General features: G+C 65.6%; 64 protein-coding genes, 1 tRNA gene and 1 pseudogene (1 of these 66 running past the window's edge). 13 read left to right on the top strand and 53 right to left on the bottom strand.

Annotation, left to right across the window (positions count from 1 at the left end; genetic code table 11):
* Both carA and carB read right to left on the bottom strand, forming a co-directional pair.
* Window positions 1-73 carry the 5' portion of a glutamine-hydrolyzing carbamoyl-phosphate synthase small subunit gene (carA, locus tag Q0K12_RS04050; protein ID WP_297260497.1) on the bottom strand. It extends 1,055 nt beyond the left edge of the window, so 73 of the gene's 1,128 nt are visible here — the first part of the coding sequence; the start codon lies at window positions 71-73; its stop codon lies beyond the left edge, outside the window.
* A 3-nt stretch (window positions 74-76) separates the two neighbouring features.
* The gene (carB, locus tag Q0K12_RS04045; protein WP_297260496.1) at window positions 77-3,319 is read right to left on the bottom strand and encodes a carbamoyl-phosphate synthase large subunit; all 3,243 of its coding nucleotides are present in this window, start codon (window positions 3,317-3,319) and stop codon (window positions 77-79) included.
* Between the two features lie 279 nt (window positions 3,320-3,598).
* Here carB and pyk point away from each other — a divergent pair, with 279 nt between their 5' ends.
* A complete protein-coding gene (gene pyk, locus Q0K12_RS04040) occupies window positions 3,599-5,017 on the top strand; it encodes a pyruvate kinase (protein ID WP_297260495.1) in 1,419 nt (472 codons plus the stop codon).
* 2 nt (window positions 5,018-5,019) lie between these two features.
* On the top strand, window positions 5,020-6,051 hold the full coding sequence (locus tag Q0K12_RS04035; protein ID WP_297260494.1) for an HD domain-containing phosphohydrolase: 1,032 nt from the start codon (window positions 5,020-5,022) through the stop codon (window positions 6,049-6,051).
* Window positions 6,052-6,440: 389 nt separating this feature from the next.
* Here Q0K12_RS04035 and Q0K12_RS04030 read toward each other — a convergent pair whose 3' ends face one another.
* Together Q0K12_RS04030 and Q0K12_RS04025 are read right to left on the bottom strand one after the other, a co-directional pair.
* Window positions 6,441-7,124: a hypothetical protein gene (locus Q0K12_RS04030; protein ID WP_297260493.1), complete on the bottom strand. Its 684-nt coding sequence runs from the start codon at window positions 7,122-7,124 to the stop codon at window positions 6,441-6,443.
* A gap of 167 nt (window positions 7,125-7,291) precedes the next feature.
* Window positions 7,292-7,891 carry a hypothetical protein gene (locus Q0K12_RS04025; RefSeq protein ID WP_297260492.1) on the bottom strand — a complete coding sequence of 200 codons (600 nt, stop codon included), beginning with the start codon at window positions 7,889-7,891 and terminating at the stop codon, window positions 7,292-7,294.
* A gap of 846 nt (window positions 7,892-8,737) precedes the next feature.
* On the opposite strand from Q0K12_RS04025, the gene Q0K12_RS04020 reads away from it, so the two are divergent.
* Entirely contained in the window at window positions 8,738-9,946 is a 1,209-nt protein-coding gene (locus tag Q0K12_RS04020; RefSeq protein ID WP_297260491.1) for a site-specific integrase, read from the top strand.
* Here the strand turns inward: Q0K12_RS04020 and Q0K12_RS04015 are convergent.
* From Q0K12_RS04015 to Q0K12_RS03990, 6 genes are all read right to left on the bottom strand, one after another.
* A complete protein-coding gene (locus Q0K12_RS04015; RefSeq protein ID WP_297260490.1) occupies window positions 9,924-10,193 on the bottom strand; it encodes a hypothetical protein in 270 nt (89 codons plus the stop codon). The two genes, Q0K12_RS04020 and Q0K12_RS04015, sit on opposite strands and share 23 nt — an antisense overlap.
* Before the next feature lie 2 nt (window positions 10,194-10,195).
* Entirely contained in the window at window positions 10,196-10,624 is a 429-nt protein-coding gene (locus Q0K12_RS04010; protein WP_297260489.1) for a hypothetical protein, read from the bottom strand.
* Between the two features lie 2 nt (window positions 10,625-10,626).
* The gene (locus Q0K12_RS04005; protein WP_297260488.1) at window positions 10,627-10,956 is read right to left on the bottom strand and encodes a MazG nucleotide pyrophosphohydrolase domain-containing protein; all 330 of its coding nucleotides are present in this window, start codon (window positions 10,954-10,956) and stop codon (window positions 10,627-10,629) included.
* Between the two features lie 94 nt (window positions 10,957-11,050).
* A complete protein-coding gene (locus tag Q0K12_RS04000; protein WP_297260487.1) occupies window positions 11,051-11,215 on the bottom strand; it encodes a hypothetical protein in 165 nt (54 codons plus the stop codon).
* 57 nt (window positions 11,216-11,272) lie between these two features.
* The gene (locus Q0K12_RS03995; protein WP_297260486.1) at window positions 11,273-11,746 is read right to left on the bottom strand and encodes a phage regulatory CII family protein; all 474 of its coding nucleotides are present in this window, start codon (window positions 11,744-11,746) and stop codon (window positions 11,273-11,275) included.
* A gap of 65 nt (window positions 11,747-11,811) precedes the next feature.
* Window positions 11,812-12,054, bottom strand: coding sequence for an XRE family transcriptional regulator (locus Q0K12_RS03990; protein ID WP_297260485.1), 243 nt, complete (start codon window positions 12,052-12,054; stop codon window positions 11,812-11,814).
* Window positions 12,055-12,171: 117 nt separating this feature from the next.
* On the opposite strand from Q0K12_RS03990, the gene Q0K12_RS03985 reads away from it, so the two are divergent.
* The 3 genes from Q0K12_RS03985 to Q0K12_RS03975 are packed head-to-tail and all read left to right on the top strand — an operon-like array spanning window position 12,172 to window position 13,752.
* Window positions 12,172-12,717 (top strand): hypothetical protein, encoded by a 546-nt coding sequence (locus Q0K12_RS03985; RefSeq protein ID WP_297260484.1) that lies wholly within the window; start codon window positions 12,172-12,174, stop codon window positions 12,715-12,717.
* Between the two features lie 23 nt (window positions 12,718-12,740).
* Window positions 12,741-12,968 (top strand): hypothetical protein, encoded by a 228-nt coding sequence (locus Q0K12_RS03980; protein ID WP_297260483.1) that lies wholly within the window; start codon window positions 12,741-12,743, stop codon window positions 12,966-12,968.
* 13 nt (window positions 12,969-12,981) lie between these two features.
* On the top strand, window positions 12,982-13,752 hold the full coding sequence (locus Q0K12_RS03975) for a hypothetical protein (RefSeq protein ID WP_297260482.1): 771 nt from the start codon (window positions 12,982-12,984) through the stop codon (window positions 13,750-13,752).
* Between the two features lie 43 nt (window positions 13,753-13,795).
* Here the strand turns inward: Q0K12_RS03975 and Q0K12_RS03970 are convergent, their stop codons facing one another.
* Genes Q0K12_RS03970 through Q0K12_RS03960 form a run of 3 tightly spaced genes read right to left on the bottom strand, consistent with a single transcriptional unit; the run spans window position 13,796 to window position 14,964 of the window.
* Window positions 13,796-14,569: a BRO family protein gene (locus Q0K12_RS03970; protein ID WP_297260481.1), complete on the bottom strand. Its 774-nt coding sequence runs from the start codon at window positions 14,567-14,569 to the stop codon at window positions 13,796-13,798.
* Window positions 14,562-14,714 (bottom strand): hypothetical protein, encoded by a 153-nt coding sequence (locus tag Q0K12_RS03965; RefSeq protein WP_297260480.1) that lies wholly within the window; start codon window positions 14,712-14,714, stop codon window positions 14,562-14,564. Before Q0K12_RS03965 ends, Q0K12_RS03970 begins: the two co-directional genes overlap by 8 nt.
* Window positions 14,707-14,964 carry a hypothetical protein gene (locus Q0K12_RS03960; RefSeq protein ID WP_297260479.1) on the bottom strand — a complete coding sequence of 86 codons (258 nt, stop codon included), beginning with the start codon at window positions 14,962-14,964 and terminating at the stop codon, window positions 14,707-14,709. The genes Q0K12_RS03965 and Q0K12_RS03960 overlap by 8 nt, the downstream gene beginning before the upstream one ends.
* A 312-nt stretch (window positions 14,965-15,276) precedes the next feature.
* Here Q0K12_RS03960 and Q0K12_RS03955 point away from each other — a divergent pair, with 312 nt between their 5' ends.
* The 3 genes from Q0K12_RS03955 (at window position 15,277) to Q0K12_RS03945 (ending at window position 18,089) form a co-directional block, all read left to right on the top strand.
* On the top strand, window positions 15,277-16,950 hold the full coding sequence (locus Q0K12_RS03955) for a DUF4041 domain-containing protein (protein WP_297260478.1): 1,674 nt from the start codon (window positions 15,277-15,279) through the stop codon (window positions 16,948-16,950).
* A gap of 609 nt (window positions 16,951-17,559) precedes the next feature.
* Window positions 17,560-17,841, top strand: coding sequence for a BrnT family toxin (locus tag Q0K12_RS03950; RefSeq protein ID WP_297260477.1), 282 nt, complete (start codon window positions 17,560-17,562; stop codon window positions 17,839-17,841).
* A gap of 2 nt (window positions 17,842-17,843) precedes the next feature.
* Window positions 17,844-18,089 (top strand): BrnA antitoxin family protein, encoded by a 246-nt coding sequence (locus Q0K12_RS03945; RefSeq protein WP_297260476.1) that lies wholly within the window; start codon window positions 17,844-17,846, stop codon window positions 18,087-18,089.
* Window positions 18,090-18,120: 31 nt separating this feature from the next.
* Here Q0K12_RS03945 and Q0K12_RS03940 read toward each other — a convergent pair whose 3' ends face one another.
* The 31 genes from Q0K12_RS03940 to Q0K12_RS03795 all read right to left on the bottom strand — a co-directional run bounded on the left by Q0K12_RS03940 (window position 18,121) and on the right by Q0K12_RS03795 (window position 39,217).
* Window positions 18,121-18,981 carry a DNA cytosine methyltransferase gene (locus Q0K12_RS03940; RefSeq protein ID WP_297260475.1) on the bottom strand — a complete coding sequence of 287 codons (861 nt, stop codon included), beginning with the start codon at window positions 18,979-18,981 and terminating at the stop codon, window positions 18,121-18,123.
* A 62-nt stretch (window positions 18,982-19,043) separates the two neighbouring features.
* Entirely contained in the window at window positions 19,044-19,949 is a 906-nt protein-coding gene (locus Q0K12_RS03935; protein ID WP_297260474.1) for a hypothetical protein, read from the bottom strand.
* Entirely contained in the window at window positions 19,937-20,083 is a 147-nt protein-coding gene (locus tag Q0K12_RS03930) for a hypothetical protein (RefSeq protein ID WP_297260473.1), read from the bottom strand. Before Q0K12_RS03930 ends, Q0K12_RS03935 begins: the two co-directional genes overlap by 13 nt.
* Entirely contained in the window at window positions 20,073-20,597 is a 525-nt protein-coding gene (locus Q0K12_RS03925; protein WP_297260472.1) for a phage tail protein, read from the bottom strand. Before Q0K12_RS03925 ends, Q0K12_RS03930 begins: the two co-directional genes overlap by 11 nt.
* 24 nt (window positions 20,598-20,621) lie before the next feature.
* Entirely contained in the window at window positions 20,622-21,413 is a 792-nt protein-coding gene (locus Q0K12_RS03920) for a hypothetical protein (RefSeq protein ID WP_297260471.1), read from the bottom strand.
* On the bottom strand, window positions 21,376-22,080 hold the full coding sequence (locus Q0K12_RS03915; protein WP_297260470.1) for a putative phage tail protein: 705 nt from the start codon (window positions 22,078-22,080) through the stop codon (window positions 21,376-21,378). Before Q0K12_RS03915 ends, Q0K12_RS03920 begins: the two co-directional genes overlap by 38 nt.
* Window positions 22,073-23,152, bottom strand: a complete 1,080-nt coding sequence (locus Q0K12_RS03910; protein ID WP_297260469.1) for a baseplate J/gp47 family protein — start codon at window positions 23,150-23,152, stop codon at window positions 22,073-22,075. The genes Q0K12_RS03915 and Q0K12_RS03910 overlap by 8 nt, the downstream gene beginning before the upstream one ends.
* 11 nt (window positions 23,153-23,163) lie before the next feature.
* Window positions 23,164-23,676, bottom strand: coding sequence for a phage GP46 family protein (locus tag Q0K12_RS03905; protein ID WP_297260468.1), 513 nt, complete (start codon window positions 23,674-23,676; stop codon window positions 23,164-23,166).
* Window position 23,677: 1 nt separating this feature from the next.
* Complete coding sequence (locus Q0K12_RS03900; protein ID WP_297260467.1) at window positions 23,678-24,331, bottom strand: phage baseplate assembly protein V; 654 nt, start codon at window positions 24,329-24,331, stop codon at window positions 23,678-23,680.
* The gene (locus tag Q0K12_RS03895) at window positions 24,328-25,482 is read right to left on the bottom strand and encodes a phage baseplate assembly protein (protein WP_297260466.1); all 1,155 of its coding nucleotides are present in this window, start codon (window positions 25,480-25,482) and stop codon (window positions 24,328-24,330) included. The genes Q0K12_RS03900 and Q0K12_RS03895 overlap by 4 nt, the downstream gene beginning before the upstream one ends.
* Window positions 25,475-26,689, bottom strand: coding sequence for a DNA circularization N-terminal domain-containing protein (locus tag Q0K12_RS03890; RefSeq protein ID WP_297260465.1), 1,215 nt, complete (start codon window positions 26,687-26,689; stop codon window positions 25,475-25,477). The genes Q0K12_RS03895 and Q0K12_RS03890 overlap by 8 nt, the downstream gene beginning before the upstream one ends.
* The gene (locus Q0K12_RS03885; RefSeq protein ID WP_297260464.1) at window positions 26,689-28,440 is read right to left on the bottom strand and encodes a hypothetical protein; all 1,752 of its coding nucleotides are present in this window, start codon (window positions 28,438-28,440) and stop codon (window positions 26,689-26,691) included. Before Q0K12_RS03885 ends, Q0K12_RS03890 begins: the two co-directional genes overlap by 1 nt.
* Window positions 28,440-28,553, bottom strand: a complete 114-nt coding sequence (locus Q0K12_RS12425) for a GpE family phage tail protein (RefSeq protein WP_363315615.1) — start codon at window positions 28,551-28,553, stop codon at window positions 28,440-28,442. The genes Q0K12_RS03885 and Q0K12_RS12425 overlap by 1 nt, the downstream gene beginning before the upstream one ends.
* A gap of 23 nt (window positions 28,554-28,576) precedes the next feature.
* Window positions 28,577-28,831: a phage tail assembly protein gene (locus Q0K12_RS03880; RefSeq protein ID WP_297260463.1), complete on the bottom strand. Its 255-nt coding sequence runs from the start codon at window positions 28,829-28,831 to the stop codon at window positions 28,577-28,579.
* 9 nt (window positions 28,832-28,840) lie between these two features.
* Window positions 28,841-29,218, bottom strand: coding sequence for a phage tail tube protein (locus Q0K12_RS03875; RefSeq protein ID WP_297260462.1), 378 nt, complete (start codon window positions 29,216-29,218; stop codon window positions 28,841-28,843).
* A 14-nt stretch (window positions 29,219-29,232) separates the two neighbouring features.
* Window positions 29,233-30,708, bottom strand: a complete 1,476-nt coding sequence (locus Q0K12_RS03870) for a phage tail sheath subtilisin-like domain-containing protein (protein WP_297260461.1) — start codon at window positions 30,706-30,708, stop codon at window positions 29,233-29,235.
* On the bottom strand, window positions 30,709-30,891 hold the full coding sequence (locus Q0K12_RS03865) for a DUF2635 domain-containing protein (RefSeq protein ID WP_297260460.1): 183 nt from the start codon (window positions 30,889-30,891) through the stop codon (window positions 30,709-30,711). It lies immediately after the preceding gene.
* Entirely contained in the window at window positions 30,848-31,528 is a 681-nt protein-coding gene (locus Q0K12_RS03860; protein WP_297260459.1) for a hypothetical protein, read from the bottom strand. The genes Q0K12_RS03865 and Q0K12_RS03860 overlap by 44 nt, the downstream gene beginning before the upstream one ends.
* Window positions 31,521-31,880 (bottom strand): hypothetical protein, encoded by a 360-nt coding sequence (locus tag Q0K12_RS03855; protein ID WP_297260458.1) that lies wholly within the window; start codon window positions 31,878-31,880, stop codon window positions 31,521-31,523. The genes Q0K12_RS03860 and Q0K12_RS03855 overlap by 8 nt, the downstream gene beginning before the upstream one ends.
* A complete protein-coding gene (locus Q0K12_RS03850; RefSeq protein ID WP_297260457.1) occupies window positions 31,877-32,494 on the bottom strand; it encodes a hypothetical protein in 618 nt (205 codons plus the stop codon). The genes Q0K12_RS03855 and Q0K12_RS03850 overlap by 4 nt, the downstream gene beginning before the upstream one ends.
* A 28-nt stretch (window positions 32,495-32,522) precedes the next feature.
* Window positions 32,523-32,759 (bottom strand): hypothetical protein, encoded by a 237-nt coding sequence (locus Q0K12_RS03845; RefSeq protein ID WP_297260456.1) that lies wholly within the window; start codon window positions 32,757-32,759, stop codon window positions 32,523-32,525.
* 2 nt (window positions 32,760-32,761) lie between these two features.
* On the bottom strand, window positions 32,762-33,055 hold the full coding sequence (locus Q0K12_RS03840) for a hypothetical protein (protein ID WP_297260455.1): 294 nt from the start codon (window positions 33,053-33,055) through the stop codon (window positions 32,762-32,764).
* Complete coding sequence (locus Q0K12_RS03835; RefSeq protein ID WP_297260454.1) at window positions 33,036-33,266, bottom strand: hypothetical protein; 231 nt, start codon at window positions 33,264-33,266, stop codon at window positions 33,036-33,038. The genes Q0K12_RS03840 and Q0K12_RS03835 overlap by 20 nt, the downstream gene beginning before the upstream one ends.
* Window positions 33,247-33,561, bottom strand: a complete 315-nt coding sequence (locus tag Q0K12_RS03830; RefSeq protein ID WP_297260453.1) for a hypothetical protein — start codon at window positions 33,559-33,561, stop codon at window positions 33,247-33,249. Before Q0K12_RS03830 ends, Q0K12_RS03835 begins: the two co-directional genes overlap by 20 nt.
* Entirely contained in the window at window positions 33,558-34,124 is a 567-nt protein-coding gene (locus tag Q0K12_RS03825; protein WP_297260452.1) for a glycosyl hydrolase 108 family protein, read from the bottom strand. The genes Q0K12_RS03830 and Q0K12_RS03825 overlap by 4 nt, the downstream gene beginning before the upstream one ends.
* 75 nt (window positions 34,125-34,199) lie before the next feature.
* Entirely contained in the window at window positions 34,200-34,562 is a 363-nt protein-coding gene (locus Q0K12_RS03820; protein ID WP_297260451.1) for a capsid cement protein, read from the bottom strand.
* A 159-nt stretch (window positions 34,563-34,721) separates the two neighbouring features.
* Window positions 34,722-36,935 (bottom strand): hypothetical protein, encoded by a 2,214-nt coding sequence (locus tag Q0K12_RS03815; protein WP_297260450.1) that lies wholly within the window; start codon window positions 36,933-36,935, stop codon window positions 34,722-34,724.
* A gap of 10 nt (window positions 36,936-36,945) precedes the next feature.
* The gene (locus Q0K12_RS03810; protein WP_297260449.1) at window positions 36,946-38,481 is read right to left on the bottom strand and encodes a phage portal protein; all 1,536 of its coding nucleotides are present in this window, start codon (window positions 38,479-38,481) and stop codon (window positions 36,946-36,948) included.
* Window positions 38,481-38,705 (bottom strand): hypothetical protein, encoded by a 225-nt coding sequence (locus Q0K12_RS03805; protein WP_297260448.1) that lies wholly within the window; start codon window positions 38,703-38,705, stop codon window positions 38,481-38,483. The genes Q0K12_RS03810 and Q0K12_RS03805 overlap by 1 nt, the downstream gene beginning before the upstream one ends.
* A gap of 109 nt (window positions 38,706-38,814) precedes the next feature.
* Window positions 38,815-38,988, bottom strand: coding sequence for a hypothetical protein (locus Q0K12_RS03800; RefSeq protein ID WP_297260447.1), 174 nt, complete (start codon window positions 38,986-38,988; stop codon window positions 38,815-38,817).
* The gene (locus Q0K12_RS03795; protein ID WP_297260446.1) at window positions 38,981-39,217 is read right to left on the bottom strand and encodes a hypothetical protein; all 237 of its coding nucleotides are present in this window, start codon (window positions 39,215-39,217) and stop codon (window positions 38,981-38,983) included. Before Q0K12_RS03795 ends, Q0K12_RS03800 begins: the two co-directional genes overlap by 8 nt.
* A 286-nt stretch (window positions 39,218-39,503) precedes the next feature.
* Here Q0K12_RS03795 and Q0K12_RS03790 point away from each other — a divergent pair, with 286 nt between their 5' ends.
* Both Q0K12_RS03790 and Q0K12_RS03785 read left to right on the top strand, forming a co-directional pair.
* The gene (locus Q0K12_RS03790; RefSeq protein ID WP_296305301.1) at window positions 39,504-39,794 is read left to right on the top strand and encodes a type II toxin-antitoxin system RelE/ParE family toxin; all 291 of its coding nucleotides are present in this window, start codon (window positions 39,504-39,506) and stop codon (window positions 39,792-39,794) included.
* Window positions 39,794-40,084, top strand: a complete 291-nt coding sequence (locus Q0K12_RS03785; protein WP_297260445.1) for an addiction module antidote protein — start codon at window positions 39,794-39,796, stop codon at window positions 40,082-40,084. The genes Q0K12_RS03790 and Q0K12_RS03785 overlap by 1 nt, the downstream gene beginning before the upstream one ends.
* A gap of 21 nt (window positions 40,085-40,105) precedes the next feature.
* On the opposite strand, the gene Q0K12_RS03780 is transcribed toward Q0K12_RS03785, so the two are convergent.
* The 9 genes from Q0K12_RS03780 to hrpB form a co-directional block, all read right to left on the bottom strand.
* Window positions 40,106-40,375 carry a hypothetical protein gene (locus tag Q0K12_RS03780; protein ID WP_297260444.1) on the bottom strand — a complete coding sequence of 90 codons (270 nt, stop codon included), beginning with the start codon at window positions 40,373-40,375 and terminating at the stop codon, window positions 40,106-40,108.
* Window positions 40,376-40,391: 16 nt separating this feature from the next.
* Entirely contained in the window at window positions 40,392-42,305 is a 1,914-nt protein-coding gene (locus Q0K12_RS03775; RefSeq protein WP_297260443.1) for a terminase gpA endonuclease subunit, read from the bottom strand.
* Window positions 42,302-42,880, bottom strand: coding sequence for a hypothetical protein (locus Q0K12_RS03770; protein WP_297260442.1), 579 nt, complete (start codon window positions 42,878-42,880; stop codon window positions 42,302-42,304). Before Q0K12_RS03770 ends, Q0K12_RS03775 begins: the two co-directional genes overlap by 4 nt.
* 66 nt (window positions 42,881-42,946) lie before the next feature.
* Window positions 42,947-43,756, bottom strand: a complete 810-nt coding sequence (locus Q0K12_RS03765) for a BRO family protein (protein ID WP_297260441.1) — start codon at window positions 43,754-43,756, stop codon at window positions 42,947-42,949.
* 209 nt (window positions 43,757-43,965) lie between these two features.
* Window positions 43,966-44,154, bottom strand: coding sequence for a hypothetical protein (locus Q0K12_RS03760; RefSeq protein ID WP_297260440.1), 189 nt, complete (start codon window positions 44,152-44,154; stop codon window positions 43,966-43,968).
* Window positions 44,155-44,427: 273 nt separating this feature from the next.
* On the bottom strand, window positions 44,428-45,909 hold the full coding sequence (locus Q0K12_RS03755; protein ID WP_297260439.1) for a primase-helicase zinc-binding domain-containing protein: 1,482 nt from the start codon (window positions 45,907-45,909) through the stop codon (window positions 44,428-44,430).
* A 252-nt stretch (window positions 45,910-46,161) separates the two neighbouring features.
* Entirely contained in the window at window positions 46,162-47,784 is a 1,623-nt protein-coding gene (locus Q0K12_RS03750; RefSeq protein ID WP_297260438.1) for a phage/plasmid primase, P4 family, read from the bottom strand.
* A gap of 479 nt (window positions 47,785-48,263) precedes the next feature.
* A tRNA-Arg gene (locus Q0K12_RS03745) sits at window positions 48,264-48,340 on the bottom strand.
* Between the two features lie 304 nt (window positions 48,341-48,644).
* A complete protein-coding gene (hrpB, locus tag Q0K12_RS03740) occupies window positions 48,645-51,254 on the bottom strand; it encodes an ATP-dependent helicase HrpB (RefSeq protein ID WP_297260437.1) in 2,610 nt (869 codons plus the stop codon).
* A 96-nt stretch (window positions 51,255-51,350) separates the two neighbouring features.
* Here hrpB and Q0K12_RS03735 point away from each other — a divergent pair, with 96 nt between their 5' ends.
* Window positions 51,351-52,493 (top strand): sigma-54 dependent transcriptional regulator, encoded by a 1,143-nt coding sequence (locus Q0K12_RS03735; protein ID WP_297260436.1) that lies wholly within the window; start codon window positions 51,351-51,353, stop codon window positions 52,491-52,493.
* A gap of 191 nt (window positions 52,494-52,684) precedes the next feature.
* Window positions 52,685-52,949: pseudogene (locus tag Q0K12_RS03730) on the top strand (hypothetical protein); the annotation flags it as partial.

Below are 52,949 nucleotides of genomic sequence, written 5' to 3'. Positions count from 1 at the left end.
CGGTCTCAAAGTCGCCGGTGAAGGATCTGCCTTGCAGACAAAAGCCGTCTTCGAGCACAAGTAATGCTTTCATTTCCTAACTCCGGGCGTCGCGGGCGTAATATTCCTGAAGACTTGCCACATGGATGCCGTCGCTCCGCTTGCCGATGGCCGTGGCAGTGGCCTTGGCTCCGGCCACCGTGGTGCAGTAGGGCACGCCGTAGGTGACCGCCGCGTGACGGATGGACTTGGAGTCACGCGCCGTGTTCTTGCCGGAAGCCGTATTGACCACCAAAGCGATCTCATTGTTGACGATGCGGTCGACGATGTGCGGCCGGCCTTCGTACACCTTGCGGACCTCCTCCACTTCCAGCCCGTGTTCTCGCAGCAGCTTGGCCGTGCCGCGCGTGGCCAGCAGATGGAAGCCCAGATCGGCGAACATGGCCGCCACTTCAGGCAGCAGGGGCTTGTCGCGGTCATTGACCGACAGGAAGACGTTGCCGCCCTGCGGCAGGGACTGACCGGCGCCGAGCTGGCTTTTCATGAAGGCATCGGGGAAGTTGTCGCCCATGCCCATGACCTCGCCGGTGGAATGCATCTCCGGCCCGAGGATGATGTCCACTCCCGGGAAACGCTGGAAGGGCAGCACGGCCTCCTTGACGCAGGTGAAGCCGCCGCGGCGCATGCTCCACGGGTCGAGTTCCTCCAGCGTCTTGCCCAGCATGACCTGGGTGGCCAGGTAGGGCAGCGGCACGCCGGTGGCCTTGGACACGAAGGGCGCGGTACGCGAAGCGCGGGGATTCACTTCCAGGATGTAGACGTCATCCCCCTTGATGGCGAACTGGATGTTCATGAGGCCCACGACCTTGAGTTCGCGGGCCAGCGCCTCGGCCTGCGCCGCGATGAGGGCCACATGGTCGTAGGAGAGCGAGAAGGGCGGCAGCACGCAGGCCGAGTCCCCGGAGTGGATGCCCGCCTCCTCGATGTGCTCCATGATGCCCGCCACATACACGTCGCTGCCGTCGGAGAGGGCGTCCACGTCCACTTCCACGGCGTGCTCAAGGAACTTGTCGATGAGGATGGGGTGTTCCGGCTTTTCGGGGACCTGGGCGGCAAAGTATTCGCTCAGCTCTTCCTTGTCGTAGACGACGGCCATGGCGCGGCCGCCCAACACGTAGCTGGGCCGCACCACCACGGGATAGGTGATGCGCTCGGCCACTTCCAGCGCCTCGTCGAGGCTCATGGCCGTACCGTTCGGCGGCTGGAGCAGGCCCAGCTTCTCGATGAGGGCCTGGAAGCGTTCCCGGTCCTCGGCGCGGTCGATGGCGTCGGGCGACGTGCCGAGGATGGGCACCCCGGCGCGCATGAGCGGCACGGCCAGATTGAGCGGCGTCTGCCCGCCGAACTGCACGATGACGCCCTCGGGCTTTTCCTTTTCGATGATGTTCATCACATCTTCAAAGGTCAGCGGCTCGAAATAGAGGCGGTCGGACGTGTCGTAGTCCGTGGAGACGGTCTCGGGGTTGGAGTTGACCATGATGGCCATGACGCCCGCATCCCGCAGGGCAAAGGAAGCATGGCAGCAGCAGTAGTCGAACTCGATGCCCTGTCCGATGCGGTTGGGCCCGCCGCCGAGGATGATGACCTTGCGGCAGTCGCGGGAGTCCAGCTCCTCGCCGGATTCGTAGGTGGAGTAGTAGTAGGGCGTATAGGCCTCGAATTCCGCGGCGCAGGTATCCACCAGATAGAAGGTGGGCACGATGTCCATTTCCTTGCGCAGGCGGCGGATGTCCGACTCGGGACGTTTCCACATCTCGGCAAGCTGACGGTCGGAGAAGCCGTATTCCTTGGCCTCGCGCAGCAGGGGGGCCAGATCGGGGTTGGCCGGGGTCATGTCGTTGGCCAGGCCGAAATCACGGATGCGGTTCTCCATGTCCACGATGTCGCGCACCTGCCGGATGAACCAGGGGTCGATGGCCGAGGCTTCGTAGATGTCTTCCTCGCTGATGCCGGCCAGCAGGGCCCGGCGCAGGTCGAAGATGCGGCGGGAATGCGGCTTGCGCAGACCGGCAAGGATGGCATCCCGATCCGGCAGCTCGGCGCGGAAGTTGTACCCCAGACCGGGCGCGCCGATCTCCATGGAGCGCAGCCCCTTCTGGAGGGCTTCCTTGAAGGTGCGGCCGATGCTCATGGCCTCGCCCACGCTCTTCATGGAGGTGGTCAGCTCGTCCTTGGCGCCGGGGAACTTCTCGAAGGTGAAGCGGGGGATCTTCACCACGCAGTAGTCGATGGCCGGCTCAAAGCTGGCCGCCGTCTCGCGGGTGATGTCGTTGCGCAATTCGTCCAGCGTATAGCCCACGGCCAGCTTGGCCGCAATCTTGGCGATGGGGAAGCCCGTCGCCTTGGAGGCCAGCGCCGAGGAGCGCGAGACGCGCGGGTTCATCTCGATGACCACCATGTCGCCGTTGCGCGGATTGATGCCGAACTGCACGTTGCTGCCGCCGGTCTCCACGCCGATCTCCCGCATGATGGCCAGGGAGGCGTCGCGCATCTTCTGATATTCGTCATCGGTGAGCGTCTGGGCCGGGGCCACGGTGATGGAGTCGCCGGTATGCACGCCCATGGGATCGAGGTTCTCGATGGAGCAGACGATGACGCAATTGTCGTTGCGGTCGCGCATGACTTCCATCTCGTACTCTTTCCAGCCGAGCACGCTCTGCTCGATCATGACTTCGGACGTGGGGCTGGCCGCCAGCCCGCGCCCGGCCACTTCCTCAAGGTCGGCCATATTGTAGGCCACGCCGCCGCCGGTGCCGCCAAGGGTGAAGGCCGGACGCACGATGAGCGGGAAGGGGAGCACGTCGCCCAGCCGCCGCACGTCATCCATGTTGCGGGCGATGCCGCTGGCGGGCACGGTCAGGCCGATGTTTTCCATGGCCTGCCGGAAGAGCTCGCGGCTTTCGGCCTTTTCGATGACATCGGCCTTGGCGCCGATGAGCTCCACGCCGTACTCCGCCAAAACGCCGCTCCGGGCAAGCCCGAGAGCGGCGTTGAGAGCCGTCTGACCGCCGAGCGTGGGCAAAAGGGCATCCGGCCGTTCCTTACGGATGATGGCCGCCAGCGTGTGCTGTTCGATAGGTTCGACATAGGTGGCGTCGGCCATGTTCGGGTCGGTCATGATGGTGGCCGGATTGGAGTTGACCAGCACCACCTGATAACCTTCCTCTTTCAAGGCCTTGACGGCCTGCGATCCCGAATAGTCGAACTCGCAGCCCTGACCGATAATGATCGGCCCGGCCCCGATGACCATGATTTTGTGTAGATCCGTGCGTTTGGGCATTGGATTTTCCTATGGGGTTGGACGTACGGCAGGGGGGATTCCCCGGCCCTCACCGAACAGCTTGCACCGACACCTGCTCCGGCATGCAAGTTTCATCCGGTCAAAACGATTTCTTTTAGCCTCTTCACGCCAGCTCGTCAAGCAGGCCGTGCCGTGCCCCGCAAGGCGGCGGGCGCGGGCGGCGTCATGCCTTCCCGCATCCGTCGCCTTGACATCAAGGGCAAAAGCCAAGATAGTTTTGCCAACATTTTTCAGGCCCGACAGGGCCGGGGAGGCAGAGTGAGGACAAAAATCGTAGCGACCATCGGGCCGGCTTCCAATACGCGGGAACGCCTGAAAGAGCTGGCGCAGGCCGGGGTAAGCATTTTCCGCCTCAATTTTTCTCACGGCGGGGCTGCGGACTTTGTGGACATCATCGGTCATATCCGGGCCATTGAGGCGGAACTGAACCACCCCCTCACCATCATGCAGGATCTTTCCGGCCCCAAGATCCGTCTGGGCGCCATCCGGGAAAAGACCATACAGGTCAGCAAGGGCATGCGGCTGCTGCTGGGCCCGACGGACCGCTATACGAACGAGCTGCCCTATCTCCCCTTTGACCACGAGATCATCCTGCAGAGTCTCGTCAAGGGGGACCATCTGGTGCTGGCCGACGGCGGCCTGCAATTCGTGGTGGAGGAGTGCCGGACGGACGGTCTCGTGCTGCTGGCGGCGGAAAACAGCGGCATCGTCACCTCCCGCAAGGGCCTTGCCCTGCCCGGCAAGGCGACGCGGGTCCGCGCCCTGACCGACAAGGACAAGCGGGACCTCAACGACGGCCTGAGGCTGGGCGTGGATGCCGTCGCCATCTCCTATGTGCAGACGGCGGACGACGTGCGCGAAGCCAAGGAGATCATCGCCGCTTCCGGGCGTAACATCCCTGTGGTGGTCAAGCTGGAAAGGCAGGGCGCTGTGGAGAATCTGGACGCCATCCTTGCCGCGACGGACGCCGTCATGGTGGCGCGCGGCGACCTTGGCGTGGAGTGCCCGCTGCCGCAGCTGCCGGCCCTGCAGAAACACATCATCGCGGCCTGCAACCGCCTGTCCAAGCCGGTCATCGTGGCTACGCAGATGCTGCTTTCCATGGTCAACAGCCCCGCGCCCACCCGCGCCGAGACCACGGACGTGGCCAATGCCGTCCTGGACGGCGCGGATTGCGTCATGCTGTCGGAAGAGACGGCCATGGGCAACTTTCCCGTGGAAACGGTGCGCTACATGCGCCGCATCACCGACGAGGCCGAAAAGCTCCTGCTGGAGGACCGCCGCACCGAATCCCCGGATACGGCAACGGACATCTCGAGCTTCCTGGCCTATTCCGCCTGCCTGCTTGCCAAGCGGGCGTCGGCCCAGGCCATCGTGGCCCACAGCATCAGCGGCGCTTCGGCCCGCCTCATTGCCGCCCACCGGCCCGCGCAGCCCGTCTATGCCCTGACGCCCGATCCGGTGACCTTCAAGGCCCTCAATTTTTCCTGGGGCGTCCATCCTGTCCTGGTGAGCCAGCCCGATGTGGAAACAAGCCACCTGCGGCGTGCGCAGCAGTTCATCTGCGACAGTGAGGCCATCGCCCCGGGGCAGTGCGCGGTCATCACGGCGGGGCAGCGCACCGGCTCTTCGTCCACCCCGCGCGGAACAAACCTTGTCAAAATTTACTGGAAGTAGTTATGGCTGCCAAAAAAGACGTTCCCCAGAATATCAATGAAGAATACTATCAGATCAGCAGCGAGATCCTGTCCAGCTTCCCCAAGTACCGCCCGCCGGTCGATCTGTTCTCCTTCCGTGAGGACATCTGTGTGCTCGCGCCCTATTGCCGCAAGGGCGACCGCCTGAGCAACGCCCAGGTGGAAGAGGTGGCCCAGCTCTGCGCCGACGGCTCGCTGTTCGTGTCCCGCTCGGACCACCCCATCTATTCGCGCCACATCGTCAAACAGCTCGACCTCGTGCTGCAGGACCGCAACCTCAAGGAAGCGGAGATCGTGGACATCTGCATCCGCGCGCTGGTCATGCGCTATACGGAGTTCTACGCGCAGCCGGTCAAACTGCTTTTTGATCCGCTGTATCGTGACCTCATGGTGGTCACCGAATATATCTTTGAGGACAAGCACCGCATCGCCGGTTTCGTGCGCCGCCTCTTCCGCGTGCATGACCCCGCCCGCCATGCCCTCAACTGCCTGAACCTGGGCCTCTGGCTCTGGATGCAGAGCGTCAGCGAGATGCGCCGCAAGGACCTGGACAAGGTGGCGCTGGCCCTGCTGCTCCACGATATCGGCATGAGCAAGGTGCCGGCCTTTGTGGTCAACAAAAAGGGCCCCCTCAAGCAGGAAGAGCGGGACAAGGTCGTCCAGCATCCGCTGCTTGGCGTCAAGATCATGCAGAAGGTGGACATTTCCTTTGAGGAACTTATCCGCGCCTGCTTCGAGCATCATGAACGCCTCGACAGCAGCGGTTACCCGCAGCACGAGCCCGGCAGCCGCATCAGCCGTATCGGCCGCCTGACCGCCGTGGTGGACTCCTTCTCGGCCATGATCATGGACAAGCCCTACGGCACCAAGCACGAGCCTGCCGATGCCGCGCGCGAACTGGCACAGGACAACCGCTACGAGCCCGACTTCACCAAGCCGCTCATGGCGGCCTTTGCCGCCCAGACCTTCGGGCAGCTCATCGACATGGACGCCAATCTGGAAGTGCCTGAATAGCTCCTTCCCAGCTCCGGCAAAAAAGCCCCCGGCCCCGCACAGGGACCGGGGGCTTTTTTGCCGGAGCCGTCCGGCGCATCCCTCGCGAGGCAGGGCCGCCGGCGCCCGACGTCAAAGCCCGAGCGTTTTGCCGGTGAAAAAAGTGAAACGCGGGGCGGCAGCACAGCGCCGCCCGCCCTAAAACAAGCGGGAAAACTGCATTTTTTCCGCGAAACGCCGGGCCGTATGGTGGAAAACGCACAGCGTTTCAAACGGAACATGCCTTAGAGCGGATTCGCATTGAAATTGCGTCCAATTTCAATGCTGACGCTGCCCTCACACTGCGGAAAAAGCGCGTTGGGGAAGGGCATCGCAGCGTTTGACGATCCCCTAACCACGTTGCGGCGCGTTCATTCTTGCTGGATACCCATTTTTTCAAAGGCCCTTACGACACGCTCACCCAGCTGTCTGCAAGCCTCTTTTCCTAGCCGCAGAACCTCACGCCCCAGTACGCGAAGCTTCTCCTGCGGCGTACCGAGCTCGTCTGGCGGCATGAAGCGTGCGCAATCCTCGCTGTAGAATCCTTCATCGAGGACATTATCCGGCCAGACGGCGTGGTCATCATAAAAGTTGCTGGTATACAGGCATCTTTTGCTTTTCTTGTCAAAAATCTTGTAAAAAGCCGGGTCTTCGTACGACATGCTCAGGAAGATGCTGTCATAGCCTTCATAATATATTTTATATACATAGCATGCGGACTCTCCGGATGGCTCTTCGGGAAAATCGCGTATCTTGAAGAGATATCCATAATAAATGTACGCAAGGACAGGCACAAGAAGAACGAAAAGAAGGCATTTCTTGTGCGTTACAAGAAAATACCCCAAGGCGATAAGGAGAAAAATGACTTTAAAGATGACCGTCACGAAATCAAAATCATCCCTGTAAGGCTGCGAAACAGCATAAGTGTACACAAGAACAGGCACGAGGAGAATAAATAAAAGGTATTTCTTGCGCTGCTTTGCAAGCAGATACCCCAAGACGATAAGAAGTAAAAGGACTTTCACGCTATCTATCATAAAATCAAGACCATACATATGAAACTCCGAAATGCCATCTCCCTGTCGATGGCCGCTGTTCCCCTGGCATGCAGGCAAATCGCCTCAGACAAAAATCCTCATCCTCTCCCTGAACGCTGCTGCGAACTGGCGCGCCGCCGCCCCTGTCCTCTGGCAGCAAGGCGGCTTGCCGTCCGGGCGACGCGTCACCGCTGCCGCGGGCAGGGATGGCGGATCGTCTCGGGGGAGACTTTTTTGACAAACTTCTCGCGTGTAAAGTCCGCCAGAACTTCCTTCAGGGCCTGATCCATGGGAGAATCCGTCAGCCCAGCAAGAAAGCGCCGCTTTGCCTCTTCCGCTTCGGGAGAATCCGCCAGCAGCAGGGCAAGCAGATATTCCTGGGAATGCTCATCGGCCTTGTCGGACTGCCGGCAAAGCCGGGCCACGCGCAGGTAGCAGAGACGGTTTTCCTCCTGCTGCGCGCCCGTGGCTTCCGCGTACAGACATTTCTGCATCTGGAAAGGCGGGGAGTCCGGATGCAGGGCGGCCAGGGCCTCCACATCCGGCCTGGCGGAATACGGGTCGGCCAGAAGACCGTAGGCCGCGATACGCAGCGTGAGCAGACTCTCATCATCGGGCCGGCTGGCGATCTCCCGGTCGAGCATGGTGATGACGGCACATGTCCGTTCCGCATCACCAATCGCGGCGTCCAAAAGTTCCCCCAGCTGGGCGGCATCCATGCCCAGCCCCGCACTGGGACGCAAAAGGGCGATGCAGAGCGTCAAGACGGCAAGGGCGACCTTCATGCTTCCACCTCGATGACAAAGGGTTACGCAGGAGAAGCTGCCGGATCGGCTGCTTGTCCACCACGTACGCAAGCTTACACAACGCCACCCCCTGCTTTCAAGATGTCCGGTTTCCCCGGTAGAAATTGCGCAGGCGCTGAACGATATGAGAATGCTTTGTCGTTGAAAAAAGCAAAATGCGAGGCGGCGACATAGCGCCGCCCGGCCAAACGTGAGCGGAAAAACCACGTTTTTTTCCGCGAACCGACAAACCGTATGCGTTGGAAACGCCAAGCCTTTCAAACTGAAAATGCGCTATGGAAGAACGGGGAACTAGGGAAGAAAGAATCTGACGGAAGCGTAACGCTATCCTGTCGGACGCGGGATCGACGAGATTCGCACCGAAAACGCGACTGGAGGGAAACGGGAGAACAGGGAGGCGGTACGCCGTGCCTGACCGGCACGCAAGATGAGAACGCAAAAGTCCTGCCGGAACTGACAGATGTGTCCAAGGCCATGTGCCCAAAAGGAAAGGCGCTTACCGAACGTCAGTAAGCGCCTGAAAATCTTTGGCGCGCCCGGGAGGATTCGAACCCCCGACCAAGAGCTTAGAAGAAGGCTGACGGTATTTCCCATGATTGCCCTTAATGTCTTATCATCTTGATTTATAAGTATGGCCGATGATAACAGATGCCCATAAATGCCCATGACGTCAAAAAAGGTGGGTGACAGATGGGTGACAAGTATCGCTGGCAGACAGTCCCGGGCAAAGAGGGCGTCCTTTATCGCGAACATCCCACTCGCAAAAATGGCCGCGTGCCGGACCGTTGCTTCTCCATCCGTTACCGGGCGGGAGGAGGCAAGCGCATGCACGAGTCCCTGGGCTGGGCCAGCGACGGCTGGACCGTCGCCAAGGCCATCGCCCTGCTGCGTGAGCTGAAGGAAAACATCCGTACCGGCAAGCATCCTCAGAGCCTGCGAGAGATGCGCAGCATGGCTGAGGAGCAGCGGCAGAGCGAGGCTCTGCTGCGCAGCAAGGAGCGTGTGGCCGGGCTGACGTTCAGGGAGCTGGCCGCATGCTATACCGACTGGACACAGCGGCATCGGGCGAGCCATGCCAAGGTCGTCCAGCTGCTGACGAACCATATCCTGCCTGTCCTTGGGGATCGTCTCGCCCGGGAGATCACCCCGCAGGACGTCGCGGAGCTCGGCCGGATCGTGGCCGCCAAGCGACCGCTCACCGGACGCAACAAGAATGACCCATCGGCCGGCCTTGCTCCCCAGACGGTCCTGCACATCCTCAAGACCGTGCGGGAGGTCTACAACTACGCGCTGGAGACGCCCGCTCCCGGCGCACCGGGGACCATGTTGTTCAGCGGACCCAATCCGGCCATCCTGGGCCGCCGCAATCGTGCCGTCGTGCTGCCCAAAACGGACAGCCGCCGCCTGCGCGTCCTGAGCGATACGGAGATCGAGGCCCTGCTGGCCTACCAGGGCCGGCGGGAAGGGGCCAGCGATCTGCATGACATGATACTCCTTTCTCTGGACACGGGCCTGAGAGCGGGGGAGCTCATCAACCTCCGCTGTGAAAGCTGCACGCCGGAAACGGGAGCCATTCGCGTGCTTACCGGCGCAAAAGGCAGCGAGCGATCCACGAAGGGCGGCAAGACGCGCATCGTCCATGCCGGACGCCTTTTTCCCGAGAGCCTCGCCATGCTGCGCAAGAGGCTGGCGCATGCCTCCAGCGAATACCTTTTTCCCGGGCCCGGCGGAGAGATGCGCTCTCCCTTCGGCTTGCCGCAGGCCATGCGCCGCATCATGGACAAGCTCGGTTTCAATGACGGCGTGACGGACCCGCGCAACCGGGTAGTCTGGCACACGCTGCGGCACACCTTTGCCACACGCATGCTGGAATCCGGGCTGGACATCTACGCCCTGCGGACGCTCATGGGGCATGCCAGCGTCACGACGACGGAGATCTACCTCCACATCTGCGACATGGACAAGCGCCGGGCCGCCCTGGCGAGAGCGGAGCTGGCCCGGCAGACGGAGATCAAAACGACGGAGGGACAATGATCTTCACTCCTTTTTCTTCAAGATATGCCAGAAAGAACGGCGTCGGGTACACGACGGCGTCCCCCATCTTCATGCGGACACGGGGACCGTTGCCCAGATAATCGTCATTGGAGACGCTCTTGGGACTGATGGCGCCGCCGGTGAAATACTTGACCTCCTTGCGGGCGATCATGGGCGGCAGCTTGTCCAGAAAGCAGCCCAGCACCTTCAGCTGGGGCGGGGCGGGCATGGTTGTTGGCTTGGACATGTTCACACCTCCTTGAGCGCAAAACGCCGGCAGGCGGCATCACGGATGATGGCCCACGGGCGCAGGGTGACCGTCAGGCCGCAACGCTGTGCGGCACGGGCCAGACGATAGGGATCGCCGTCGCCGCCGAAGCTTCGTTCGGCGTTGCGCGCCAGGGCGCGTATGCTTATCTGCGGCGCGGACGGGTCGTCCCGCAGGGCTTCTCCCAGGACGCGCAGCAGCACGACGGCATCAGGCACGGCATCCCGCCGGCGCACGAGCCGGGCATGATCGGGGCAGCCGGCGGCAAGCGCCTGGCCGGCCGGGCAGACGAAGCAGCTTTGCAGGTCGGCAGCCTCGCCGGTCCGGCAGATCAGGGCCGCGCAGTCTGACGGCGGGATGACCCGGCCCAGGCGGGCGCAGGAGACGGACGCAGGATGGGCGGCACGCATGGCTAAACCTCCAGCAGGGCACGCAGCCGGCTGCATTTGTGGGCCACACTCTGGTCGATCTCGGCGGCCATGAACGGTTCGGTGCGCAGTTGATCGATAAGCACCAGCACGTCGCCAAGTTCCTCTACCACCTCTTCACGCGCGCCACGGCGGCCGCGCCGCAGGTGGCTGATGGCCACGATGGCCTCGGCCAGTTCTTCCTGCAGCACCTGCAGCTGGGCATCCAGGCCAAAGCGGCGCACGGCCTGCGCCGCCAGACCGGCATCTACGAGCAGCGTCCGGCAGGGATATTTTCCTGCGAGTGCGGCCGGGCAGGGAGAACCGGATTCCATGGACATCACCTCACGACAGGGGACTGACGGGCGTATGCCGGCGGTCGGGGAGGGGAGAGAAGCCTGACCGGGAGCAGGGGACGGGATGACGGCGTCAGCGGACACGGGGAGCCTCCTTGCGGGAAGGGAGGACGGTCAGCAGCCAGTGCAGCATCTGGCGATGGCTGGCCAGCACGCGCCGGGGCGGCATGCCGGGCAGGCGGACACGGTAGCTGGCGACCTTGACAAGAGCGGACGGGACAGCATAGGTTCGGGACATAGGTTTGCTCCTTTGGGAGTTTGGGCTGTGGACGGTTCCAGCGTCCGCAGCCTTTTTTCATATCTGGCGGTCGTGGGTCTCGCGCGCCAGTCTGAGGATGGCGAGGATGGCTTCCACGGCCTCATGGCCCCGGCGGGTCATGTCGTGCAGTTCCTGCACGGTGATCCTGCCGTCTGCGATATGATCCGACGTCGCGCAGGCGAATTCGCCGAATTCGCGGATGCTGGCGCTCAGCCCGGCGACCAGCTGTTCCGGCCCGCCGGCGGGGATGCGCAAGGGCACAAAGGCTCCGCCGCGCTGCCGGGCAAGGAAGATGAGCGGCAGGTCGGACTCGCAGACGTCCATGAGCGGCAGCAGCAGCTCCGCGCCCAGCTTGTGGCCGGGCTGCTGCGACAGTTCGCTCATGAGGGTGGCATACGGCTTGCCCACCAGATCGGCCACTGTGCGCACATCCAGGCCGGAGGGCGCCGCCTTGACCATGCCGTGCAGCACGGCCGTCAGGGAAGGATACGGGCGGCAGGGGGCGTTCATGTAAAAAACTCTCCATCTTTTGCGTGGTTCTGGCGTCGAATGCGCGTTATGCCGACAGCATGGCGTCAGCAGTCGCGCGGCCTGGGACCGGTGGGCACGTCTTCGGCCCGGGGCAGCAGTTCCAGCGGGATGCTGAGACAGCTCCGGAGCTTCTCATGATGGCGCACGGGCATGCGGTCCTGCTGCAGGCTGATGCTGGCGGCACGCCCGGAGATGCCCAGGAGCCTGCCCAGGGCCACAAAGGTCAGATTCCGCTCCAGCATCCAGATCTTCAGCTTGAGAAAGCGGGCTTGCCTGCCGGTTTTCATTGGTATAGACTGTTGCATAAAACGACCTTTCCCTTTCGGGGTGAGGGGTAAACGTACATGTATGCGGACAATGTGAAAAATTCTTTCGCTATTGTCAACGAATTTTCCCGACGAGAAATGAAAGATTCTAAGAAAAGCGAACTATACGAGCGCGTTGCCGCCGCCGGAAAATTTTTCGGAGGCATCCCGACGTTCGCGGAAATGGTGGGGGTGCAGTACCGGACCTTCCTCGGCTACCTGAGCCGGAAGCGGCAGCACAACCTCTGGCCGCTCCTGCCCGCCATACTGGAGGCATTCCCGCGCCTGTCGCGGCAGTGGCTGTATTTTGGGGAAGGCCCCATGCTCATCGGGCACGGCACGCCGCTGGACAGGCCGGTGCCCCTGCAGGAGATCGCGGCCGCGGCCGAGGCTATGGCCGCCGAAGCGGGCGGGAGCTGGGGAGAGGTGCTGGCCTACATACTGGACGCGGCCCGCGCGGAAGGCGTGCGAACGGAACCGGCGGCCGACAGCCGCCAGATCCAGGAACTGCAGGCCAGATTGCTGGCAGCTCAGGAAAGGATCATTCAGCTTCAGGATGAATTGCTGACCAGGCAGAGAGAAGGACGCACTAACGCCCCCAAGGCCCTGCCTGTCGGCATTGGCGACAATGCTGCCCGCTTGTAGGGTGGCGGCAGTAGGTTAGCGATATGCATCACTTTTGGGCAAGATTCTTCTGGTTCCTTTTTGTGCTGTTCAATGCCTGCATGCTGCTCATGGCACTTTTTACCGTTATGCCGATGGTGACACAGTGGGGGGATGTCCCAGATATCGACAGGATGCACAGCAAGTTGCTTTCGGCAAATATTGAACTGTGGGCCTGGGGAGATATCATCATCGGCATGCCGGCAATCCTGCAATATCTGCGCTCAAAGTAGGGGAGGAAGATTGATGCATCTCAGAAAAATTTTGGTTTTGGCAGTTTCCTTGTTGGCATTCCCTTGCCTCAGTCATGCGCAGGCCGACGGCCAGCAGGCCATGAAAAAAATGGCAGCCGCCGTGGAGCAATCCGGGAAAAAAACCTACACCATGCCGCTGGATGAAACAGAAACGGAAGCTATGGTGGCATACCTCAAGGACAAGTACAAAAAGGAATTTGGTACAGAGTTGAGCGACTTGCAAGCTGCCGTTTGGGGCGGCAGCGTTTGTGGTCTGTACGGAGGCATGAGCATGATCAAAAATGCCTTCAGCGGAAAAAGCGGCACGACACAACAGTCCAAGGAGCCGCCAAAGCCCCGTGTCTGGCCGTCTGGGGTCAGTGAATACTCTCCCCAATTGCTGATGGACGATTTTACGAAGAATCAGTTTGCCGCGGAAAAGGAGTTGGCCGACAAGGAAATCCTCGTTTGGGGGGTGGTGGAAAGCCTTGGCCGGCAGCGTTACTCCCCGACGGCCTCCTTCACTGTTGATGGTAGGGAATTGCCCTGCATGAAGCTCAAGGGGCTTTTTCACGCCTATTTTGAAGATGCGCACGGCCTGGATCTGACCAAGGTCAGCACGGGCGATGCCGCGCTGTTGCTGTGCGGCAATATCCAGTACGGCAAACTTTTTGTGCAGGGGACGTGCAAACCCGTGGGGATAGGCCCCCTGAACAAGGACGGCACAATGCAGTCGGTGTTTATGGACACGCCGCTCTATGACAAGCTCCGCAAGGGCAAATAAGCAAAGGGCCCCCGCAGGCATGACCTGCGGGGCCATTTCTTTTCTATCCCTCCACGCTTAGATCCAGATACCAGATGCGGCCGCCGCGCCGGTGGGGGACGAAGCGTTCCCGCAGCAGGGCGGCCAGGCGTTTCTGGCTGGGCAGGGGATCCGTGCTGCGGCTGTTCCACCAGACGCGGAAGCGGTCATACACGGCTGAGGCCGTGGTCTTTGCGCCCTGGTTGCGCCGGCAGCACTCCCGCATGAAGTCCCGGATCAGGCCCGCCTCCTGTCCGGCGGGCAGGGCGGGCTGCTCCGTCGAGCTGGCCACCAGTTCGCAGCAGCGGCAAAAGATGCCCTCCACTTCGGCCATGCTGGTCACGCCCATGAGGCGGGCGCACTGCATGGCGCTGCCAAGGATGCGCTCCCGCAGGGCGGGGCGCAGGCGCAGGGCCGCCGGACTCAGGCCCACGAGCTCGCCGCCTGTCCTGCCCGGCAGCGCATACCGGCCCAGACGGCGCAGGCTGGGCAGCACTTCCCCGGCCAGCCACTTCTGGAAGGGCAGGGCGCGGGGCTTGTCGCTGCGGGCCACGAAGAAATAGAGGCCCGGCTCGGACAGGGTGAGCATGTCCTGCTCTCCGCCAAGGGTGTGCATCCGTTGCACCCCCTTCCACTCTTGAGGCACTGTTTGCAAGGCTCTGGACGGATTATAGTCACCAGCATACCCCAGGGTTTTGAGAACATCCTTGGCCACGAACCACGGTTGCCCGGCGTCGTCCAGATGCACGCGCAGGGGCTGGCCTTCAAATTCAAACAACGGCAGGGCAGGCTCATGCATGGCGCGCCTCCGTGGCGTCGGCTCCCTGTGCCGGCGGCATGTCCGCCCGCTGTTGCCGCATGCAGTCCAGCAGGCTTTCCAGCATGGCCTGCAGGTCGGCCATCTGGCGTTCCAGAGCTTCCACGCGCTGTTCCAGGCTAGGCATGGGGCACCTCCTCGCAGGGCATGGCCACCAGCCGGCAGCCGCAGCCCAGGGCGTGCAGCACATCGGCATTGCATTGGGCCAGCAGATCGCGCTGGCTCTCCAGCCGGGCGGCGCATTCATCCAGCAGCTCGGCCGCGGCTTCGCGCTCCAGCGCATCCTCACGGGCCAGATAATCGGCCACCAGCCGCAGACGGGCAGGCAGGACGCGCAGCAGTTCGCCAAGATCGCTGAAATCGTGGAACGTGTTCATGGGACACCTCGTTAGGTTGGGATTGGGATATAAAAAAAGGCGGCATAACGCTCCCCAGCCTAACGAGCTGCCGGGGCCTCACGGACACCCGGACGTCATACCGCCAAAATCTGCCAAAGGCAGTTGGCTACAAAATTAGATTGTATCTGCATAGCCGTGCCTTGGGAGCAACGACAGGCGGCAGACGCGCCTCGTTAGGTTGGGAGGCTCAGTGTGCCCGCATGGCGGCCAAAGGTCAAGGGGCCTTGTTTTGCGGCCGGAGAGATGGTAACGATAAAGCAATATCCATTTTTACTCTCTCAGGAGGTCCCCATGTCTGATGCCTCTGCCGGACTGTTCATCGCGTTCCTTTCTCTGCTGCTGTTCGTGACGCCGTGGATCTTGTGGCTGCGCGGCCGTGGCCGCATGAAAAAGCTGTCCAGCCAGCATGCGGAAAGTTTGCGCAACCTGGAGCAGCGTGAAGCGGCGCTGGCCGGGACCGGCGAACGGCTGGATGCCGCCGAAAAAGAGGTGAAGGAACTGCGGCAGCAGGTCTCGCAGACGCGGGGCTCGCTGGAACAGGAACAGGCGGCCCTGCGGGAAGCCCGGCAACAGCTGGAACGCTACCAGCCCATCATGGATGTGGAAGGGGAGGCCGACAAACTCAGAGCGGAAGCCGCCGCCGCGCTGGCGGAAGCGCAAAGCAAGCTGGCGGATGCCGCCCGACGGGCCGACGGGACCCTGCAGGAGGCCTACGGGCGGGCGGAACGCATCGAAAAGGAAGCGCGTGCCAGGGCGGAAGAGATCGCCGGGGATGCCTTTGCGGCGCAAGGCCGGGTAAAGGAGTATGAAAAGGCGCTGCAGGCGCTCAAGAACGCCGTGGAGGGCTATGGCGACGAGTACATCAAGCCTTCGGAAAGCGTGCTGGATGATCTGGCCGAGCACTTCGGCTATGACGAAGCCGGGGAAAAGTTCAAGGCGGCCAAGGCCCGCACCAAGGCCATGATCAAGCAGGGCACGGCCGCTGAATGCGATTATGTGGAGGACTACCGCCGCAAGACGGCCGTGGCCTTCGTCATCGATGCCTTCAACGGCAAGACGGACAGCACGCTGGCCAGGGTCAAGACGGACAATCTGGGCAAGCTGCAGCAGGAAATCGAAGACGCCTTCGCGCTGGTGAACCTGAACGGGCAGGCCTTCCGCAATGCCCGCATCACCCCGGCCTACCGGGATGCCCGGCTGGAAGAGCTGCGCTGGGCCGTGGCGCTGGTGGTGCTGCGCGAGAAGGAGCGCGAAGAGCAGCGGGCCATACGCGAGCGCATCCGCGAAGAGGAGAAGGCCCGCCGCGAATACGAAAAGGCCATGCGCGAGGCGGCACGCGACGAAGAACGGGTGCAGGCCGCCATGGAGAAGGCGCGCGCCGAACTGGCCAGGGCCAGCGAAGAGCAGAAGGCCCAATACGAGGCCCAGCTCGCCGCCCTGCAGGAAAAGCTGACGGAAGCCGAAGCCCGGTCGCAGCGTGCCCTTTCCATGGCGCAGCAGACGCGCTCAGGGCATGTGTACGTCATCTCCAATGTGGGCTCCTTTGGTGAGGATGTCTTCAAGATCGGCATGACGCGCCGCCTTGAGCCGCTGGACCGTGTGCGGGAACTGGGGGACGCCTCGGTGCCCTTTGCCTTTGACGTCCACGCCATGATCTACAGCGAGGATGCCCCGACCCTGGAAAATGCCCTGCACAGGAAGTTCAACGAACTGCGCCTCAACAAGGTGAACCCGCGCAAGGAGTTCTTCCGGGTCAATCTGGGCGACATCCGCGCCGCCACGCAGGAGATGGGCCTGACCGCTCAATTCACCATGCTTGCCCAGGCGCAGGAATACCGGGAATCGCTGGCCATGGCCAATCTGCCCAAGGAAGAGCTGGAGCGCCGGATGCAGGGCCTGCTGCGCGAGGAAGAAGAGAACGGCAGGACGCTGGCGGCTGCCGGAGGAGAGCCCGCCGACGATTGATGCCGCCCCACGACGACGGAGGGACGAACAGCCCGGCAGGAGGTGTCCCCCCCTGCCGGGCTGTTCTCTAAAAAGAACTTAACAGGCCCCGCCAGCACCGTATCGGTGAGGTAGTCGGCCCCCTCGGGCATGCCGTACGCCCGGCGGGCGCCCTTGCCCACATGGTAGCCGCGCCATTCGGTGATGGCTGCGCCTATAGCCTGGGCAAGCGCATGGCCGCGTTCCTGATGACAGCGGACGGTATCGGCAAAGTGGCGGCCGTAGCGGCTGTCCAGGAAGTCCCGCACCTCGTCCTCTTCGCAGCCCGTAGCCGCCACGATGGCAGGCAGGGCCAGCGCCCAGGCCGTTTCCGCAGCATCGCCCATGCTCCCCCAGAAACCGTACCACTGATCCAGACTCTGCAGCATTTTACAACCCCTTGGGATATCGAGAGATTCGCCATCCGGCGTGGTTGTGTGTTCGCTCTTCCCCGGCGGCTTGGCAAGTCTTTTCTCATTGAAATTATTGAAAATTTTCATAAATCCGCAGGCAAAATGACGGGACGGCAGGCTGCCGATATTGACAATAATTTACCTTGTACATACAGAAAAGGTATACCAAGGACATGCCATGGATGTTGTCTGGGATCCGAAAAAAGCCGCAAGCAACCGGCGCAAGCACGGCGTCTCGTTCGAGGAGGCGCAGACCGTGTTCCAGGACGTGGACGCGCTGCGCATCTACGACCCGGACCACTCGGAAGATGAGGACCGCTTCCTGCTGCTTGGCCTGAGCAGCCGGCTGCGCCTTCTCGTCGTCTGTCACTGCTACCGCGAGAACGACGAACAGATCAGGATCATCTCGGCCCGCAAGGCCACGGCCCGGGAATCCGCCACCTACGAAAGCAGGAAGTAGCCATGCGCGACGAATACGATTTCTCGGGAGGCATCAAGAATCCCTATGTCCGGCAGCAGAAGACCACGGTCACCATCCGTCTGGACACGGCGACCGTGGACTACTTCAAGAAGCTGTCGGAAGAGACCAGCATGCCGTATCAGACGCTGATCAATGCCTATCTGGCCGACTGCGTCGCCCACAAGCGCAGGCCCAGCATCACATGGAGCGAGGGGAGCGGGGCAGCCGCGCAGCCAGCTCACGCCTGAGCGCCTGCGCCGGATCTGTCTGCCGCGGCCCTCATCGCTGGAACGCTCGGTTCTCAGGAGTCAACGGCATGGGGGAAACGCGCCTTCCCTCGTGCGCCATGATACAGGCTCCCACAGCGTATGCCTGTTGAGGTAAAACCCCATTCCCCAGCACCTTCAGGCGTCTGTGCCATTCGGGAAGGACCCGCCGAGGAACGGACGGGACATTCACGGGATGGTCCATCCTTCCGGCACGCCCATCATCCACTCGATAAAGGACGGGGCCGGGATATGCGTGCCGGACGGCTTCGCGGCTTTGCCCGACAATCCGTATTCCACGCCAATCAAGTACGACGCAAGGCTGGTCGACTTTTCCCACGATTCTTTGGAGCGGAGATAGAAGCCGATGCTCCGGGTCAGGCCCTTCACCGTGGGGGAAGGCAACAATAAACACGCGCTCGCGCCTGTGAGGGGCGCCAAGGGCGGCAGCGGAAAGCACTTCCCATTCCGCATCATACCCGAGCGAGGCCAGATCCCGCAGGACGATCTCCATGCCACGGGAGAGCACCCCCCGGACGTTTTCGATGATTGCGTACCTGGGGCGGACTTCCCCAATAAGTCTTGCGTAGTCGAGCCACAAGCCGCTGCGCGTGCCCTTCCTGATTCCCGCATGTTTTCCTCCGTGGGAGACGTCCTGACAGGGGAAACCGCCGCAGAGCACGTCCACGGGCGGCAGTTCGGCCCCGTTCAGCGTCGTTACATCCTCATATATGGGGATGCCCGGCCAGTGCTTGGCGAGTACCGACCGGCAAAACGGGTCGATCTCGCAAAACCATTGATGTTTGAAGCCCGCCCAGTGAAGGCCGAGGTCACATAGCCCGGCCCCGCTGAACAGGCTGCCCACTGTCAGCATGACCTTGCTCCAATGGACGCTCTGAGCGTTCTGAGCAGGGGCGCGTGGCCCGCTGCTAATGTTTATAGGTGTCCTGCTACGGTATGTTCGCTCGTCAGGAGCATATCAGGCGGATACTCCGCAAGCGGCCCTTTTCCGCTTGTGGGGCCGTGGTGCGGCGCTCCTACACTGCGCCGGCGGGGGCGTTGGCGCGCCCCCGCCTCTGTCAGTCTCCCTTTCGTTGGGCCATGTCTTCTTACTCCCTGCGCATGGCTTCCAGCGTTTTCTCCAGCGCGGCGGCGTCTTCCCGACGCATGCGCGGGCCGTGGTGTCCTTCCAGCCGTATCCACCAGCGGGTGGCGCGGCAATCCGCGGCCCGGACGTGCCCGCCCGCCGTGGCGGTCAGCCCCCCGGCAGACGCCGGGCAGCCAGCCGGCCGGGCGCAGCAGGCCGCGCAGGCCCTCGTCATTCCAGGCCTGGCCCAGATGGGCCAGCCAGTCCCGCGCCATGAGCCGCCAGCCGCGCCAGAAGCGAGGCTGGTCAAAGACGCAGGCATAGGCCTCGATGCGGCCGCCGTGATGCGCCCAGGCGGCAAAGGCCCGCACGTCGAACCGTCCCGGCTCCCCCCAGTTGCGGATCAGGCAGCGCCGCAGGATGACCCGCATACAGGACTGCACTTCCGGGCCGCGCCGCCCGAAGTCCTCAAGGAGGCAGTCCTCGAAAATGACGGTCTTTCCGCGTTCCACAGCCAGCTTGTCCGCATCCCCAGAGCCGCAGAGGAGCAGCTTGCCCGCGCCCCGGATGACGCAGCGCCGGAAGAGCGCGCGGCTGCCCCAGGTGATGCCCACCGCCTCATCCAGCCCTTCCAGCGGACAGGCGGACAGGTCGATGACGCAATCCTCCACCAGCCAGGGCTGCCCGTCGCTGATTCCCAGGCCGTGCCCGCTCGCGTCCGGAGCGGTGATGCGCTGATGTCTCACTTCCCGCATGGCTCCACCTCCCCACACAGCGGGCAGACCCAGCGCGGGCCGTCGGGGCCGAAGACGCAGCGCAGGGCGTGGCCGCAGACCGGGCAGCGGGAAGGGACGAGGGGGCGGGCGCTGACGCCCGCGTCAGACAGCATAGATCACCTCCACGGCCCGCACGGCCTCCACGCTTTCGGCGGCTGCCACGGCGGCCAGCAGTTCGTCCCGGCGGGCGGCGTGGGTCTCCCGCACGAAGGCCAGCCCTTCGGCGTCGTCCACGGCAAAGAGGGCCGCGCCCACGGCCACGTCCTGCGCGGTCGGGCTGTCCACGGGCATGGTGAGGCTGGCGGCCAGGGCGGCGTCATAGCCGGACAGCACCTCGGCGGTCTTGGCGGCCTTGGCATCGGGCAGCGCGCGGGCGGCGGCCGTCCGGGCGTCTTCCTCCTCCCGCCGGGTTTTTTCTTCCCGCCACAGGGTCACATACGGCGCGACCTGTTCGTCATAGTCCGCAGCGGTCAGCGGCTGGTTGGGGCCGTCCGTCCATTCGGCATGACCGGTCTCGCCGTCCCATTGCAGGGCGTGCAGGCCCTCCGGAGCCGAAAAATCAAACAGCAGGGCCTCGCCGTCAACGATAACGAGGCGGTCAGCGGGGACAACGGTAACAGCAGGCATATCTTTCTCCTTTGGATGTCGCTATCAGGCCACGCGCATGATGTAGGCCAGCGCGTAGTACGGCGGGAGCGTCGAGGCCTGCCCGGATGCGCCGGATAAGGTGTGCGTGTGGGACTTGGACCCGCCGGTCGAGCCTACGCTTTGGGGATACCATGTGCCCCCCGGGTTGCCCGGGAATCCGCTTCCGGCAGCTCCTTGTACAAGTCCTGCAGCCGGAGGATGCGTATGCCCCGGCATCTGCGCCACCGTAAGGGTCGTCGCCCCGACATTGCCGGACAGGGCATGCGTATGCGTCGCCGCGCCGCCTTTGGATCCCTTGGGATAGGCGGAAGAGACGCCCAGGATCATACGGCCGCGCAGGTCCGGCACGGTGCCGCCCTTGCCGTCGCTGCCGCCGTCGCAGAGGACCCAGCCGGTATCGGGCCCACTGCCGCCTAGCGGGATGGGATGGCGGTTCCCCGTGCCGCCGAACGTGCCCGCGAACGCCACGATGGTGCCCGGGATGGCCGCGGAGACCGTCACGTCCAAGGTGCCGTCCTCGCCGACGGAAAGGCCCGAACCGGGCTTGACGATGCCGGCTTTCTCCTCTGTGGCGATGGGGACCTTTTGCCTGAACAGGGCCCCGAGAGCCTGCCAGAGCTGGGTCAGGTCGTCGCCGCTGGGCGTGAGGCCGGCCTGCTTGATGACTTCCACGATCTCGCGCTGGGGATGTTCCACGGCCTCGGCGGGCACGGCGCTGCCGCGCACCTTGCCGGGCTGGCCGGTAACGTACTTGGCATCAGGATCCTGCGATCCGGCGGGGGGATTGTATCTCATGCTCTTCTCCTTCCTCATAGGTAAAGGTCAACAGGGTATGGGCCAGCTTGTCGCGCAGCATGACGCACTCCAGCGAGGAGGCGGCGCGCCAGTCCATGAGCGGCTCCCCGCACAGGCTCTCGCCGCAGCGAAAGAGCAGCAGGCGGTCGCCGTGGATGATGACGTTCCACCACCAGCGGATCTCCGGCACGGCCAGATAGCCGATCTCGGGATGATCCTGCCGCCGGCGCGGGCTCAGGCCGGACGGATCGCCGCATTGGTGGATGCCGCAGCAGAAGGGCCAGTGCTCCTCGATGGTCACGTCATACTCCAGCGATCCGGCCACGCCGTACCAGTAGCCCAGATCCTGCCGCCCCTCGTCGCGCAGCCTGGCCAGCACGGCGGAACGGCGTTCCTGCAGGGAGGTCCCGGCGGGCAGGCAGGCGTCGGGCAGGCCGAGCAGGCGCTCCCAGTCCTCCAGGCCGGCGATGGCGCTGGTGGGCAGGATCTCGGCAAGCAGCAGGCGCATGGCCATGTCCAGCCGTTCCAGCTCATCGGCTGTGGCCCGCAGCAGCGCGGTCAGCACGGCGTCCGGAACGCGTGTCCAGGCATGGCCCTGGGGCAGCAGGTGCTGGAGCATGCGCAGATAATCGGCGGCGGAGCGGGCACGCAGGCTCGTCTCAGGCATGGCGCTCCCCCTCGCCTTCAAAAATGACCTGCACCAGCCGCGGCAGGTACGCGGCAGGCACCTCCACGTCGGCGGCAGGCTCCAGCAGTTCGTGATCCTGTTCGCCGGGGGTCAGGGACACGGCCTCGGCGATGTGCGAACGGTAGAGCGTGCCGCCCGGAGCGCCCTCCCGGGCAAAGACGTCTTCGATCTCGGCCCGGACGGCCGCCCGCAAAGCCTCCGTATCCGGAGTGATGCGCAGGCGCACGGTCACGTCCAGCGGCTCAGGGGCGAACACGCCCAGCTCCTTGACCGTGACCGGACGCAGCGGCTCGATGTGTTCCCTGACGCGACGCACCATCTCCTCGGACGGGAAAGGATCCTCCTGCCCGTCACAGACGAAGCAGACGCCCACGGTGCCGATGCCCAGATGCATGGGATAGCACCAGGCCCGGGTCACGCCCGGGACTTCCTTTGCCCAGCGCACATAGTCCGCCATGCTGCCGCCTCGGGGCGGCTGGCGCAGGCGCTCCAGCACGCGGGCGCGCAGGGCGTCGTCGCTCTCGGCATCCGCGCCGCCGGTCAGGCCCCCGTCCCGCACCACGGCCACGCTCTCCACGCCGGCGATGGGGGAAAGCAGCTGCAAAGGCTGCCCGGCAGCCAGATCCCCGGCCGCGCCGCTCTCCACGGCGCTGACGCGGGCCGGCACGCTGCCGCCGCTGATGACGGCCCTCTCTTCCAGGGCGTACTGCAGGCCGCTGCTCACATGCTGCAACTGGGTGGCGGCCGGGATGACCGCACCGTCCTGACCGGTGAACAGCACCTCCCCCGCTGCCGCGGATGCGGGCAGGCGCACGATGTTCCAGACGGCGGCCCAGCGTTCCATATATTCGCCCTCGGCCGTGTCCACGAAGACCTGCAGATACAGCCAGGCCAGCACGCTGTGCAGCGTATGGCAGGCCCCTGCCCAGACCTTGGCCAGCACCGCCAGCACGGAACGGCGGAGCAGGGCGGAGCCGTCCAGCAGACGGCCGGAAAGATCGCGGGCAATGCGCTCATGCAGGCTGGTGAGGGTCGGACGTTCCCATGCCATGCCCATCTCTCCTATGCGGCCAGCCGGACGCTCACCGGCCGGGCTTGCTGATGATCGTAGATGAAGCGCCACTCGCGGCCCGGCACATCGCTGCCGGAAGGCTGCAGGACGACGCCTATGCCCAGATGCCCCGACTGCACGCGCTCCACGCTGACGCTCAGGGAGCTGACGTGCCCCTCGCGGGTCAGCCAGGCCAGGGCCTCTTCCGCATACTGCCGGGCCCGGGCCACCACGCTGTCCAGATCCTTTTCACGCCAGAGCAGCCAGAGCCGGGAGCCGATGCTCTCCAGCGTCCGCTCGCCCTGGGCATCGGGCAGACAGTCGCCCCACCAGCCGCGCCGGTCGCCGGGCACGCCCACGCGCTCATCGGGCAGGGGATCGTCGTCATGGGCCCGGGCATCGGTGAACAGGGAGATGATCACCGCCGTCAGCAGGCCCTCGTCGCCCTGCAGGTCGGCCGGCGGCCCGGAAAGCAGGAGGTCGAACAGGCCGGCCTCCTGATCGAAATGCAGACAGATGTCCATGTTATCCTCCCACGGGGCTGGCCGTCGTATCGCCCCCGGCCTGGACGCCCGTATGGACATGCCGGTTCAGGGAAACGGCGCCGCCGTTGCTTTGCAGGTCCTGCGAGGCCACGATGCCGCCGGCGAGCTGGGCCGTGACTTCGCCGCCGCCCTGCCCGCCGAAGGAGAGGGCCCCGGTGGCGAACTGCGTGCTGGCGGTCTCCATCCGCACGCTCTCGGCGGCCTGGACGCTGAAATTTTTGGTCTCGATGGTCACGTCCTCCTCGGCCTTGAGCACGAAATGCCGGGTAGTCACCTCGATGGTACGCTGGCGCTTCAGGTGGATGCGGTCGCCCTCGTCGGTATAGATCGCCACTTCACCGTCCTTGAGGGCCTGCACGCGGTAGCGCCGGTCATCCACGGCCAGCACCACGGGATGTGAGCGGTCCGCGCCCACGAACAGCACGACAGCCTCGGCCCCGGCGTGGGGCACTGAGGAAAAGCCGTACTGCTGGGCGCGCTCGGCATCGTCCAGCACCTCGCCGTCCAGCAGTTCGAGCTGGGCGGACTGCCATTTGCGGGCATCACGCACCAGCGAGATGACGCCACGCGCCACGATGTTGCGCATGCGCCGGGACAGGCGCTCCAGCAGACGGATGGTTTGCCGCTCGCTCATTTGATGGCCTTTTGCCGCGCCGCGGCTTCTTCGGAAAGACGGGTCTGCAGGTCCACTTCCTTCTCCATCCTGACGTTGCCGCCCTTGCCGCCGGAGCCGTCGCTCTTTTCCTTTTTCCCGGGTTCCGGGGCGAAGGCCGCGGGATCGCGCAGGGTGAGGCGGGTGGTGCTGCCCGATCCGGCATCGCGCCGGAACTCCACCCCGGTCACCAGCAGGCGCTGGCTGATGCGCAGATAGGGCAAGTCCACGTCCGCCATCTGGTTGAGCTGCCAGAGGGGGCCGGACTGTTCCCGGCCCGCGCCCTGCTGGCGGAAGCCCTGTACCGTGGCCGTGACCGTCACGGCCCGGGCGGCCCGCACGCTGCACTCCCAGGCGGCCCGCTGACGGGCGTTGCCCGCGTCCCCGGACTGCTCGGCCCGGATGATCATGGGCCGGTAGCGCCGCACGGCCTGGTCGCGATATTCGCCGCGCACGGCACAGGCAGCCTTGCCCCAGGCCGTGTCCGTACCGGGCTTCTGCCCCTTGACGATGTAGTCGCTGAAGCGGTCGGCCATATCGAACTGGCCGTCGGCGGCAAGGATGTTCCCGCCCTGGCGCAGGCTGCCGCCGGCCGTGCCCGCGCCGGCCTTGAGCAACACTATGCCGCCCTTGCCGTCCGGGCAGGCCATGAGTTCCCGCTGACGCAGGGCCCGGTCCAGCGCCTCGAAGGCCGTTTCGCCTTCCTCCAGCTTGAAGCTGGCAAGGGGCGCGCCCACGTCGCCCTCGGCCGTGACGCTCACCCCGAAAGGGCCGGCCAGAGCCTGGGCCAGCTGGAGCACGGTGCAGTCGAGCCACTGCCCCGGGCTGTGGATGGCGGCGCAGTCCACCAGGTCCGCGCTCTTGTCGCGGCCGGTGATGCTGATGCCGTGCGCCGTGGCGGAAAAGGAGGGCCGTACCTGATCGATATAGCCGTCCATGACCTGATCGCCGCCGATGAGGATCTGGCAGGCCATGCCCGCGGCAATGGGCAGCGCCTGAGCGCCGTTGACCCACTTGTCGGCCAGCGAGAGGGAGAAGGTCCCGGCGATGGCGTCCATCTGGCGGGAGACCTGCACGGAGGTCCAGTAGGTCCAGTCCACGCCGTCGATGCGCAGGGTGATGTCGTCAGCCACGCAGCACCTCCAGCGGCTCCACGGGCACGAAGCCCGGATGGATGAGATGATTGCGGGCCACCAGATCGGCCTCCAGCGCCACGCCGCCGCTCTGGCGGTAGCAGAGGGCCAGCGAAGGCAGCACGCAGGCCGGGGTGACGGTCACCACTTCCGGCGTGCGGCGGGCGGCTTCGGCCAGCGTGGCCAGCGTGCCGGAACGCAGGCTGGACAGGGAGGCGGCCAGTTCCATCTCCCTGCGGCGGATGCCGCTGGCCTGCGCCATGTCCGGGATCACCGGCTCCAGCGCCAGGACTTCATCCATCGCATCACAAAAATCGTAGCGCAGTTGCTGCGCCTCGCTCCGGCTGGCGGGCCGGGCCGTGGTGGCGGCGCGGGCCGACTCCACCAGGGCCAGACGGCGCACCAGGCTCTCCACAGCCTGACCGTTGCTCTGGATCACCGCCCGCTGGGAGCCCACATCATCCGGCACGGTCTGCAAAAAGTCAGTGCGGGCCACGCTGGCCCAGCGGCCGGACACGGCCGCATCAGAAAGCCCGGACTGCCCGCCGATGCTCCGCAGCACGCTCCAGAGATGCCGGCCCACGCTGGCCAGCGGCATGAGGTCATAGCCCGTGGCCGCCCCCAGCAGCTCCGCCACGGCGGCGACATCGCCGCGCATCACGGCCTGTACCGTGCCCACGGCATCCACGATGAGGCCGTAAGTCTGGCTGACGGTCCATTCCGTCTGCCCGGCCAGCCGCAGCACGCTGTCGAAACCGTCGCAGGCCAGCAGGCCCGCCGTCTCGCCTTCCAGCCGGGCCCGGAGCCCCTGGTCGACGCCGGCGGCCGGGCTGTCTGGCTCGGCATCGCGGCAGAAAAAGAGCTGGAAAACCGCCATGCCGCCATCCTGCGCGCTGTGCCGGACCTTGTAGGGGGCGGTCTGGCTGACCTGCACCTCGCCGTACCAGGGATGCACCAGCGTGCCCGGGCCGGCCTGCCGCAGGGCAGCTTCCAGCGCATCGCGGCGGCTCATGTAATCGCCGCCCAGCACGAAGGCCTGGACGGTGAAACGGCGCGGCGCGCCGCCCAGATCCTCCACATAGGGCGTTTCGCGCTGGGGGAATTCGTGCGTCACCGTGCGGCGGCCGCCTTCGCTCTCGTCAGCCGTGACCCCGAAGGGCACGCCCCGGAAGCTGGCGGCCCGCAGCCGCATCTTCCACAGATCCATCAGATGGCTCCCGCGTTGAGTATCCCGGCCTCGGCCACCTCGCCGCGCACGGACAGCCCGCGGCCCTGGCCGTCGCCTTCCAGGCGCATGCCCTCGGGGGCGACGATGCGCACCGTATTTTCCTGCCGCTCCACATGTTCGCTGCGGTTCGAGCGCAGCAGTTCCCGTGCGCCGGGCGTCATGTTGAGGGGATCCGCCATGGGGAAGGCCGCCGTGCCGCCGTCAGTCCCGGCGGCTCCCGACGCGCTGTCCTTCCGAAAAACGCCGGTAAGGGCATCGACCCCCTTGCCCAGCCAGCCCGTGAGCTTTGTCCAGCCCTTCTTCACGCCATCCAGAAGATCATCTATCCACCGGCCGCCGATGCTGTAGAGATCGACGCCGGTGAGGGTGGCCACCAGCTCGTTGAGGCCGTCCAGGATCCAGCGGGCCGGACTGAAATTGATCAGCGCCTGTACGATGCCCTGCAGCCAGCTCCGTTCAAAGGCCGCCTGCACGCCCTCCCAGAGGCCCCGGAAATAGGCCACAATGCCGTCCCAATTCTTGTAGATGAGATAAGCGGCCCCGGCGATGGCGGCGACGATGCCCAGAAACCAGCCCACGGGCGTGGCCAGCAGGGCCATGCCCAGCTGCCCGACGGACGCGATGAGCGCCCCCAGCGACAGCGCCAACCTGCCCCCCAGCAGGCCCGCCAGCATGGTCAGCGCATTGCCCCAGCCGCCGCACAGATCGGCCACATGCTGCAGCGCGCCGCCAAGGCGGCCGAGCGCGGTGAAAAAGCGCTCCACTGACGCCCAGACCGCATCCAGATCGAGCCGCTCCACCCAGGCCTCAAAGCCCGCGCCCACGATGTCGCGCTGGACCTTCAGCCAGGCCTGGAACTTGTCCAGCAGGGTGGTGAGGGCCGGCAAAAAGGCTTTGCCCAGGGTGAGGCCCATGCCTCGGAAGGTGGCGGCCACTCGCGCAAGCGAGAAATTGAAGTCCTTGCTGGCCTGCACGTCATCATCCGCAAGGACAAGCCCCAGCTCCCTGGCTTCCCGCCGCATGGCCAGCAGGCCGGAGCGGCCGTTCTGGAGCAGATCCAGCAGGCGCGCGCCCTCCTCCCCGCCCAGCTGGTTCATGATGCCCGCGGCCTTGCCCATCTCGCCGGCATCCCGCATCTGTTTGACGCGGTCGGCCAGTTCCAGCAGCAGGCTGTCGGCATTCTTGAGCTCGCCTCGGGCATTTTTGGCGCTGATGCCCATGAGCTTGAGCATCTCGATATCGCCTTCTTCACCGTTGGCGGCATTGACCGCCCGTTCCTGCAGGGTGAGCATGAGGCTGGCCAGCTCATCGGCCTCCACCCCGGCCAGACGTGCCGCCCCGGCGTATTCCTGCCAGTTGGCGGTGGAGAGCCCCACCATGCTGCTGAACTTGCTCGCTTCCGCTCCGGCGGACGCGGCCTCATGGGCCAGAGCGAAGGCTCCGCCGCCGGCAGCGCCGAACAGCAGCGACAGGCGGCCCGCCAGCGCGCCCAGCCGTTCCAGGCCCGCCTGTCCTTCCCGCGCCACGCCGCGCAGACTGCCGCCAAGGGCGCTCAGGGCGCCGGACAGCCGCCCGAAGCCGCCGGCCTGCCCCAGACGCCCCAGCGCCTGGCCGACCCTTTCGGTACGTTCGCGCACGCTGTCCATAGCCTGCTCGATACGCCGGAAGGGCGCGGAGACGCGCTCCACGGCATTGATGATCAGGTCGAAACGGCTTTGACGCGCCGCCATCAGTCTTTCTCCATGCGTTTGCCCAGTTCCGCCGTGCGTTCGGCCCACCAGACCAGATCACGGGCGGTCATGGCGTCCAGCTCCGACGGCGGCCAGTGATAGAGCCAGGCCAGCTGGATGACCGCCTCGGCCCAGTCTACCGGCCATCGCCCAAAAAACCCGCCACCACCTCGCCCACGCCGGCAAAGTCCTGCATGTGCATCTGCCCCAGCACGCTGGGAGGCAGCCCCACCAGACGGGATACCAGCAGCAGGACGTCGTCAAAGGTCATGTCGCGGATCTTGATCCCCCGCATGTCCCGCACCTGCGGCTCGCGGGTGAAGCGCAGCTCGGTGATGGTCTCCGTACCGTGGGTCAGGGGCGTCCGCAGGGGGATGATGATGGGTTCCATAGTGCTCTCCTAGTTGCTTTCCACGGCTTCGCGCCGCGATTCGAAACGCACGGCGATCTCGCCTTCATCCGTGCTGCCGCTGCCCTCGGAGGCAAACCAGGCATTGGAGAGGGTGACCACCTTGCCGTTGTTGAGTTCCAGAGTGACGGTCACGTTGTCGGCCGTCACCAGCGAGGCCAGATCCAGATCGTCGCTGTCCGTGACGGCCCCTTCGATGAAGGCCACCTGCGGCGTCTCCTTGTAGCCGTGCACGCCGTCGGAGCCGATGATGGCATCCCGCTTGGGCTTGCCCAGATTGTAGGTATACGCGCCCTTGGCGTCGTACTGGCGGCCGTCCACCTTGACGTAGATGATGCCCGCCCGGCGATTGTTGGTACCGTTGCCCATGCTTCTCACCCCCCTTAGACGATGTGCCGGATGAGCGTCCCGGCCACTTCGAACTGGTTGACCAGATCGGGCCGCAGCAGCCAGTCCAGCCGGTTCTCGTTCTTGGCGTTACGCTCGCAGAGCAGGGCGGCCTTGAACTGCTCGCTGCCTTCCACCAGGCCCAGCGGCAGCCAGGCGTCCATGAAGCGGGCGATGGCCTCGGCCCGGCCCAGCTTGGGCGTCATGATGGGCTGGCTGGCGTCGTAGCGGGCGGCATCGGCATCCGAGGCCAGCTTGTGGCGCGGATATTTGGTCTTCAGGTAATTGTTCCAGTCGTAGCGCAGATAGGAGAGCGTCAGGGGGCTGTTGAGGGAAAGGAAGGCCTTGTCCTCGGCCCCCAGATCGTTGAGGCGATAGGTGGTGATGCACTTTTGCAGGCGCACCGTGCCGTCCGGGGCCACATAGCGGGTGGAGACGCCCTCGTAGAGGGCCTGGTTCTTTTCGGGGAAGTCGGTCCAGCGGTCGGCAAGGGCCGGAGCCAGCAGGCCCGGCACCAGCAGGGTATTGAAGCCGCGGGCCGGATCGTTGTTGCCGTAATAGGCGATGACGCCCGCCGTGGCGGCCGCGTCTTCCCACGGGGAGGTGGGGCTGCCCTCGGAGGCGAAGACGGTCAGATGCTTGTCGTTGCGTTCGGCCGCAAAGGTGGTCACCTCGCCGAAGGTGCCGCGCCTGACCACGATGGCCTGTCCGTCGATCTGCCGCAGGGGCCCCCAGCGGTCCGCCAGCTCGTCGCGCAGGGCGGCGAGGCTCGCGCTGTCCGTCCACGGCCAGGCGATGACGTGATACTGGTCGTTGGCCATGGCCGCGATGACGGAGGCCGGATCGGGGTTGCCCGCGCCGCCGGTCATCGGGGTGAAGCTGAAGGTCAGGCCGCCGGGCTTGTCCTCGTCGTAGTACGAGATGCGCAGGTCGATGTCGTTGCCGCACTCGCCCTTGTGCCGGGCCGTCAGGCTGACCTCGCCGCCCGAGAAGGTGGCCGTCACGGGCAGGCTCGCGTCGGCATTGATGGCATTGGTCAGGTTCTCGGCCACGGCGGAGGCCTCGGCTGCCAGAGGCGCGGCGGCACGCACCAGCTTGCCGTTGATGTAGAGGCAGAGCGGCGCGGCGTTGACGCAGGTGCCGCTGATGGTCAGCGCCCCCCTGGCGGCCGTGCCTTCCTCGGCATCCCTGACGCCGATGGCCAGCATCTTGGTGATGTTGTTGGCATTGAGGCAGGCCGCGCACATGGCGGCCAGCTGGCTGCCCTCGCCAAAGAGGGTGGCGGCCTGGGCGGCGCTCATGGGACGCTGCACGCTGCCGGCCTCAGCCGTGCCGCCGTCGAGCATCTGCCCCACCATGAGCATGGTGTAGGGCATGACGGCCGGGTCATCGGACGCGCCGGAACCGTCGAACTCCGCATAGGCGAAGGGGACGCGTACGGTATCGGGCAGGACGTTGAAGGCGATGGACATTTAGACCTCCCTGTCGGGCTTGGGCTGCACGTCGCCGTCCTTGAGGCGGCGCAGCCAGAAGGCGGAACGGGGGACGATCGCGCCCTCGGGCGGCAGGTACTGGCCGGACTGCGGATCGGCGATACGCAGGGGCCGGCCGTCACGCACGGCGGGCACGATGAACATGGTGGTGGGGTGGGGCATCAGATCGCTCCTGGTCAAAGGTTACCTGCGAGATCATGTCCACCCGGTCATCGCCGGGGTGGACGTACCAGTCCGTATGCGCCAGCAGGAGATCGGCCAGTTCCGGCGGCACGACGGGCCAGCGGTATTCCAGATCAAGATTCAGGACAGCCGCGCCCATCTGCCGCTGCCCTTCCACGGCAAGCGCCAGATCGGAGCCGGTATGGACGATGGAGAGCAGGGTGTCCGCCGGATGCCGGCCGCGTATGAGAGGCAGCGGATCCGGCAGCAGGGCGTCCACGATGCCGCCCATGGCCCGGCCGATGGCGTCCAGCCGCAGCACGGCCCGCTCCGCCTGCAGGCAGAGGGCATCCAGCGTGTCGTCCACGCTTTCCAGAGCGCCGGCCAGCAGCTCCACGGCCAGGGTGAGGCGGCGTTCCTGCGGCTCGGGGCGCACGTCGGACGCCACGCGCACTTCCTGCAGCGTGTAGACCCCGGCCGCCGGGAATTCGTTATGGAACCAGTGCTCCATACGGTTGGGCCAGACGCGGCCGGCGAGGAGGGCGTCCAGTCCGGCATGCTCGCGCATGACCTGACAGACGGCCTGGCGGATGAGCGCGCGCGGATGCAGGCCGGCCCAGGCGAAAAGTTCAGACATGGGCGGCCTCCAGCAGGCGGCACTCCAGCCAGCCGTAGCCGTCGTCCATGACGCTCAGGATGCGGTACGGCCGTCCCTGCACGGCGACGCGATCCCGGGCGCACGGATCCCGCCCCAGGGCCGCCCGCGCATCATGCCGGGACAGATGCAGGGCGGGAGCCGTGCTCACGCCGGGCGCGGCGGCCTGCCCCGGCCGCACCTCGGCCCCGGGCTGGCCGTAGAGGGCGCGCAGCTCGTGGGGCCGGCCGCCGTCGTCATACAGGATGACGGCGCAAGCCGGCCCCAGCGCGCTTTGCAGCACGCGCCGGGTATCTTCTTCCAGTACGGCGTCAAAGGGGGAGAGCTCGCTCACGAACGCCGCTCCCTGGAAAGGAAGTTGACCCGGAGCGCGCTTTCCAGCAGGGGCCAGACGCGGGCCTCATGCGCCAGACGTCGGGCAAAATATTCGTCCATCTCGATGCCCAGCGCCTTTTCGACATTGGGCAGGCCGAAGAAACTCATGAAGCTGGGGCCAAAGAGCATCCTGGGGTGATCCTGCCCGGCGACTCGCGCCCAGACCTGATCGCGGGCCATCCAGACGGCGGCCCTGCCCTTTGCCGTGGCCAGGATCCCCCACTTGCCGCCCGGCTGGATGCGCCGGGTACGGTGGGCCTTGAGCACACGCACGGAAACAAAGGTCGTGCGCTGCGCGGCGCCGAAGGCCGACAGCGGCAGGCTGGCGTCATCGCGATAGAGCAGCGCCCCCCGCTGATTCTTGCCGCTGCGGGCCTTACGCACCTCCAGGGCGGCGTCCACATCTTCCTTTTGGGTGTAGTAACGATCGCGTATCTCCATGGAGATGAGCGAGCGCATATGCTCCAGCGTCCGGTTGATGGCCCGCTGGGTGGCCACCTTGAGACGGGAGGAGCCCTGCCGGAACTCCTCGCCGCCGTCAGCCAGCCACCGCCGGGCTTCTTCGACATTCATGCGTAGCTGTATACCGGCCATGACGCGCCTATCCCTCATCACGTTCCAGAAGGCTCACGCGCACATTGAGCCGTTCCAGTTCATCATAAAAATGCTTGTGCGCCGTATCGTTGCGGACGCGGTCAGCAAAGCGGTCGTTGCAAACGCGCTGCTGCTGCAAGATCTCCTTGAGCGTCTGGAAGACGACCTTCAGCCCCATGCCCATCAGCAGCAGGAGCACGGCGCACACGGCCTCCAGCACCTCGCTTACGGAAAGGTAGGACATGCTCACACCCCCAGCGCCAGCAGGCCCAGAAAGCGCAGCAGCGGATCGAGCAGCATGCCGGCCACGCGGGCGGGCCTCTCCGGCGAGATGACGCTCAGGCTCAGGTCCACGAAGGCCAGCGCGCCAAAGGCCAGAACGACGATGATCACCGCCTGGAGGAGCTTCCGGGGCAGGGAGGGACGGTGGCCCTGGTGGGGACGCGCCGGCCGGCCGCCGTCCCTGTCCCGGGACATGTCGCTGTCCATTTGCCGCCCGGCAAAGCCGGGCAGCCGGCCGTCAGGGTCTGGCCTGTTCATGACTTGCTCCGTGTTCCAGATGTTCGATCCAGGTCCGCAGCGCCTTGTGACGGGCACGGCAATGCTCAAAGGCGGCTTCCACCCGCAGCACATAGGCCACATAGGCGCGTCCGGCGTCATCCGTCCTGCCGGTGGCGATGGCGGGCAGGACCTCCCGCGAAATGGCCGGAGGCCGGCAGGCCGCCAGCAGCTCAGGGGGCGGGCTGACCACCTCGATCCGCCTCGATGCTGTCGAACAGGCGGTCATAGGCGTCAAAGCGCTCAGAAGAAGGCAGACGCTCAGCGTCCTGCAGGCGTTTCTCACGGGCTTCCTCCTTTTCCAGGGCATCCTGCCGGGCCGTTTCCAGGCTGGTCAGGGCCTTGTCCGTGGCCTCGTTGCGGGCCTGGCTGACGCGCAGGCTGCGTTGCAGCTCTTCCGCCTCATGCAGGCTCCTGCCCAGGTACACGGCCGAAGCGCCCGCCCCCAGCAGCAGCGCCAGCACGAGGAATAGGGGCACGAGGTTCATGCCACAGCGCCCCAGAGGATGCCCAGCGCCATGCCCAGACAGCGCGCCGCCCGGCGGTCCCAGCCTTGCCCGTACTTGCCGTAACCGCCGCGCGTGCCGTAGTAGTGCAGGCGCTGGGCGCTCAGCTCCACCAGCAGGGACGCGCTGTCCACGGCATGCACCGCCTCCAGCGTGGCCGGGCCGATGATGCCGTCCACACTGACGGAGCCGCCCAGCGCGCACAGGCTCCGTTGCAGCAGTTTGGGGGCGATGCCCGGGCCGGGGTTGAACACCATGTCCGCATAGAGGAAGGCCAGCGGGCCGGGCAGGCGGGCACAGCCGTAGCGCCGCCAGTAGCCTTCCTCATAGAGCCTGCGGGCATCCTCGCCGGTGAGCAGCCTGACGTCCGAGGCGTCGATACGGCCGTTGCCGTCCTTGTCCGGCAAGATGTCGCGGTTGTAGTTGAGGGCAAAGCCGTACTTTGTGGGCCCGCCGGGATCGTCAGGGTCATCGGTGTAGGCGTCGTTGCCTTCGGCGCACATGGAAAAGCGGAAGGACAGATCCAAAAGACGTTCGTCATCCATGCCGGGACTCCTTGTGGGGCCGCGTGTCGCGCAGGCGCACGGAACACGCGGCCGGTCGGGGGACGGGGACAGGGGCTAGCCGCCCTGCGAGGCCGAAGCCGCCGCGGCAGCCGCGGCGTAACCAAAATTGATGCGGCAGAGCACCGTGGCGTCATTGGACGCGGCATCCGCCCAGGCCGTGCCCACGAACTGCGTGCCCGCGGTCACGGTGAGGGTCGTGTCTTCCGCCAGATAGAGGGGAGCGCCCTGTTTGGGGGTCTCGCCGGCCTTCTTGGGCAGGGCGAACACGCCTTCCACCTCGCAGGCCCCTTCTTCATTGGCCGGGATATCGGTGCTGGCCACGGCCACCATGCCGGTGAGCACGACCAGCTCGCCGCCCAGCACGGCCTTGCCGGGCGTATGGTGGATGCAGCGGCCCATGGAATAGGTATTTTGCATGATGCACCTCCTTGAGAGCTTTTTTCCGTTGGAAACGCTTTGCGTCTCCAACCATGCGGCCTGTCGTTTCGCGGGAAAAACGCGGTCTTCCCGTTCACTCTGGGCCGGGCGGGGCTGTGCCGCCGCCTCGCGTCCTGCCTTTTTCAACGGCAAAACGCTCTACGCGGTGGCCCTGGCCAGGGTGATCCAGCGCAGGGCCTTGGCGCCCACGTCCATGCGGACCTTGGTCTCGAAGCCGTCGGTGTCGAAGTTGTCACGGCTCTCGATGTAGGGAGCCTGCACGCCGCCCAGGAAGAAGACCTTGACCGTGCTGCGGGCCGCGGCCAGATACCACGTGGTGGCCCCGGCCATATCCAGACGGCGGTCATAGATGCGCCGGAAGAAGTCGCCGCCGTAGGGGTTGTAGACCAGCGGCTGCGCCTGCGTGCCCACCACCGGCCCGGCGTTGATCTGGGTATTGAAAAAGGACTCGCAGGCGGTCTTGAGGCCGATGGGGGCCAGGAAGAAACGCGGCTGGATGGTCACGACCTTGCCGAAACTGTCCTTTTGCAGCTCCATGCCGGTGACCACCGCGCCCAGGTTCTCCACCGTGGGCGTACCGCCCTTGCCCGTGAACAGGTTATGATGGGCGCTGTCGAACAGGGGCTTGCCGTCGCCCATCCTGAGGGTGGCATCGGTGAGGGCGGCGTAGGCCACATCGCCCACCAGCGCGGCACAGGCCTCGCCGTAGAGGCGCGGCATGTCGGTGAGAGCGCCCAGGTCGTCGTTGATGATGGCCTGACGGGAGATCACGAGCTTGCGGCCGAAGGTCTCCACGCGGTATTCCTCGGCATTCTCGGCCAGGCGGCCGTCGGCGTACTCGCCGTATTCGGGTATCTTCCTGAGGGCCACGTCACCTTCCAGCCCCAGGGCCTTGCCCGCCTTGAAGTCCGTGGCCGTGCCGGTCTCGCACCAGTCGCGCCAGGTCTCCGGGGCCTGCTCGTATGCCTCCATGAGCGTGCGCCGGCTCGTCTCCACGAGCAGCTGAGGCATGTCCGTGGTGGTCAGGGCACGGCCCACGATGTCGCGGATGTCGCCGCCGGACCGCTGCCCGGCGCGCATCACCATCTCGCGGGCGATCTCGCGCAGGGTCATGCCCCGCAGTTCCTCAGCGCCGGGCGCGGGCTTGTCCAGTCTGGCGCCGCAGCGCAGCAGCAGGCTGTCCTGCACGGCGGCACGGAAGGTCTCCTTTTCCGCACGGCCCATGCTCACGACCTGAAAGCCGGGGCCGGGATGCCGGCGCTGGGCCACCATGTCCTCCACCTGTTTGCGGGCGCGGCCAAGGCTCATGCCCGAGGCAACGAGCCTGTCTTCCTGCTCCGGGGAAAGCTGGAAGCTCCGGGCCAGCTCGCGGATGCCCCGGATGCGCTGACGCTCCAGCTTCTGACCGAAGCGCTGGCGCTGGCCCGGCGTGAGACCGGCCATGAACCTGCCCAGCAGCGCGCCGCGGCAGGCGGGCGTATCGTCTTTGCCTTCGCGCTCTCCCTCTTCCTGCGGGCTGTCTTCGCGGCCCTGCTGTTCGGCCTCGGCCTCATCCAGCAGGACGCCCAGGTCTTCCACCAGCTGTTCCAGCTCGGCATCGTCGAGCTGCTCCGGCTCCACGGCGACGCCGGCCTCATCGGTGACGGCAGCCTGCCGGGGGGCCGCGTCCGGGGCGGGCGTCTGTTCTTCGGGGTCCTCGCGCAGGCCCAGCAGGCGGCGCAGCCTGGCCAGCAGGCTGCGGACCTCGGGCTGCCCGGATTCTTGTCTGGACATGGTCTTCTCCTTTATGCCCTTGCGGGCCGGTTGGGGGTTGCGTAGTGCGGAACGGATCTTGGCGAAGCTGTCCGCGCCGATGGGCACGCAGGACAGTTCCAGCAGACGCCACTGCGTGGCCACGCGCAGCGGGCCGGCGTAGGGAGCGCCTTCGATGACGGCGGTCTCGCCCGCCCGGATGCGCTGGCAGGCGATGACCTCGTAGCCGATGGACACATCGGTGAGGTGGCCTTCCGCCACCTTGCGGAACGGGGCCTCGCCGTCCGGCGTGGCCGAAAACACGGCCCGGCCCACCAGCTGCGGGCCCTGCGGCCCGTCCTCAACGCGTATGTCCATGAAGCTGCCCACGATGTCTCCGGCTTGCTCGCGGCTATGGCAGTCCAGCAGGGGCACGCGCCCGGAATCGGGCAGCTGGCAGCCGCTCATGAGCAGGACCTCGCGGACGGGCTGCCATTCATCGACGTCAAAGACCTTGACCACGGCCTGGGTGGAGGCCACCACGTCCACGGAACGGGCGGCTTCATCCAGCGTCAGGGGGCGTCCAGCGCCCAGCGGGGCGGAACGGGTCACAAAGGACATGGGGATCTCCTTACTTTTGCTCGGTTCCGGCGCTCTCGGCGGCGCCCAGTCTGGCGGGGTTATTGGCCAGCCCGGTGCTCACCGCGCCGGTGGCGGCATCGATGCCGTGCGCGGCGCAAAGGCGCGCCCAGGAGGCCCGCTGTTCCACCACCTCTTCGGGATCCCGGCCCTCGCCCAGGATGACCATCTGGGGCGAGAGGATGCCCGCATTGATGCCGTCGATCTGAGCCTTGCCGTCGCGCAGGGGATCCACGCTGGGCATGCCGGCCGGTATCCACATGGCCCGCTGGTAACGGCTCTTGTTCTGCCAGTAGCCGGGCAGGTAATCCTGGGTGAGCGCCTCATGATCCAGCCAGCGCCGGAACACGGGGCGGATGAAATGCTGCTCGGCCCGGAACTGATGCGGCACCAGGAACATGGCAAAGTCGTTGCGGCTGGCCTTGCTGGTGGAGTAGTTGATGGACGTGTAGTCGCCGGAAAGGATCTCGTAGGGCAGGTCGAGGCAGATGGCGACCATGCGCAGGGTATGGCGCACAAAGCGGTCGAAGCTGTCGCCCGGACGCTGCGAGGGCGGCGCAAAGGACACGTCCTCGTTGTTGTTCAGGTATTCGATGGTGAGGTCTTCGAGGTTCTCCACCTCGTCGCGCAGGCAGGCGGCGGGATCGCCCAGACCGCGCGTGAGCTGGGAGAAGCCGGGATCCTGCGAGCGCACGAAGCCCAGCCACTTGGCGGCCATCTTGGCCGCGCCCAGCTCGGCCGTGGTGTAGTCGCCCATGTCGCGGGCCATGAGGATGGCCGGCGCAAAGGGAGTGACGCCGCGCAGCTGGCCGGGACGCAGGGTCTGGAAGCCGTGCAGCACGTTGCAGGCCGGTTCGCGCCAGGTGCGCAGCCGGCGCTCCCAGCCGAAAACGGTCTGGAAGTGATAGGCCAGCGGTTCGCCGGTCCAGATGTCGTACTCGACGCCCTGCCAGATGTCGCTGTCCGGCTCCTGCCCCTCGATGCGCCAGCTGGAGAGGTTCTCCGGCTCGTGCATCTGCAGGGCCAGCAGGCCGCGCCGCCGGTCACGGGGGCGGGCAAAGCGCAGGATGTATTCCCCGCACTCGCATTCCTGCCGCTTGGCCAGCTGCTGCAATTCATAGAAATGCAGGCGGCCCGTCACATCGGCCTGCTCCATCCAGGCGCGGAAGCGATCCTCGATACGCTTGCGGGTGGGCATGTCCGGCGTGCCGTCGGGCAGGACAGCCAGCGACTGGAAGCGGGAGCCGCTGCCCACGGTGAAGGCCACCAGGGCGTTGACGGCGCGAGCGAAGGGCGGGAAATTGCGCACCAGATCGCGCACACGGCCACGCATGCGCGCGCTGTCCATGCCCAGCAGCTGGTTGAAATCCGCATTGGCGGGCAGCCAGTTGCCGGTACCGCGCGGGCTGGACGCGCCGTCGTAGCCCGCGGCGCGCACCTGGCCGGATGCGGGGCGGATCGCCCGCCGCAGGCGGGAAGGGCCGGCCCGGCGGGCGGCGCGGACGGGAGAGAGCGGGGCGGGAGCCATCAGCCGCGCCCTCCGTTGCGTGCCTGCCGGCGGGCACGGTAGGTCGGCACGCCGTCCTCAAGCGCCGCCTGCTCCTCGACCCAGTCCAGGATCTGGCGGAACTCGGAAAGGCTGCGGTAGGAGAAGCTGCGGCCGCCGATGCTGTAGCTGCCGAACTGACGGAATGCGGGGGACTGCAGGTCCTCCCGCATCGTTTCGTAAAGCGTTCTCCAATACCCGGCCATGAAAAAGCTCCATGCAAAAATCTTTCAGACTTTTGCATGGAGCTAGCAGATACTCGTGAGAGATGTAAACGTTTTCCGGTTTTGTCCGGTTTTGTCCGTTTTTTTCCGGTCAGCGCCGCGGCACAGCCCTCAGGGTTTTGTCCTCCTCGTGCGCGCTCTGTCCAGCAGGGGACGCACCCGCCTGCTGACGCTGTGCATGGGCCAGCAGGCTTTCCAGCATGGCCTGCATATCGGCCACCTGGCGCTCCAGAACTTCCACTCGCAGCTCAAGGGGGCTAGGCATGGGGGACCTCCTGCGGCGTGGGCAGGGCCACCAGCTGACAACCGCGCTCCAGAGCGTGCGCCACATCCGCATCGTATGGGGCCAGGGCCGCGTCGTTGCGGGCGATGAGGCGTTCCTGCAGGCGCAGGACGATACCGCAAAGCTGTTCGTGGTGGGCCAGTTGCCGATGGAGAGCCTGTTCAAGCTGATGGAGACGGCTTTCACGCTGGGCAATGGTGGGTTGAGACATAAGACACCTCGCTAGTTGGGATTGGAAAACAAAAAAGGCGGTATGACGCTCCCCAGCTAGCGAGCTGCCGGGGCCTCACGGACACCCGGACGTCATACCGCCGAAATCTGCCAAAAGCAGTTGGCTGCAACATAGTGGAAATCTGCATGGCCGTGCCTTGGGAGCAGGGCTGGCGGCAGACGCGCCTCGCTAGTTGGGAAAATCAAGGTGCCTGAAGCGGGGAGAGGTGTCAAGGGCAGGCATGGGATACCTTGACAATATGTATCCAAGTAGATACATTTTTCCCATGAACATCCTCAAGTTTTCCCCGGAATTCGGCCAATGGCTGTCAGCCCTGCGAGATGTCCGGGGCAAGGTGAAGATCCTTGCCCGGCTGGAACGCGCGGAGCAGGGAAACTTTGGCGATGTGAAGCCGCTCGGTGAGGGACTGTGCGAAATGCGGGTGCATCATGGCCCGGGATACCGCATCTACTACACCCAGCGGGGAGAGATCGTGTACCTGCTGCTGGTTGGTGGCGACAAGTCCAGCCAGGCACGGGACATTGCCCGGGCAAGGGCCATGATGGAGGACGACTGATGGACGAAAGCAGGTTCCGCGTTTTTGATGCCGCCGAATTTCTGGACAGCGAAGAGGCCATTGCGGCCTATGTTTCCGATGCCATGCAGGATGCCGACCCTGACCGCCTGCTCACCGCGCTGGCCACGGTGGCCCGGGCGCGCGGCATGTCCCGCCTGGCTGAAGCGACCGGCCTGGGCCGGGAAAGCCTGTACAAGGCCCTGCGGCCCGGAGCCAAGCCGCGTTTCGACACCATCCTGCGTATCATGAAGGGGCTGGATATCCGCCTGCAGGCCACGGTCATGCCCTGAGCAGGGCCGGATGCGGCCCGGTCATGAGACACTGGCGGGGCGCTCCGTCCCGCCGGTGGGAGTGGCGGCAAGCTGCCGCTCCCGCCACTCCCGCAGGCGGGCCTCGTCGGCACACCAGCGGCCGCCGATCTTGCCTGCGGGCAGGCCATAGTGCTCCACATAGCGCGGCACGCTCTTTTCCGAGCAGCGCAGCACGGCCGCGATCTCGCGCAGGCCGCGGAGCAGGCGCCCCTGTTCCACGCGCATGGCGGATGCGCCGGAGATGTCGCCGTCTGTCGTGGTAAAGGCCATGCTGTCCTCCCTGGGCTTACCATCTGTGCGCCGGAGCTTCGGGCTGCGGGCGCTTGCGTTGCTGGGGGCGCTGGCCGGCGGATGGCGTGCGTGCCTGTATCCGGGCCTGCATGTGGGCCTGCGCCTGCTGTTGCAGGATGTGGTGCGGCAGGCTGGGCGTCCAGGAGGCGTCAGCCGTTGCGGCCGACAGCATGAGACAGTCCAGCAGGTGGTTGTCCTTGTGTTCCCGCACCCAGACGAGGTTCCCGTTCTTGCGCACCAGCCGCTCGGCGCAGAGCTGCGAGGCCAGCGTTTCGTCGGCTTCGGCATGGAAGCGCAGGGGCTGGCGGCTGTCGGCATTGAGCAGGCGGCCCATGTCCGTTGTCTTGAACGCGCCGCTGTCGATGAGATAGAGGCGCAGGCCGCCGGGGATGGGACGGCCGTTGTGCGGCATGCGTTCGCGGATGACCCAGCGCACCGGCGCGGCCTGCGGGCGGCTGGCGCCCTTGCAGGCATGCACCACGCCGCCGCCATTGGCGCGCACCCACATGTAGACCTCTTCGGTGCGGGTATAGACGCCCTCGGTCTCGGTGCCGCCGGAGTCGATGCCGGCCCGCCAGATGGGCATGCGCTCGCCGGCATCCGTGCCGTCCGGGCCCTGCACGGGATACCAGGTGCCGAAGACCAGGGTGGCCACCTCGTCCCAGCTGCTCAGGGAGCCATAGTCGATGACGTAGCTGGCCAGGCTCGGCATCCAGGCGCGCACCAGATACCAGAAGCCGTGCTTCTGCACGTCGATGCCGCAGGTCAGGGCCACGGCCCCGTGGGGCACGGTACGCGGGGGCAGGTGCGGATCGCGCCGCTCCAGCACATGTTCCACATCGGTCCGCAGCTCCACCGGCGACCAGGGCAGGCCCAGGTCGTCGTTGTAATACTGGCGCTGCACGGCCGCATCGTCGCTGGCCTGGGCGATGGCCCGGCGGGCCGCCAGATCGGAGAGGCTCACGAAGCGCGACAGCACGGCCGGCAGGTGGAAGCCCAGGCTGCGGGCGTCGCGCACTTCCGGGGCCGGTTCAAAGGCCGCGCCCGTCCAGACGTAGGGCCGCCAGCGGCCGGCGGCCACGGCAAGATCGCGGGAGTGGTCGCTCCAGAGGTACTGACAGTGCGGGCAGCGGTAGCGGGCCAGCTTGCGGGAGCGGATGAGGCGCGTGTCCGTCTCGCCGCCGGGCACCACGATGTGGCCCACGTCCATGAGCTGGACATGGCGGCAGGCCGGGCAGGTCACCTCATAGCACATGAGCTGGTCCACCTGCTCGGTGATGCCCCGCCAGATGGACGAGCTTTCGTCGCCCTTGGGCTGACAGGCCCGGATGATCTTGGCGAAGTCGCCATAGGAACGGGTGCGGCCCTTGAAGTCCTGCAGGGGAGAGGAGTCGCCGCCGCCGCTGTAGAGATCCTCCTCGTCCACGATGAGGTCCTGCACGGTGATGGAGGCGCGCTGGCTGGGGGATTCGGCCGTGGCCAGCTCGATGCTGGTGCCGTCCCGGAGCAGGATGTTCTCGCGCCGGTACTTGCCCACCATGCGGCGCAGCAGGGGGCTGCCCTGGAGCATGGGCCGCAGCTTCTTCTCCACCACGCGGTCGCGGGACTCGCGGGTGGGCATGGTCAGCATCTTGATGCCCGGCCGGTAGTCCATGGCCCAGCCCAGACAGGCGTAGAGCAGGAGGGTCTTGCCCACCTGCAGGGAACCGCAGACCACCACCTCGCGCACGCGCGGATCGCCGAAGGCATCCATGGGGCCGGCCAGAAAGGGCGAGACGTCCAGCCGCAGCGGGCTGCCGCGGTAGATGCCGTCCTGCACGATGAGGTAGCGGCTGGCCCATTGCGAGACGCTCAGCCGCTCGCGCCGGGCAAAGATGCGCCGTTCGGCCTCGCAGAAACGGATGTTCACGCGTCCTCCCCCTCGGGCGGCAGGGAATCGCCGCTGTCGCCATCATCCAGCAGGAATTCCCGCTCGCCCGACCAGGCATCCATCCAGATCTCCGTGGTCTCCAGCCACCACTGCACGAGCTCGCGCAGCTTCGCCTCCTCGCCGCCCACCAGATGGATCATGGCGGCCCCGTGCAGGTGGATGAAGTTGCGCACCTCGTTCCTGAAGAACAGGGCACGAGCGCCCAGATCTCGCTCGTGATCGGCGCGGGGCATGAGCAGGCCCTGCTCCTTTTCCAGCTTGAGGCGGGCGCGCTCGGCCTGGTATTTTTTGAGTTCCGCGTCCGCCGACAGACGGCTGGTGGTGGCATCGGCCAACTGCCGGTCGGCCACCTGCCCGGCGGGCGTGAGATTGGCGCTGGCGTAGCCCAGCAGGGCGGCCTCATCGAACCAGCCTTCCGGCGTCCGGGGCACCTTGCGCGCCTTCACGTCCCGGTTGAACTGGCTCTTGCTGCACTTGTAGCCCGCGTCCTTGAGGTAGGCCACGGCATCCAGCTGGGTCTTGTAGCTGCGGGAAGGCACTATTTTTCCAGACATGGGACCTCTCAAAGAGAAAGGGCCGGGAAGCCCCGGCCCTTTGGTATGCGGGGCAATGGAACACCCTTATTCATCCACAAGCGCCATGTCATAGTACCAGAAATGACCGCCCCTGCGCCGTGAGGGGAAGTATTCCTTGAGGATCATGCCGAAGAGACGCTGCGACGCGGGAGGCGTTGCCGTCTGGCCCTGCCACCACTCCCTGAAGGCTGCATAGAGGCGCGTGGCGGACTTTTTCATGCCGCGGGCAACGGTGCAGCGTTCCTTGACGAAGCGATGGACCAGGGCCGCCTGTTCCTCACGATGCAGGGGCGTTTCCGGCGAGGCGTCGCGGTCGGCGGCGGACTGTACGTCACCGGCCACCATGGCGCAGTAGCGGGCATACAGGCCATCCACAAAGGCGGGGTCGGTATTGCCGCACATCTTGGCCGTCTGGATGGCGCTGGAAAGCAGACGCTCGCGCATGGCGGGACGCAGATAACGGGCGGCCTCGGGCTGGGTGGCGGAATCGCTGCGGTACTGCTCCATGCGTTCCCTGTACCCGGGCGTTTCGTAATGGCCGCTCTTGCGCAGGGCGGGCAGGACCTCGGCCCGTACCCACTTGCTGAACGCTCTGGCCTGCGGCTTGCGGCTGCGGAAGATGAGGGCGTACAGACCGGACTCGGAAATGGTCAACGCCTCCTGCTCACCACCAGGCGTGTGCAGTATCACTGAACCCTTTTCATCGTCATCAAGGGGTCCCATAGAAGCGGACCCCTTCCATTCAATCCCCAGCACGCGGCACACATCCTTGGCCACGAACCAGGGCTCGCCGTTTTCGTCCAGGCAGGAGCGGACGAGGTTGTCCTCAAAAGCAAAGGGAACGAGATTGGGCATAGCGGTTCTCCTTGAGGTTTCCCGACGCATGGACATGCCGCCGGATACCCCAGAATAGCATAAAAAAGTTGCGCGATGTCAACAGGTTATTTTCAGGACCATTGCGCGATGGTCCTGTGGCGGTTTCGTTCGCCGGGCGTGCCCATCCATCCGGCATGACAGACAGAAGGCGGCGCGCAGGACCATATGACCATTGGGCGGCAAATTCGCTATTGCGACCTTTGCGGTGAGGGAAGGGGAGGCATTGAAGCCAGTGCGGCATCGTTGCGGGCGATGAGCCGTTCCTGCAGGTGCAGGACGATGCGGCAAAGCTGTTCGTGGTGGGTCGATTGCCGGTGAAGAGCCTGTTCAAGCTGCAGGATGCGGCTTTCAAGCTGGGCAATGCTGGGCTGGGACATGGGACACCTCTGGTAATTTGGGATTGGGGGTACAAAAAAGGCAAGACGACGCTCCCCGGCTTACCAGAGCCGCCGGTCCTCGCGGATACCGGACGTCGCCTTGCCAATATGTACTCCACACCCACGAGGTGCGCAGAGGGCAAAACAAAAAAGACCGCACTTTTCGCCGTGTAGGGGGTACGGCAAAGGCGACGGTAACGCCTCTGGTAATTTGGGGAGTTTCAGTGTGCCCATTTCCTTCTCCGAGGTCAAGGCCGGGGGATCGGCAGTCTTTCAGTACGTCCACTCACCGTAGAGCGCGCCGCGCACCCATTCGCCGTGGCGCTTGAGCCAGCTCATGAGCCGGGGCAGATCGCCCTGCGGCCAGTGCTCGTGCCCGGTAAGGCGAAAATCGCCATCAGGCGTCGGGATGGCCAGCAAGCCGGCCCGGGCCAGCACCTTGAGGCTGTCCAGCGGGCCGATGGGGTGGGTGAGGCAGTGCGCTCCGCCACGCCCCCAGACAGCGGCAGTCACGGCCGGACACTGCCGGTCTTCGGGCGGGAGCGGCTGCGCGGGGCACGCCTTTTCCGTCCCCCCGCCCTGGTCGTCATTCTGTCCAGCGGGCATGGTCTCACGGGCCTGTTCCCTCTCCGGGGGAAGGGCGCGGGAAGGCGTCACATCCGCGCTCTGCGGGGCTGTCCGCGCAAAGATAGGGGGCAGGCCGATGCGTAGCCAGTCCGCGATATTCCAGCCCTCACGCACGGCGTCTCCGGGATCCTTGCCGCTGGGCACGGGCCAGCGCCGGGCCGTGCGGTAGGTCTGCGCCCAGAAGGGCATGCCTCTGGCGCCGGCCCGCTGGCCCTGGGCGTCCGGCTGGTCAAAGTCCAGCGCCACGAGGATGCACAGCGCCCGGCGCAGGACGGCATGCGCCACGGTGTCCGGTCGGCCCAGGCTGGTCCCGGCCGCAAAGGCCCCGACATCCAGGCCGGCGGCCTCGGCGGCCGCGGCGCAGGCGATGGCGTCCAGCTCGCTTTCCACCACCACGAACGCCCTGGCCTCGGGGCGCAGCAGCAGGGGCCGCATGCTGGAACCGGGCACCACCACGTATTTCATGTCCGCGCCGAAGCGGGCGCGCGCTTCCTCGTCCCTGCGGATGCGCAGGCGCAGCACCGCGCCGTCATCATCCAGGGCGGGGATGACCAGGCCGGACGATATCCACAGGGACTTCTTGCGGCCGCGGGCGTTGGTCTCCGGCGGCAGGCCCCATGCCCCGCGGTCCCGGTGATAGCCGTCCTTGCCGTTCTCGCCGGGTAGCCAGCCCAGCCGGTAACGCTCCACCGCCACCCGCTCGATGCCGCGCATGGCCAGGCGCATGAGCTGCACATCGTCGCCCAGCAGGCGCTGGTGAGCGTAGTCCAGCAGTTTGGCGGCGTGCTCCCGCCAGGCGGGGCAGGGCAGCGACGCCTCGGCCGGCGTCCACTCTCGGGCACGCTCACGGCGTGGCATGATGGACGTGGGCAGCGGCGCGCGTTCCCTGCCCAGACGCCGGCAGGCCTCGGCATAGCTCAGGCCCTCGAAGTCCCGCAGGAACTGGATGCAGTCCCCGCCCTTGCCGCACTGGCGGCAATACCACGTCCCGCCCTCGCCCTGGGCCGGCCAGAAGCGAAAGCGATCCTTGCCGCCGCAGGCGGGACAGGGGCAGGCGTATTCGCCGCCGTGCGTTCCGGCCACCTTGACGGCCTTCAGGCCGCGCTGTTGGACAAGCTGCTCTATCATCACCATCATCCTGCCATGGGCATGGCATCATCCTGTCCGCAATATTTTGCAATGACAGGTTTTTTTCAAAAAACAGGACGATGTGACCATTCTTCTGAAGAACTTTTTTCAAAAAAGCGCTCGCGCACATGCGAAAGAATTATGGCAAAAATGGTCACATCATCCTGCGGCAGAAGATTCCCCTTGTATTCCAAAGGGTTTCAGGCAGGACGGACAGAAAATGCCCTCCCGTATGCTCCTGCGATGGTCCTGTTACTCGTCCAGTTCGTGCTGCATCTGGCTGGACACGCTGATGCCGTAGTAATAGTAGATGCCGCCCTTGCGCTCGCGCTGGAACTTCTCCAGCATCATCTTGCCAAAGGCTTTCTGCGAAACGGTCTTCTTGGAAGAGATGTTGACCTTGAACCACTCGCAGAAGGCGTCGTACAGCTCGGAGGCCGGCGTGCGGATGTCGCTTTCCCCCGGCTGCTGCAGGATGCAGCACTCTTCGATGAAGTCGGCCAGCATGTCCTCGTCCTTGCGGTACTCGGCCGTAGCCTCCCGTACCTTGGCCGGCGGATCCAGCCCCGCGCGCTGCCATTCCAGGCAGCCCCGCACCAGCCAGGCCGCGATGCCCGGCAGCTCCTGGAGCAGGCGATCCTTCAGGCCCTTGTCCATGGGGCGCTCGTTCTCGTTCTGCGGTTTGCGATCCACAAAGGAGAGGGGGAAGTCCACCAGCAGCAGGCGCTCCCAGAAGGCAAAGTCGCTGGCCGGGGCGTGCGGCTTGTGGTTGGTCAGCAGGCAGAGCAGGTGTGACGGCTCGAAGCTGACATTACGCTTGTCGTGCGGGTAGCGGCCGGTAAGGGTCTCGCCGCCGCTGAACCACTTCACGCGGGCCGGGCTGAAACGCTGGCCCTCGTCGGTCTCGGAGGCAAAGGCGATGCGCAGGCCGCGCAGGGACATGATGTCCGGACTGGGGCCCGCGGCGCTGCGGTTCTTGCCCTGGTCCAGCAGCATCTCGGACTGCACCGGCCCGGCCAGGCTGGCTGTGGCATTCTGCCCGCCCAGCACCGTCTGGATGACCTCGGTCATGATGCCCTTGCCGTTGCGGCCGCGCCCGAAAAGCACCAGGAAGATGTGCTCCCGGGCCAGCCCCGTGCAGCCGTAGCCGAAGACGCGCCGCAAAAAGGCCGCCATCTCGGGATCGTCTCCCATGATCTCGGTGACGAAGCGTTCCCAGTGGGGACAGGGCGCATCGATGCCCTGCCACTCCACCGGGCTGGACTTCACCAGCCAGTCCTCAGGGCGACCAGGATGCAGCTCGCCGGTGCGCAGATCGACAACGCCATTGGCCATGGGCAACGCCCACGGATCGCGGTCGATCTCATGGCCGGCAATGGCCAGCGGCGACTCCAGATTGGTCTTGGCAAACTCAAGGCAACGCTTGCGGCCCGGATCCGTCCGCAGTTTGGCCACTCGGACCTTCATCTTGTCGGCCTTGGCCTTGAGACGCGTCGCCGACTCCCTGTCGCCGTCATGCTCGGCGCTCTTGGCCAGCGCGTCGAAATGCCGGGCGGTCTCCTGATAGGCCAGCGCCACGTGCTCCACATCCGCCCGGGCATGATGCCCCTTTTCGATGAGGTCCACGGACCAGTGGTGGCCGGACCAGTATATCCACTCATCCGCCTGCCCCACATAGGCATGGCGTCCACGGAAGAGATAGGCGAACAGCAGCCCGTCGCCCAGCTCATTGGCGTAGAGGCAGCGCTCCACGAAGTCATGGGTCGGGACGGGCAGGGCGTTCCGATCCGCCTGCCGCTCACCGCTCGGGGACTGCTCCTGCTGTTCTTCGGCAATGCGATCCTGCACCTGCCGCAAGAGTTCTCTGTCTGTCATCGGAGGACCTCAGTGGCAGTGCCGGTATGCGGACGCGGAATGAGGTAAGGCCCCGGCAGCACGGCAGCGCCGGAGAACCTTCCCGAATTCCCACGAAAAATTCCCCAAAAAATCCCGCGATTCTTGGGGTCGCAAAGCCCCGCGAGCAAGGGGAGGGTGAAAAGGACCCGGCATGGCGGCCGGCGGCGCAGGACCATGCTGGTCTGCTTTTGCGGCAAGGGGGTGAGGGGGAGGACGGACGGGCGCCTCCCTGAGCGGGCTTGCGCCCGCAGAAGGTCGCGCCCGCATGCTCCTGCGGATACGGATCTTACGGAAGGCGCAGAGGCCGTCTGCGTATGAAGAGATGCGGGTGCCCAGCCATATGCCGTCCAGGGGGAGACGCCGCCCCTGGGTGACAGATGGGTGACAGAATTGAAAAAAAGCGGCGCAAAGGAAAAGACGGCCACGCACGAATAGCACGTAACCGTCTGATTTTCTTCTGGCGCGCCCGGGAGGATTCGAACCCCCGACCAAGAGCTTAGAAGGCTCCTGCTCTATCCACCTGAGCTACGAGCGCACAGCAATTTTGAAAGTATAGACGGGCAGGACATACGCGTCAAGAAGAATGCAACGGGGCGGGATGCCCGCCGTTTTCCGTCCATATCCCTTTTTCGACCAGTCCCGTTCCCCACGTTGGGGAGCAGGGATGACGCCTCCCTGTGCCGGGCGTGCGGCATATTTCCCGCCCGCCGTCAGGCGGTCTTCCCGCTCGGGCTCAACCGGATCAAACGTCATTGCGGCATATCCGCCGGCTTACGCCGGCTGTCTTTGGCGCTCTGGCGCAGGACGGTCCCGCCTTGCGCCGCAGCCCCCGCCCGGCGTCAGGCCGAGCGTTCCTGATGCTGCCGTTCGCGCTCCATCTGCTTTTTCGTCCGGGCGGCAGGGGGCGCGGCCAGCGGATCTTCCGGCCACGGATGTTTGGGATAGCGGCCGCGCATCTCCGCCCTGACCTGCCGGTAGCCGTTGGCCCAGAAAGCGGCAAGATCTCGGGTGACCTGCAGGGGACGTCCGGCAGGCGAAAGCAGGTGCAGCAGCAGGGGCAGACGGCCGCCCAGGATGGCCGGCGTCTGCGTGCAGCCGAAAAATTCCTGCAGCTTGGCCGCCACATAGGGGCCGCCCGCCTCGCCATAGACGATGGAATGCGCGATGCCCGCCGGGGACGTCCACTGCGTAGGGACCAGCTCTTCCAGACGGCGGGGCAGCGGATAGGGCAGCAGGGCACGCAGGGCCTCGGCAAGTCTGGCCGGAGAAAGACGCTGGAGATCGGTGCAGTTGTCCAGAAAGGGCGCGAGCCAGTCTTCCAGATGCGCCAGCAATGCCGCATCGGCCACGTCGGGCCAGGGATCGCCTTCCCGCTCATGCAGCAGCGCCACACGGTCCCGCCACTGGCGCATGGCCTCGCTCCACGGCAGGCAGGCAAGGCCCTTGCGACGGATATAGCCGCACAGGGCCTGCGCGCAGGCGCTGCCGTCCGGGCGGGGCAGGGGAAGATCCTCGAGAACGAGAGCATCCAGCCGGCGGCGCTGCCGGGCGATGATGCGGCCTTCTTCCGTCACGTCCACCCGGGTCTCACGCTGCAGCGCAGCCGAAAAAAGGCTTTCCACCTCGGCGGCCGGCAGGGGAGCGGCCAGACGGATACGGCCGCGATCCGCCCCCTGCACATGCCGCCGGTGGCCGCCGTCCAGTACGGCGACGGCCAGAAAAGGCTGGCGGGCAAGGGGATCCGTCAGCGGCAGAAAGGCGCGGCTGCCGCAGCGCAGGACATAATGCGCCTGCCCGTCCGCTTCGCCGGTGCGCTGCGCCACCCGCTCGGGAAAGGCCAGCGCCGTCAGCAGGCCGGCGGAAACGCTCTGGTGCTGGGCCTCCTCGAAAAACCCCCGGGGCGGACAGACCAGCAGCCGCGTCAGCCGCTGGGCCCATTGGCGCAGACGCACGACAGCGGGGTCGCCCGCGCCGACGGCAGCGCCACGGCAGAGCCTGTCCAGCCGGTGCAAAAGCGAGGCGTCGGCCTGCGGCAGGGGATCGCGCTCTTCCAGCAGGACGGCAAGGCAGCAGGCCAGCGCCGCATTGTGGTACTGCTCGCCAAGCAGCAGCAGACGAGACAGACGCGGCGGCAAGGGCAGGGCGGCCATGTCGAGCCCCAGCTCCGTGGGGCGATTGAAAGGCACGTCCGGCTCCAGCGCCTCAAGGCGGACAAGATCCTCACGCGCAACGGCAAGATGGGCGGCTGGCGGCTGATCCGGCCAGGGCAGCTCTTCCGGGCGCGGCACGCCCCAGGCGGCCAGCTGCAACACCGTCTGGGTCAGGTCCGCATCGAGGATCTCCGGACGGATATGCACGCGCATGCCGTTTTCCTCTTCCTTATGCCAGAGGCGGACGCACACGCCGGGCTCCAGACGTCCGGCACGTCCGGCGCGCTGCGTGGCGGAAGCCAGCGATATGCGGCCGGTCACCAGACGCGTCAGCCCGTCCGCGGGATTGTAGCGCGGCTCACGGGCAAGACCGGCGTCCACCACGAGCCGTACGCCCTCGATGGTGAGGGACGTTTCCGCCACGTTGGTCGCCAGCACGATCTTGCGCCGCCCCGCCGGAGACGGCGCAATGGCCGCATCCTGCTGCTCGGGCGCCAGCTGACCGTACAATGGCAGCACATCCACATCCGCGGGGCAGGCATCGCGCAGCAGCTCCTCCAGCTGACGGATCTCTCCCACGCCCGGCAGGAAAACCAGCAGACTGCCCGGCTCTTCCCGCATCAGGCGGGTCACGACGCCCGCCGCATGCCGGAGCAGCGCGGGCATATCCTGCGCGGCCGTACCGGGGGGCGGCGGCAGATGCCGGATCTCCACCGGGAACTGACGGCCGCCGCAGCGCACAAGCGCGGCATCGGGCAGCAACCGCCGCAGGGCGTCCGCCTCCAGCGTGGCGGACATGACCAGCAGGCAGAGATCCGGACGCAGGACGGCGCGGCTTTCAAGACACAGGGCAAGACCGGTATCGGCATGCAGGCTGCGCTCGTGGAATTCGTCGAAGATGACGCAGCCTACGCCGGGCAGCTCCGCATCTTCCATGATCATGCGGGTCAGGACGCCCTCGGTGATGACCTCAAGGCGTGTGGACGGCCCGCACAGGCTCTCCTGACGCATGCGCAGACCGACGGTCTCCCCGACCTTTTCTCCCAGAGTGGCCGCCATGTAGCGGGCAAGGGCGCGGGCGGCCACGCGGCGCGGCTCCAGCAGAAGGATCTTCTTTCCTTCCAGAAAGGGGGCTTCCAGCAGCCAGAGCGGCACGCGCGTGCTTTTGCCCGCGCCTGGCGGGGCGCTCAGCAGGGCCGCCCCGGCCTGCACCGCCTGCAGGATATCCGGGCGCAGATCATCGAGCCCAACCCCGTCATTGAGGGACTCCGGGCATTCGTTTTCCGTGAGTTTGTTCATGATTTCAACTTGATTCCAGAAGGTAGGCCCTTTTTTTACTGGAAATTTTTCGCGCGTCAGGGTATTGACACCTTAACAATTGTGCGGGAGAGCTTCATGGAGCTGAACAGAAACGGCATCATCGGTCAGAGCACGAGCCTTGTGGAAGTCTTCAAGATACTGGACAAGGTCGCTCCGACGGACAGCACGGTTCTTGTAACTGGTGAATCGGGAACAGGCAAGGAGTTGCTTGTGCGGGCCCTGCATGCCAACAGCCGGCGTGCCGACTGTCCTTTCGTGCCCATCAACTGCGGCGCCATCCCCAAGGAACTGCTGGAGAGCGAGCTTTTCGGGCACGAAAAGGGGGCCTTCACCCATGCCATCCGCTCACGCCCCGGCCGTTTTGAACTGGCTGACGGCGGCACCATCTTTCTTGATGAAATAGGTGAAATGGACCTGAGCCTGCAGGTGAAGATCCTGCGCGTCCTGCAGGAAAAGGAAATAGAACGTGTGGGCGGCACGGGCTGCAAAAAGGTGGATGTGCGCATCGTGGCCGCCACCAACAGGGATCTGGAAAGCGAAGTCACGGCCGGACGTTTCCGTGAAGACCTCTACTACCGCCTGAACGTCATCCCGCTGCACCTGCCGCCCCTGCGCGAAAGAGGGATGGATATCCTCATCCTCGCACAGTGCTTTCTGGAGCGATTCTGCCAGAAAAAAAGCAGGCCGCTGCTGCGGCTTGGCGAGGATACGGCCCGGGTGCTGCTTGCCTACAGCTGGCCGGGCAATGTGCGCGAGCTGGAAAACTTCATGGAGCGCCTGAGCATTCTCGTGGATGGCGACTGTGTGCAGGTGGACGACCTGCCCGCCAAGATCCGCGATAACGTCGGCCCGCTCGACAGCCTGCCGCCCTTGCCCGAGGGCGCGCTCGGCGCGCATGCCGCGCAGCCTGCGCCGGCTGCCCCCGCCGCACCCCCGGAAGCGGGCATGGCGGCGGTCAGCGGGGATCTTCCCGATGCCGGGCCGCCGCGTCCGGCTGCAGCGCCCGGCGTGAGCGCCGGAGGCGGGCAATTCGTCTGGCCGGACCTTTCCGTGCTGGAAGCGCAGGGGATCAATCTGAAAGATTTTCTGGAAGCTGTGGAATTTCGTCTTATTGATGAAGCCCTGCAACGGGCTGACGGCGTCAAGAACCAGGCCGCCGAGCTGCTGGGGATCAAACGGACGACCCTCATTGAGAAATTGAAGAAAAAGAACGGCTGAGATTTTTGCATGCTTTTTGCATAGCAACGTACAGCAACACCAACCAGAGAAGTGATGTGCGCGTGAACAAGGCATCTTTTACCGGGAAAAACCGGAATCATATCGCTGGGGAAGGGACCGGCACGGCTCTGCGCTCCTGTGGCGCCGCCGGTCGCTGCTGCCGCAGGCTTCTTGTGGGAGCGGCAATCTGCATGCTGTGCGGGAGCGCCGGACTGGAAATTTTTTCCCCTGCCGTGAGCCACGCGGCAACGGCTGCCGAAGGGATTACCGCACGGATCAATCCCGGCGGGCCGGAAAACTGGCCCCCGGAACAGGCGCTGTCCACCCAGACGCCCGGAACGCCGCAAGCGGCTCCGGGCCAGCCCATGCCGGGGCAAGCCGCACCGGGTATGCCCATGACGCCCGCGCAGGGCGCGGCTCCCGTACCGGCAGCTCAGCCCATGCAGACCATGCCTA

This window comes from uncultured Desulfovibrio sp. (genome assembly GCF_944324525.1).
GTDB lineage: Bacteria > Desulfobacterota > Desulfovibrionia > Desulfovibrionales > Desulfovibrionaceae > Desulfovibrio.
Note: the sequence above shows the minus strand (reverse complement) of the source record. Positions and strands in the feature narration are given on the sequence as shown.

Coding starts and splice junctions, on each gene's coding strand:
- carB (WP_297260496.1), bottom strand. CDS start 3,319: ATGCCCAAACGCACGGATCTACACAAAATCATGGTCATCGGGGCCGGG.
- Q0K12_RS04035 (WP_297260494.1), top strand. CDS start 5,020: ATGGCTGCCAAAAAAGACGTTCCCCAGAATATCAATGAAGAATACTAT.
- Q0K12_RS04030 (WP_297260493.1), bottom strand. CDS start 7,124: ATGTATGGTCTTGATTTTATGATAGATAGCGTGAAAGTCCTTTTACTT.
- Q0K12_RS04025 (WP_297260492.1), bottom strand. CDS start 7,891: ATGAAGGTCGCCCTTGCCGTCTTGACGCTCTGCATCGCCCTTTTGCGT.
- Q0K12_RS04020 (WP_297260491.1), top strand. CDS start 8,738: ATGCACGAGTCCCTGGGCTGGGCCAGCGACGGCTGGACCGTCGCCAAG.
- Q0K12_RS04015 (WP_297260490.1), bottom strand. CDS start 10,193: ATGTCCAAGCCAACAACCATGCCCGCCCCGCCCCAGCTGAAGGTGCTG.
- Q0K12_RS04010 (WP_297260489.1), bottom strand. CDS start 10,624: ATGCGTGCCGCCCATCCTGCGTCCGTCTCCTGCGCCCGCCTGGGCCGG.
- Q0K12_RS04005 (WP_297260488.1), bottom strand. CDS start 10,956: ATGGAATCCGGTTCTCCCTGCCCGGCCGCACTCGCAGGAAAATATCCC.
- Q0K12_RS04000 (WP_297260487.1), bottom strand. CDS start 11,215: ATGTCCCGAACCTATGCTGTCCCGTCCGCTCTTGTCAAGGTCGCCAGC.
- Q0K12_RS03995 (WP_297260486.1), bottom strand. CDS start 11,746: ATGAACGCCCCCTGCCGCCCGTATCCTTCCCTGACGGCCGTGCTGCAC.
- Q0K12_RS03990 (WP_297260485.1), bottom strand. CDS start 12,054: ATGAAAACCGGCAGGCAAGCCCGCTTTCTCAAGCTGAAGATCTGGATG.
- Q0K12_RS03985 (WP_297260484.1), top strand. CDS start 12,172: ATGAAAGATTCTAAGAAAAGCGAACTATACGAGCGCGTTGCCGCCGCC.
- Q0K12_RS03980 (WP_297260483.1), top strand. CDS start 12,741: ATGCATCACTTTTGGGCAAGATTCTTCTGGTTCCTTTTTGTGCTGTTC.
- Q0K12_RS03975 (WP_297260482.1), top strand. CDS start 12,982: ATGCATCTCAGAAAAATTTTGGTTTTGGCAGTTTCCTTGTTGGCATTC.
- Q0K12_RS03970 (WP_297260481.1), bottom strand. CDS start 14,569: ATGCATGAGCCTGCCCTGCCGTTGTTTGAATTTGAAGGCCAGCCCCTG.
- Q0K12_RS03965 (WP_297260480.1), bottom strand. CDS start 14,714: ATGCCTAGCCTGGAACAGCGCGTGGAAGCTCTGGAACGCCAGATGGCC.
- Q0K12_RS03960 (WP_297260479.1), bottom strand. CDS start 14,964: ATGAACACGTTCCACGATTTCAGCGATCTTGGCGAACTGCTGCGCGTC.
- Q0K12_RS03955 (WP_297260478.1), top strand. CDS start 15,277: ATGTCTGATGCCTCTGCCGGACTGTTCATCGCGTTCCTTTCTCTGCTG.
- Q0K12_RS03950 (WP_297260477.1), top strand. CDS start 17,560: ATGGATGTTGTCTGGGATCCGAAAAAAGCCGCAAGCAACCGGCGCAAG.
- Q0K12_RS03945 (WP_297260476.1), top strand. CDS start 17,844: ATGCGCGACGAATACGATTTCTCGGGAGGCATCAAGAATCCCTATGTC.
- Q0K12_RS03940 (WP_297260475.1), bottom strand. CDS start 18,981: ATGCTGACAGTGGGCAGCCTGTTCAGCGGGGCCGGGCTATGTGACCTC.
- Q0K12_RS03935 (WP_297260474.1), bottom strand. CDS start 19,949: ATGCGGGAAGTGAGACATCAGCGCATCACCGCTCCGGACGCGAGCGGG.
- Q0K12_RS03930 (WP_297260473.1), bottom strand. CDS start 20,083: ATGCTGTCTGACGCGGGCGTCAGCGCCCGCCCCCTCGTCCCTTCCCGC.
- Q0K12_RS03925 (WP_297260472.1), bottom strand. CDS start 20,597: ATGCCTGCTGTTACCGTTGTCCCCGCTGACCGCCTCGTTATCGTTGAC.
- Q0K12_RS03920 (WP_297260471.1), bottom strand. CDS start 21,413: ATGAGATACAATCCCCCCGCCGGATCGCAGGATCCTGATGCCAAGTAC.
- Q0K12_RS03915 (WP_297260470.1), bottom strand. CDS start 22,080: ATGCCTGAGACGAGCCTGCGTGCCCGCTCCGCCGCCGATTATCTGCGC.
- Q0K12_RS03910 (WP_297260469.1), bottom strand. CDS start 23,152: ATGGCATGGGAACGTCCGACCCTCACCAGCCTGCATGAGCGCATTGCC.
- Q0K12_RS03905 (WP_297260468.1), bottom strand. CDS start 23,676: ATGGACATCTGTCTGCATTTCGATCAGGAGGCCGGCCTGTTCGACCTC.
- Q0K12_RS03900 (WP_297260467.1), bottom strand. CDS start 24,331: ATGAGCGAGCGGCAAACCATCCGTCTGCTGGAGCGCCTGTCCCGGCGC.
- Q0K12_RS03890 (WP_297260465.1), bottom strand. CDS start 26,689: ATGGATCTGTGGAAGATGCGGCTGCGGGCCGCCAGCTTCCGGGGCGTG.
- Q0K12_RS03885 (WP_297260464.1), bottom strand. CDS start 28,440: ATGGCGGCGCGTCAAAGCCGTTTCGACCTGATCATCAATGCCGTGGAG.
- Q0K12_RS03880 (WP_297260463.1), bottom strand. CDS start 28,831: ATGGAACCCATCATCATCCCCCTGCGGACGCCCCTGACCCACGGTACG.
- Q0K12_RS03875 (WP_297260462.1), bottom strand. CDS start 29,218: ATGGGCAACGGTACCAACAATCGCCGGGCGGGCATCATCTACGTCAAG.
- Q0K12_RS03870 (WP_297260461.1), bottom strand. CDS start 30,708: ATGTCCATCGCCTTCAACGTCCTGCCCGATACCGTACGCGTCCCCTTC.
- Q0K12_RS03865 (WP_297260460.1), bottom strand. CDS start 30,891: ATGCCCCACCCCACCACCATGTTCATCGTGCCCGCCGTGCGTGACGGC.
- Q0K12_RS03860 (WP_297260459.1), bottom strand. CDS start 31,528: ATGTCTGAACTTTTCGCCTGGGCCGGCCTGCATCCGCGCGCGCTCATC.
- Q0K12_RS03850 (WP_297260457.1), bottom strand. CDS start 32,494: ATGAATGTCGAAGAAGCCCGGCGGTGGCTGGCTGACGGCGGCGAGGAG.
- Q0K12_RS03845 (WP_297260456.1), bottom strand. CDS start 32,759: ATGTCCTACCTTTCCGTAAGCGAGGTGCTGGAGGCCGTGTGCGCCGTG.
- Q0K12_RS03840 (WP_297260455.1), bottom strand. CDS start 33,055: ATGAACAGGCCAGACCCTGACGGCCGGCTGCCCGGCTTTGCCGGGCGG.
- Q0K12_RS03830 (WP_297260453.1), bottom strand. CDS start 33,561: ATGAACCTCGTGCCCCTATTCCTCGTGCTGGCGCTGCTGCTGGGGGCG.
- Q0K12_RS03825 (WP_297260452.1), bottom strand. CDS start 34,124: ATGGATGACGAACGTCTTTTGGATCTGTCCTTCCGCTTTTCCATGTGC.
- Q0K12_RS03820 (WP_297260451.1), bottom strand. CDS start 34,562: ATGCAAAATACCTATTCCATGGGCCGCTGCATCCACCATACGCCCGGC.
- Q0K12_RS03815 (WP_297260450.1), bottom strand. CDS start 36,935: ATGTCCTTTGTGACCCGTTCCGCCCCGCTGGGCGCTGGACGCCCCCTG.
- Q0K12_RS03810 (WP_297260449.1), bottom strand. CDS start 38,481: ATGGCTCCCGCCCCGCTCTCTCCCGTCCGCGCCGCCCGCCGGGCCGGC.
- Q0K12_RS03805 (WP_297260448.1), bottom strand. CDS start 38,705: ATGGCCGGGTATTGGAGAACGCTTTACGAAACGATGCGGGAGGACCTG.
- Q0K12_RS03800 (WP_297260447.1), bottom strand. CDS start 38,988: ATGCCTAGCCCCCTTGAGCTGCGAGTGGAAGTTCTGGAGCGCCAGGTG.
- Q0K12_RS03795 (WP_297260446.1), bottom strand. CDS start 39,217: ATGTCTCAACCCACCATTGCCCAGCGTGAAAGCCGTCTCCATCAGCTT.
- Q0K12_RS03790 (WP_296305301.1), top strand. CDS start 39,504: ATGAACATCCTCAAGTTTTCCCCGGAATTCGGCCAATGGCTGTCAGCC.
- Q0K12_RS03785 (WP_297260445.1), top strand. CDS start 39,794: ATGGACGAAAGCAGGTTCCGCGTTTTTGATGCCGCCGAATTTCTGGAC.
- Q0K12_RS03780 (WP_297260444.1), bottom strand. CDS start 40,375: ATGGCCTTTACCACGACAGACGGCGACATCTCCGGCGCATCCGCCATG.
- Q0K12_RS03770 (WP_297260442.1), bottom strand. CDS start 42,880: ATGTCTGGAAAAATAGTGCCTTCCCGCAGCTACAAGACCCAGCTGGAT.
- Q0K12_RS03765 (WP_297260441.1), bottom strand. CDS start 43,756: ATGCCCAATCTCGTTCCCTTTGCTTTTGAGGACAACCTCGTCCGCTCC.
- Q0K12_RS03760 (WP_297260440.1), bottom strand. CDS start 44,154: ATGTCCCAGCCCAGCATTGCCCAGCTTGAAAGCCGCATCCTGCAGCTT.
- Q0K12_RS03755 (WP_297260439.1), bottom strand. CDS start 45,909: ATGATAGAGCAGCTTGTCCAACAGCGCGGCCTGAAGGCCGTCAAGGTG.
- Q0K12_RS03750 (WP_297260438.1), bottom strand. CDS start 47,784: ATGACAGACAGAGAACTCTTGCGGCAGGTGCAGGATCGCATTGCCGAA.
- hrpB (WP_297260437.1), bottom strand. CDS start 51,254: ATGAACAAACTCACGGAAAACGAATGCCCGGAGTCCCTCAATGACGGG.
- Q0K12_RS03735 (WP_297260436.1), top strand. CDS start 51,351: ATGGAGCTGAACAGAAACGGCATCATCGGTCAGAGCACGAGCCTTGTG.